Genomic DNA, 54473 nt, shown 5'->3' with positions numbered 1-54473 from the left:
TGGACCTCGCATGGCAGGTGCCGTGGCGAGCGCTCGCGGGCTAGGTTCTACGAACCATCACCGCCGGTGGGGAATTTCGCCCCGCCCTGAGAACGTTGCGGCCATGTGAAATGACCGCGTGGCGTTTTATCACATTTATCGCCGCGACGCATGGCCCGTGCGCTATCTGGCCTTGGGTACCGCGGTGATCTGCCAGTCGTCGCCGACGGCGCGAATATCGAGAATCTGCAACTCCGGCGCTTCGGCCATGCGGTTGAGCGGCAATTCGAACAGCGGCCGCGCACTGGAGCCGAGCAGCTTGGGCGCGACGAAGATGCGGTACTCATCCACCAAGCCGGAACGGGCGAAGGCGCCGGCCAGACGCGGCCCGGCTTCCACCAGCACTTCGTTGACGCCACGGCCGGCCAGCTCCAGCAGCAACTTGCGCAAGTCGACGTGACCATTGCTGCCCGGTACGGCGAGCAGTTCGTGACCATCGGCCAGATAGCGATCACGGGCGGCGGCAGCCGCACAGGTGGCCACCAGCGCCGGACCAGCCTGGAAGAAGGCTTTGCTCAGCGGCACGCGTAGACGACCATCGACCAACACCCGCAGCGGTGGTCGCGAGGCGGCCATGAAGGTGGCTTCGACCCCCAATCCCAGCTCGTCGGGACGCACCGTCAGCCGGGCATCGTCTGCCAGCACGGTGTCGGCGCCACTGAGCACCACGCTGGACTGCGCGCGTAAACGCTGCACCTCCGCGCGCGCCGCCGGGCCAGTGATCCACTGACTCTCGCCGCTGGCCATGGCAGTGCGGCCATCCAGGCTCATCGCCGACTTGACCCGCACGAACGGCAACCCGCTCTCCATGCGCTTGATGAAACCGGCATTGAGCGCTCGCGCCTCGCTTTCCAGTACGCCACTGGCGACCTCGATACCGGCTTGGGCCAGGCGTAGCAGGCCACTGCCGGCCACCTGCGGGTTGGGGTCCTGCATCGCCGCGACGACCCGGCTGACACCGGCGGCGACTAGCGCATCGGCGCAGGGCGGCGTGCGCCCATGATGGCTGCAGGGCTCCAGTGTCACGTACGCCGTTGCGCCACGCGCCTTGTCGCCGGCCTGGCGCAGTGCGTGCACCTCGGCGTGCGGCTCACCGGCACGGGCATGCCAGCCTTCGCCGACGATCTCGCCATCACGCACGATGACGCAGCCGACTCGTGGATTGGGATGGGTGGAGTACAGGCCTTTGCGCGCCAGCCGCAGGGCGCGCGCCATGAAGAATTGGTCGCGTTCGCTCATCGGCTTTTCGACGGCTCGCGGGCCAGGCGTTCGATTTCCTCGCGGAATTCGTTGAGGTCCTGAAAACGGCGGTAGACCGAGGCGAAGCGGATATAGGCCACCTCGTCGAGCTTGCTCAGTTCGGTCATCACCAACTCACCCAGCACCAGTGACTTCACCTCGCGCTCGCCAGTGGCGCGCAGTTGCTGCTTGATACGGGCGATGGCCTCTTCCAGGCGCTCGACGCTCACCGGGCGTTTTTCCAGCGCGCGCTGCATGCCGGCGCGCAGCTTTTCTTCGTCGAAAGGCTGGCGGCTGCCGTCCTGCTTGATCAGGCGCGGCATCACCAGCTCGGCAGTTTCGAAGGTGGTGAAGCGCTCACCGCAGGCCACGCATTCGCGGCGGCGGCGGACCTGATCGCCTTCGGCGACCAGACGGGAATCGATGACCTTGGTGTCGTTGGCAGCGCAGAACGGACAATGCATGGTGAGGGCTGACGAATGGCGGCAAAGTCGCCATGGTAGCGCATAGCACGTCATTGAAAAATGTAAGGAGCCTTGAGATCACCTGCTTACGGCGGCAAGACAAATTAAGCTATGCCCATGCCCCGTCAAAAGCAGAACCTGCCATGAATCGATATCTGCCCCTCCTACCCATTGCCCTGAGCGGCCTGCTTGCTGCCTGCGCCGGCGAGCCCACGAGCACTGCGCCGCCACCCACCCCAGCACCTGTACAGGCAGAACCCATCGCTGCACCGATCCAGGGCCCAGGCCTGCGCGGCGAATTGCTTGGCGTCGCCGTAGGCGCCGATGTCGACCTCGCATTATTGGGCGTAGACATGCGCGGTCGCCCGCGTGCCTTGCTTGGCCAGGTTCATCTGCGTGGCGACGGCGAAGCGCTGCCGTTCCATCTGCCCCTGAACACGCAGCAGGCGCCTCAGGACCTGCGCCTGGAACTGCGCGGCCGCGTCAGTCAATCCGGACGCCTGGTACAGCGCTTGCCGGCACGCACCATCGCTGAACTGAACGACCAGGACCTTGGCCCGCTGCATCTGGTGCCGGCGCCATGAAACCACCCGCACCGCTGCAGCATGCGCTCAGCGAATTACTCGGCGATGCCCGCCTGGTGGCCGAAACACTGCCCGGTACAGATATCGCCCTGTGGCTGATCGATGCCAGCAACATGGAGCGCGCCTTCAACCCTGAGGAAACCAGGCGCATCCTCGAAGAGCCGCCCTACTGGTGCTTCTGCTGGGCCAGCGGCCTGGTGCTGGCACGCTGGCTCGCCGAGCGCCCCGAATGGGTACGCGGCAAGCGCGTGCTGGATTTCGGCGCGGGCTCCGGCGTAGCGGCCATCGCCGCGGCCAAGGCCGGTGCGGCAGAAGTGGTGGCCTGCGACCTCGACCCACTGGCGCTGGCCGCCAGCCGCGCCAACGCCGCACTCAACGGCGTGACGCTGAACTACTCGGACGATTTCTTCGCCGAAGCGGATCGCTACGACCTGATCCTGGTCGCCGACGTGCTCTACGATCGCGCCAACCTGCCGCTGCTCGACCACTTTCTCATCCGCGGGCGTCAGGCCCTGGTGGCCGATTCGCGGGTCAAGGATTTCCAGCATCCGCTGTACCAGCGCCTGGCACTGCTGGACGGCTGCACCTGGCCAGACCTGGCCGAGCCCGCCGAATTCCGCGAAGTCAGCCTGTATCACGCCGTGCGCCCCTTGTAACCGCGCGGCAGTGCCCGCATTAATAGACCATTGCCCTGTTTTTCGAGACCGACCATGAGCGACTCCCCCTACATCTTCGACATCTCCGGCGCCGCCAACTTCGAGCAACTGGTGATCGAGAACTCCTTCCACAAACCTGTGCTGGTGGACTTCTGGGCCGAGTGGTGCGCACCGTGCAAGGCGCTGATGCCAATGCTGGCGAAGATCACCGAGGAATATGCCGGTGAGCTGCTGCTGGCCAAGGTCAACTGCGATATCGAGCAGGACATCGTCATGCGTTTCGGCATTCGCAGCCTGCCCACCGTGGTGTTGTTCAAGGACGGTCAGCCTGTGGATGGCTTCGCCGGCGCCCAGCCGGAAGCGGCGATCCGCGAGATGCTCAAGCCTCATGTCGCAGAACCGGCTCCTACCGCCGCCGACCCGATGGAGGCCGCTCAGGCGCTGTTCGCCGAAGGCCGTTTTGCCGAGACCGAAACACTGCTCAAGCAGGTGCTGACCGAAGACAACGAAAATGCTGCAGCGCTGATCCTCTACGCGCGCTGCCTGGCCGAGCGCGGCGAGCTGGGCGAGGCGGAAACTGTGCTCAACGCCGTCAAGGGTGACGAGCACAAGCAGGCACTGGCCGGTGCCAAGGCGCAATTGACCTTCCTGCGTCAGGCCGCTGACCTGCCAGACGCCGCCACGCTGAAAAGCCGCCTGGCGCAGAACGCAGAGGACGACGAGGCGCTGTATCAGCTGGCCGTGCAACAACTGGCGCGCCAGCAGTACGACGCGGCGCTGGACGGCCTGCTCAAGCTGTTCGTGCGTAACCGCAGCTACAGCGAAGGCCTGCCGCACAAGACCCTGCTGCAAGTGTTCGACCTGCTCGGCGGCGATCACCCGCTGGTCACCACTTACCGCCGCAAGCTGTATCAGGCGATCTACTGATCCAGCGTGGGATCTCGCTCGCCGGAGGGCGCGCCTTACGCATCGGTTACTCGCCAGATCAAGCAGGTGATGTTCGGTGCGCGCGGCGCACCCTACGGCGACACAGATAAGGCTCCGGCCTGACACGGATGGCCTTTGTAGGGTGTCGCGGGGCCGCCTAGGCCGTGCGCACCTCCGATGAAACCGCTCATGTTTCGCTGCTCACAGCAGGGCGCCCTACGACACCCTGGCAGCCTGAACAATTACTCCTGCCAGTGATAGATCGGCGCATCCGCGCCGGTTTCCATGCGGATCTGCTCGCAATGACGCAGACGCACCAGCAAGCGCTTGCCAGCGGCCTCGCCACCTGCCAGCGCGGCCAGCTGCGCCATCAGCTTCGGCCCTTCCACCTGCCCTGCATCGCGCACCAGCTGCAGTGCTGCCTGCCACAGCGCATCACCCGCGTCAGTTGCGGCAGTCGCTGCCGCTACGCTGGGTGTCGGCGTAACAGCCACATGCTGCGCCAGTTGCACCCAGTCCTCGTTATCCAGCTCCAGCGTCAGGTCCACCGGCCAGTCGCCAATGCGCCCACGTATTCGCATCATGTTCAGCCTCCAGTCAGGAAGCTGCATGCTCCCACGCCCCCTACGCGCTGGCCAGCCCGCCACAAAAGTTGTTATAACGTAACAATTAAATCTAACCTACGCTGGAGACACCCATGCGCCACCTGCTGCTCGCCCTGCCCTTCGCCCTGCTGCCACTGGTCGCCGCCCAGGCCCATGAACACGGCCATGATCACGACCACGAACATTCCCACGACAGCCTGGGTGCCCACGAACACGGCGTCGCCAGCCTCAACGCAGCACTGGACGGCAACCTGCTGGAGCTGCAGCTCGAAAGCCCGGCAATGAACCTGGTGGGCTTCGAACATGCCGCCAAGAGCGATGCCGACAAGGCCAAGGTCGCCGCCGCCAAGCGTGAACTGGAGCAGCCCATCAGCCTGTTCGCCCTGAACAGCGGCGATTGCAAGGCCACCCAGGTCGAACTGGAAAGCCCACTGTTCGGCGACGCTGACCACGATCACGATCACGATCACGATCACGATCATGAAGGCGAGCACAGCGACATCCATGCGCACTATCGCTTCGAATGCGCCAAGGCCAACGAATTGAAACAGTTGGATCTCGCCGAACTGTTCAAACGCTTCCCCGCCACCGAGAAGATTCAGGTACAACTGATAGGCCCAAATGGTCAGCAGGGCGTGGAACTGACGCCGTCCCAGCCACGCTTGAGCTTCTGACCTGCCACGTCTCATTGCCGGAGTGAGCGCCCCTCGCTCCGGCAATAAACGCCTTCTCCCGACACGCAGCAGACAATGACCGAACCTCTGATCGAACTCGCCAATCTCGGCTTCGCCTGGCCCGGCCAGTCGCAGCTGCTGGATATCCCCGTCTTCACCCTGGCACGCGGTGAGACCCTGTTTCTCAAAGGCCCCAGTGGCAGCGGCAAAACCACCCTGCTCGGCCTGCTCGGCGGCGTACAACGTGCGCAAAGCGGCCATATCCGCCTGCTCGGCCAGGACCTCGGCCAACTCTCCGCCGGTGCCCGCGACCGTTTTCGCGTCGACCACACTGGCTACATCTTCCAGCAGTTCAACCTGCTGCCATTTCTTTCCGTGCGCGAGAACGTCGAGCTGCCCTGCCGCTTCTCGGGCCTGCGTGCCGAACGCGCACGCCAGCGCCACGGCAGCATCGATGCCGCCGCAGCAGCGCTGCTCGACCATCTCGGCCTGCGCGCCGACCTGCTCGGCCGCCGCGCCGACGAACTGTCCATCGGCCAGCAACAGCGGGTCGCCGCCGCTCGCGCACTGATCGGCCAGCCGGAACTGGTGATCGCCGACGAACCGACCTCGGCACTGGACTTCGACGCCCGCGAGGCCTTCCTGCAATTGCTCTTCGCCGAATGCCGCGCTGCCGGCGCCAGCCTTCTATTCGTCAGCCACGACCAGAGCCTGGCTTCGCTGTTCGACCGCAACCTGTCGCTGGCCGAACTCAACCGCGCCACACGCCCACAGGAGGCCTGAGATGCACCTGATCCGCATCGCCCTGGCCAGCCTGGGCAACCGCCGTTTCACCGCCTTGCTCACGGTATTCGCCATCGCCCTTTCGGTGTGCCTGCTGCTGGCCGTGGAGCGTGTACGTACTGAAGCCCGCGCCAGCTTCGCCAACACCATCAGTGGCACCGACCTGATCGTCGGCGCCCGCTCCGGCAGCGTGAACCTGCTGCTCTACTCGGTGTTCCGCATCGGCAACGCCACCAACAACATCCGCTGGGACAGTTTCGAGCACTTCGCCAACCACCGTCAGGTGAAGTGGGCCATCCCCATTTCCCTCGGTGACTCGCACCGCGGCTATCGAGTCATGGGCACCAGCACCGCCTATTTCGAGCACTACCGCTACGCCCGCAGCCAGGCGCTGAAGTTGGCCCAGGGCCGCGAGTTTGCCGACGATCCGTTCGAGGTAGTGCTCGGCGCGGAAGTGGCCCAAGCGCTGGGCTACGGCCTGGGCGAGAAGATCGTCCTAGCACACGGCGTCGCCACCATCAGCCTGGTCAAGCATGATGACAAGCCGTTCACCGTGGTCGGCATCCTCGAACGCACCGGCACACCGGTCGATCGCACGTTGCACATTTCCCTGGCAGGAATGGAGGCGCTGCACATCGACTGGCAGAACGGCATGCCAGCACGCGGCGCGGCGCAGATCAGCGCCGACCAGGCACGCGCCATGGACCTGCAGCCGAAGCAAATCACCGCGTTCATGTTGGGTCTCAATAGCAAGATCGCGACCTTCAGCCTGCAGCGCGAGATCAATGAATTCCGCGGTGAGCCGCTGCTGGCGATCTTGCCGGGTGTCGCCCTGCAGGAGCTGTGGAGCCTGATGGGTACGGCCGAAAAAGCACTGTTCGTGGTCTCGCTGTTCGTCGTGCTGACCGGCCTGATCGGCATGCTCACGGCGATCCTCACCAGTCTCAACGAGCGCCGCCGGGAGATGGCCATTCTGCGCTCGGTAGGCGCCCGCCCCTGGCATATCGCCAGTCTACTGGTGCTGGAGGCCTTCGCCCTGGCATTGGCCGGCGTGGCCTTCGGTGTCGCGCTGCTCTATCTGGGCATCGCCGGTAGCCAGGGCTTCGTCCAGGCCAATTACGGCCTGTATCTGGCACTCAATGCTCCGTCGAGTTACGAATTGAAACTACTTGGTGGCATTCTCGCCGCAGCCGTGGCGATGGGCAGCGTGCCGGCCTGGCGGGCCTATCGGCAGTCGTTGGCCGATGGGCTGTCGATCAGGCTCTGAGGGAAAGTTGAGAGCGCCTGTCGTACACTGCGCAGGCGTTCTTACTATGAGGTTCCTCATGTCCCGTCCCCTGCTCGCCACCCTGCTGCTGAGCCTGGCACTGCCGCTGGCCGCCGCTGATGTGCGCGAACTCACCTGGTCCGAGCTGATTCCACCGGATGCTCCGCCGCAGGTCATCAACCCCGCGCCGATCCACGATCTTTCGCAGTTGGCCGACGCGCTGGCCGAATCCGGCCCGGCCGCCATGCAGCAATCGCCGGCCGCACCAGTGGTCAAGGAGCTCAATGGTCAGCAGGTGAAGCTGCCCGGTTATATCGTGCCGCTGGATGTGACTGACGAAGGCCGGGTGGTGGAGTTTTTGCTGGTGCCCTACTTCGGCGCCTGCATTCACGTACCACCACCGCCCTCGAACCAGATCGTCCACGTCACCAGCGAGCTCGGCGTATTGCTCGACGCGTTGTACCAACCGTTCTGGGTGGAAGGCCCGCTGAAAACCGAACATGTCAGCAGCGAGCTGGCCGAAGTTGGTTATCAGATGGAAGCGGACAAGATCTACGCCTACGAATTGCCGGATAGCTGACCCTGCCGGGCATTCATAGGTGTGACTGTAGGAGCGGCTTCAGCCGCGAAAAGATTCGCGGATAAATCGGAACACCGCCCGCCGCGCCTACAACAAAAAAGCCAGACCCTGGAGTCTGGCTTTTTACTTGGTGCGCGCGGCGCACCCTACAGGCGGCGGTCACCCACGTAGGGTGCGCCGTGCGCACCGAGAACGACTCAACTGCGACTGGCGACCCGGTTCTCCCGCTCGAAGCGCAGCTCGCTTTCCGCCCATTGCCGCCAGGAGCGCACCTTGGCTCGCTCGGCACCACCACGCTCGGCACGCGCCAGCGCATCCAGCCCGGCCTGCCAGCGCGACTGCTCAAGCTCCAGCTGAGCGACGTACAGCCAGTGCTTACCGTTGCCACTGCGCTCGGCCAGCGGGCGCAGCACGCGCACCGCGGCAGAACGATCACGCGCCTGCCACCAGAACAGCCCCAGGCGCTCCTGGCGCGCGGCGGTGTTGGCCAGCAGACCACTGTCGAGCATACCGGCCAGCAGCTTGGCGCCCTGCCAGGGCTGATCCGCAGCGCCGGCGAGCAGCACCAGGTTGTCCAGCTCGGATTCACTGAAGCGCAGGCCCTTGCTGTGCGCCGCACGCAGGGTCGCCAGCGCCTTGTCATTACTGCCGGCCATCTGCTGCAGGCCAGCCAGCTGACGCCAGCCCTTGGCATCGTTCGGCTGGCGCGACAGCAACTGACGCTGCCAGCGCTCGGCCTGGGCATAACGTTTCAGGTCGGCATTGGCACCCACCAGAAACTGCAGCCAGATATCGGCGGCGTTGGGATTGGCCTGCACGTATCGCTCGGCCAGCGGCAACGCCTTGGCCGGCTGGTTCATGCCCTGATAGGCCTGCACCAGCATCTGCAGCACCTCCTCGGAGGCATTGCCTTGATTCGGCGCCAGCAACTCGACGACCTTGGCGTAGCGGCGCTCGCCCAGGTTGAGTTTGGCCAGATTGAGGCGCTCGCCAGCAAGCATCTCCGCGTCCAGTTTGCCGCTGCGCACGGCCTTGTCCAGCCAGTCGATGGCCTGGCCGTTGTTACCGGCAGACCAGGCCACGTAGGCCTTGCTACGCCAGACCAGTGCCTCCTCAAGGCTGCCGCTCTTGACCTTGGCCTCATCAAGCGCGCGTCGGGCGGCGGCGTAGTCACCTTTCTGCTGCGCCGCCTGCGCCGCATTCAGGGCCTTGAACACGACCGGGTCGACGGTCTGCTGGGCCATGCCAGGCATGGCCGCAGCACTGAGCATCACGAGCAACAACCAACGGTACATGGTCAGCTCCTTTCCAGACGGAAGTAGAGGGTCTTCACCGCTTCGCGGTCCACTGCCAGGCCACCCTCGGTGCGTGGCGCAAAGCGCCAGCGAGAGGCGGCACGGCGCGCTTCGCGCTCGAACACGTTACGTGGATTGGCTTCCAGCACGCGGATGTTCTCCACGTTGCCGGAGCGATTGATGGTGAAAGCCAGTTTGACGAAACCTTCGATACCACGCTGCAACGCATAACGCGGGTATTCCGGACGCACGTCGTTGAGCGGCATGACTTCGCTCTCCATGCCGCCCATCTGCCCACCGGACTCGGCGGCCTCGCTCGGTGGCGTCGGCGCTGGAGCACCCGGCGCAAGGCCGGACAGACTCGGTGCCGGCGCGCTGTTGACGGCAATACCGCTGGCCAGGCTGGGCAGCTGGATATCCAGCGCCGGCAGGTTGGCATTTGGCGTCGCCGTTTGCGGCGTCGGCGGCGTGGGTGGCTGCGGCGTCTGCGGTTGCGGCGGCTGCGGTGCCTGCTGACGGGTGCGGCTGGCGGTCTCGCTGGCGTTACCATCCATGCGCACGAAGTTGGCCACGCTAACCGGGTCCTGGTTCACCTTGGCGCTCGGTGGCGCGACCATGTACAGCATCAGGGCGAACAGCCCCAAGGCCATCAGGCAGGCGCCGAGAAAAGACAGCGGCAGGCGCATCAGTTGACTCCGCTACCGGCAGCCAGGGCGACATCCTGCACGCCGGCCAGACGCGCCTGATCCATCACCTGGACGACCAGGCCGGTACGCGCATCCTGATCGGCCTGCACCACCACGGCGCCTTCCGGCTGGTCGACGCGCATGCGCTCGACATGGGCGCGCACGCTACGAATGTCCACCGGCTGCTTGTCCATCCAGATCTGCCCGTCGGCAGTCACGGCGATAAGGATATTGCCCTTGTCCTGCGGGCTGGCGGTTTCCGCCTGCGGGCGCTGCACCTCGACGCCAGACTCGCGGATAAAGGAGCTGGTAACGATGAAGAAGATCAGCATGATGAAGACCACGTCGAGCATCGGCGTGAGGTCGATACCGGTGTCTTCGTCCTGCTGGTGGTGACGACGCATTCTCATGTTGGGCGATCTCAGTCGTGACGCAGCTGGTCGGCCAGCCGCTCGATGGCCTGGCTGGCTTCGCGTTCGAGGCGCGCCAGGCTGAACAATCCAGGAATAGCCAGAACCATGCCGGCCATGGTCGGCAGGGTCGCCTGCCACACGCCTGCGGCCATGCCGCGTGGGTTACCGGTGCCGTTGAGGGCGAGCACATCGAACACGGCGATCATGCCGAGCACGGTGCCAAGCAGGCCCAGTAGCGGATACAGCGCCACGAGGGTCTTGCCCAGGCGCAGCGGCGCTGCCAGTTGCTGGCGCGCCTGCGCCAGCCAGGCCAGGCGCACGGCGCGCTGCCAGTTGCCGTTGTCATCGGCGAGCACCTGTTGCCAGGCCTCGCGGCGCTCCTGCACCCAGCGCGGGAAAATCCTGCGCATGTACCAGAAGCGCTCGAACACCAGGGTCCAGAACACCACGCAGAGCACTGCCAGCGCCCACATCACCACGCCGCCAGCGCTCATGAAGTCGAGCAGTGCATGGGCACTGTCGACTGCACGCAGCCAGAAGGCGAACAGGTCAGTCACGGCGCGGCGCTCCCGACAGGTGCAGGGCAATGAGGCCGGCGCTCTGCTGCTCCAGAATCTGGATCAGGCCCTTGCTACGGCTGGCCAGCAGGCTGTGCAGGAACAGCAGCGGAATGGCCACCACCAGACCGAGCACGGTGGTTACCAGCGCCTGGGAGATACCGTCGGCCATCAGGCGCGAGTCACCGCCACCGCTCTGGGTGATGGCCTGGAAGGTGACGATCATGCCGGTCACGGTGCCCAGCAGGCCGAGCAGCGGTGCCACGGCGGCGAGCAGCTTGAGCAGGCCCTGGCCTTTCTCCAGCGGCGGTGTCTCCTGCAGGATCGCTTCGTCGAGCTTCAGCTCCAGGGTTTCCAGATCCGCCAGTTGCGGCTTGGCACCCAGCACGCCGATCACGCGGCCCAGCGGGTTGTCATTGCGCGGCGCGCTGAGGTCGTGCATCTGCGCCTTGACGCCACTGCCGACGCGGCCCAGGTAGACCATGCGCCACACGGCGAGAAGCAGGCCGAAAGCACCCAGCACGACGATCACCCAGCCGACCAGACCGCCCTGCTGCAGACGATCCCACAGGGTCGGCTGCTGCTGCAGCTGCGCCAGCAGGCTGCCACGGCTAGGGTCGATGGGCAGCGTGGCGAGCGCATCGGTGCTGCTCAGGTAGTCCTTGACCTGGCCCAGGCCGGACGGCTGACGCGGCGGCGCCACCAGTTGCCCGGCATCGGCGTCGTAACGCAGGAACGCATCCTCACCATAGACAGCAAAGGTGCCAACACGCAGCACCTGCTGCTCCTGACGCGAACCGTCGGCATTCACCACCGGCAGTTGCAGGCGCTCGATACGACCGCTGGCGGCCAGGTCTTCGAGCAACAGCATCCAGTAGCCGTCGAGGTCTTCGGCAGACGGCAGTGAACGGCTCTCAGCCAGTGCCTTGAGGCGCTTCAGGCGCTCCGGATACTGGGCGTTGAGCAGGCTGTCCTGCCATTGTCCGGCGACATCACCGGCGCTCTGGCGTACCACACCGAACAGTTCACCGAGGTGGCCGACACGCTGCGCCAGCAGTTTTTCCTGCTCGGCCAGTTCGGCCTCCTGACGGTCGAATTCGGCCTTCAGACGCTCGCTTTCGGCTTTCTGGGTATTCAGCGCGGAACGCGCGGCAGCCAGCAACTGCGCCTGCTCGCTACGCTTGGCGAGAAACGCCTGTTCGCGCTCCTGCATGGCACTGACTTCGGCAGCACGCTCGCTGCGGATACGCTGCAGCAGTTGATCGGGATTGAGGGTTTCGGCCACGGCAGCCAGTGCCGGCAACAGGCTGAGCGCCAATACGGCTACAACACGACGACTCATTGTGCGGCCTCCTCGGCCAGGGTCTTGATCGGCAGGGACAGCACGGCGGGCGCCTGTTGCTGACGGGCAATGGCGATGGCCTGGGTCAGCGGACGACGCGCGCTGCCGTCGAGCACTTCCCAGGCCTTGGACTGCGGGTTCCACCAGCCGCTCTCGTGGGCATCAAGGGTCTGGTAATAGAGCATGCTGCGGCCCAGGCGCAGGAACTCGACGCTACGCGAGCCACCATCGGCCTGGTTCAGCTCGCCACGCCAGGCTTCCAGGGTGCGACCGTAGTCGCTCTCGATCTGGTAGGCCTCGAGGATGCGGCGGTATTTGTCGGCCAGGCTGACGTCGGCGCGCGGCAACAGATCCTGCAACTGAGCCAGACGGTCTTCACGTTCTTCGGGCAGGAACGGCAGATCGGCGGCGATGAACTGGCCGAGCACCTCGACCATCTTGACCATCTGCGGGCTCACCGCTTCCTGGGTACGTTCGATGCCATCGAGCTGCTTCTGATAACTGGCCAGTTCCTGACGCTGGGCTTCGACTAGGTCACGAAGTTGACTGTTATAACCTTTCAAAGCCTCAGCCTGCTGCAGGGCATTTCGGTACTCATTGAGCATCTCACGGCTGGCGTCATCCAGCTGTTCGACACGGCCCTGGGAGGCTTTCGCCTCAGCGGCCAGGCGCTGGCTTTCGTCGAGCGCAGCATCCAGCGGCGCGGCAAGCAGCGGGCCGCTGCTCAGCATCAGTGCCACGGCCAGGGAACGGAGGGGGAAGCGATTCATGCGCAGAGGGTCCTCGACAGACGGGCTTGCTTCAAAAAGAGAAACATTATCATCTACAGACGCATTCGAAGCAATGGACAAAACACCGCAACAGAGCTCGCCGATCTATTGAGCCAGGTCAAAAAGTGGATTGTTGCTTGGCTTAGCATTGATTCCAGCCAAAGACACAACCGACTCGAACTGGAGCTCGCCATGTACAAATCACTGTTCACTGCCTCGCTGCTGGCCCTCGCCATCGCTGCCCCTGTTGCCCAGGCCCACCAGGCCGGCGACATCCTCATCCGCGCCGGCGCCATCACCGTCAACCCGGAGGCCGATTCCTCCAGCGTCAAGGTTGATCGCGGCGGCCTCGCCGGCACCGACCTGGGCGGCAAAGCGACCATGAGCAGTGACACCCAGCTGGGCCTGAACTTCGCCTACATGCTCACCGACAATCTGGGCATCGAATTGCTGGCGGCAACGCCGTTCGAGCACGACGTGAAGATCAAGGGCACCGTCCTCGATGCAGCCAATGGCAAGCTGGGCAGCCTCAAGCACCTGCCGCCGACCCTGAGCCTGGTGTATTACCCGCTGGACGCCAAGTCAGCCTTCCAGCCCTATGTCGGCGCCGGCATCAACTACACCTGGATTTTCGACGAGCACGTCGGTAGCGCCGCCAGCGCCAACGGCTTCGACAATTTCCGTGCGAAGAACTCCTGGGGCCTGGCCTGGCAGGTGGGCGCCGACTACATGCTGACCGATAGCCTGATGCTCAACGCCCAGGTGCGCTACATCGACATCGACACCACCGCCTATGTCGACAACACCGCCCTCGGTGTGCGGGCCAAGGTTGACGTGGACGTAGACCCCTTCATCTACATGGTCGGCCTGGGTTACAAGTTCTGATAACCCTCGCAGAAACGAAAAAGCCGGCGTATGCCGGCTTTTTCATGAGCTCGATTCACACACCGAGCAGCTGGCGCAAGCCTTCACGCAGCGGCGTCTGCTCTGGCATGTGGTAATGAGCCTGCAAGCGCGCATTGTCAGCACGCGAATGGCGAATATCGCCAGCACGGGCCGGCAAGTGCGTCACCGGCGGCAGGCCGCCGCACAGCACGCCGATCTCAGCCAGCAATTGGTTGAGACTTACCGCCTGGCTCCAACCCACATTGAGCGGATCACTCACCACCTGCTCGCTGAGCAAGCCCTGCATCAACAGCGCGACCAGATCACCGACATAGAAGAAATCACGGGTCTGCTCACCATCACCGAAGACGCTGATCGGCAGCCCCTGCTGCGCACGTTGGGTGAAGATACTGATCACCCCGGAGTACGGCGAGGATGGATCCTGGCGCGGCCCGAAGATATTGAAGAAACGAAACACCGCCGGTTCCAGGCCATGCTGACGGCGGTAGAAATCCAGGTAGTGTTCGCCGGCCAGCTTGTCGGACGCGTAAGGCGTCAGCGGCGCCTTGGCGGTGGCTTCATTGATTGCCACGCCCTCGCCGTTATTGCCATAGATGGCCGCACTGGAGGCATAGACCACGCGTCGCACGCCATGCTGACGCATAGCCTCGCAGACATTCAGGGTACCGATGAAATTGCTCTGGTGCGTGGACACCGGATCATCCACCGAGGCCTGCACCGACGCCACCGCAGCCAGATGCGCTACCCCTGCACAACCTGCCACCGCCTGCGCGACCACCTCGGCATCGGCGACATCGCCCTCGATGAAGCGCAAACGCGGGTTGTCCAGCGGCAGATTGCTGCGCTTGCCCATGGACAGATTGTCCAGCACGCGCACCCCGTGACCAGCGGCCAGCAAGGCGTCAACCAGGTTTGAACCGATAAAGCCTGCACCACCCGTAACGAGAAACTCAGCCATGGCGATAGTAACGATCCAGTAAGCTCGGCAGGCCGGAGCGCCAGGCGCGCGGCTTGATGCCGAAGGTGTGAAGAATCTTCTTGCAGGCCAGCACGGCATGCTGCGGCTCATCGGCTGCATCCGGACGGGCGGCGTGCGCCTGCGGCGCAACATCCTCGACCAGATTGCTGCGATAGTGACGCGCCTCGCTCAGCACTGCCTGGCCCAGGCTCAGCGACGTACTCGCTTCATGGCCGCCGTAATGATAGGTGCCCCACAAGGGCGACTCGCAATCGAGCTGCTTGAGCACAGCCAGAATCACCCGCGCAGCATCGTCCACCGGCGTCGGGTTGCCGCGCCGGTCATCGGCGAGATAAAGGGCATCGTCGCGCTCGGCACGTACTAGAAAGCGCCCCAGCAGCCCTTCACGACTGTCATCGAGCAGCCAGCCAAAGCGCAGCAGCACATGACGCGGACAGATCGCCCGCACGCTCTGCTCCAGACGCCACAGCGCCTGGCCGCGCAGCCCGAGCGGGATCGGCTCTTCCTTCTCGCTATAAGCCGTGATTCGCGAACCATCGAAAACCCGATAGCTGGACGGCTGCAGCAAGACGATGGAGTGGTGCTGGCACAGCTCGGCCAGACGCTCCACGGCGCGCTCCTGCGTCTGCAGGCGCGACTCGGCCACCGACTCGGCCTGAAACCAGTCGAAGTAGTAAGCCAGGTTGATCAGTGCATCCGGGCGGGTATCGTCGAGCAGCTCCGTCAGGCTGGCGGCGTCCCAGCCGTCTTCCGGCGGGCGAGGCGCGAGGAAGCCGATGTCTTCCTCGGCGCCAAGACGGATCAGCGCTTGCCCCAGGGCACTACCGCCGCCCAGCAGCATCAGGCGCATTCGCATAGGCTAGAGCCCGCTCAGATCAGAACGGGATATCGTCATCGAAGCTGTCGTAGTCAGGCGCTGGCTGGGCCTGCTGTGGAGCAGGACGCTCCTGACGCGGAGCCTGTTGCGGCTCACGCTGCGGGGCCGGACGCGATTGACGCGGAGCGCCACCTTCATCACCGCTCGGACGACCGCCCAGCAGCTGCATGGTGCCCTGCATGTCGACGATGATCTCGGTGGTGTAACGCTTGATGCCGTCCTTTTCCCACTCGCGGGTCTGCAGCTTGCCTTCGATGTACACTTGCGAACCCTTGCGCAGGTACTCGCCGGCGATCTCGGCGACCTTGCCGAACAGGGCGACGCGGTGCCACTCGGTTTTCTCGACCTTCTGCCCGGTCTGCTTGTCGGTCCACTGCTCGCTGGTTGCCAGGCTCAGGTTGGTGACCGCGTTGCCGCTGGGCAGGTAGCGTGTTTCCGGGTCCTGGCCGCAGGTACCGACCAGAATGACTTTGTTAACCCCACGGGCCATAACGTTCTCCTAGACTCGGCACGCCGCTGGCGCCGATGTGATCAGGCTTTCCAGCGTCGTGCGATCCACTTGTTGGGTATCGACTTTGATATAGATGGCCGCTTCGTCGACCACCACCACGGCGTCCGCCACTCCCGGCGTCGCCTTGAGGCGTTCGACCAGTCCGACATCGGCCAGTGCCGCGGCATCGAGCGGCAGGCGCAAACTGGTCACGTACGGCGGTTCGCGCATAGTAACAGCAATAGCCAGCCAAATTGCACAGAGCGCTGCGCAGCCGATGAAGACACCGCCCAGGCCAACGTGCTGATACAGCCAGCCGCCAAGAATGCCGCCCAATGCCGCGCCGAGGAACTGACTGGTGGAATACACCCCCATCGCCGTGCCCTTGCCGCCAGCTGGCGCCACCTTGCTGACCAGCGACGGCAGCGAGGCTTCGAGCAAGTTAAAGGCGGTGAAGAACACCACGATACCCAGTACCAGCGCACGCAAACTGCTGCCGAAGAAGGCAAAGTAAAGTTCGCAGACCAGCAATACGCTGACGGCCCCCAGCAGCACGCGCTTCATCTGGCGTTTTTTCTCGCCGTAAATGATGAACGGCACCATGCCGAAGAAACCGATCAACAGCGCGGTGAGATACACCCACCAATGTTCCTCCTTGACCAGTCCACCCTGCTCCACCAGCGCCAGCGGCAGGGCGACGAAACTGGCCATGAGCACTGCATGCAAGGCCAGGATGGCGAAGTCCAGGCGCAGCAGATCGGCGTGCTTGAGCGTCGGCCACAGTGCCTGTGCCGCCACGCCGGACTCGCGATGTTGTAGCGGGCCGGCGTCTTTCGGCACGATGCCAGCGACGATAAGAATGCCGAGCAACGCCATCGCCCCGGTGGCCCAGAACAGCCCGGACAGGCCGAAGGCGCGAGTCAGCAGCGGGCCAATGACCATGGCCACGGCGAACGACAGGCCAATGCTCATACCGATCATGGCCATGGCCTTGGTGCGATGTTGCTCGCGAGTCAGGTCCGACAACAGTGCCATCACCGCCGCGGAAATCGCGCCAGCACCCTGCAGCACGCGTCCGGCGATAACGCCCCAGATCGAATCGGCATTGGCCGCCAGCACGCTGCCAGCGGCGAAGATCAGCAACCCGACGTAGATCACCGGGCGTCGGCCAATACGATCACTGAGCATGCCGAAGGGAATTTGCAGCACAGCCTGGGTCAAACCATAGGCACCGATGGCCAGGCCGATCAGCGCGGGCGTACTGCCCGCCAGATCCATGCCGTAGGTGGCCAGCACCGGCAGCACCATGAACATGCCCAGCATACGAAACGCGAACACCATAGCCAGGCCGCCGGCCGCGCGGGTCTCGCTACTACTCATGCGCTCGCTGTGCGAATCGTGCATCGAATAAACCCTGAGGAAATCAGCCGGCGATTCTAGCAGCCGCCATCGTTTCGGCACAGGCGCACACTTTGCCGCAGGGCAGCAGCAAGCCCTATACTCGACCGTTTTCCGCCCGCCCAGCGAGGCCCGTTGTAAGTGGACAAGATTCTGATTCGTGGGGCCCGTACCCACAACCTGAAGAACATCGACCTGACCCTGCCACGCGACAAGCTGATCGTGATCACCGGCCTGTCCGGTTCCGGCAAGTCTTCCCTGGCCTTCGACACGCTGTACGCCGAAGGCCAGCGCCGTTATGTCGAATCGCTGTCGGCTTACGCCCGGCAGTTCCTGTCGATGATGGAAAAGCCCGATGTCGACACCATCGAAGGCCTGTCGCCGGCGATTTCCATCGAACAGAAGTCCACCTCGCACAACCCGCGCTCGACCGTCGGCACCATCACCGAAATCTACGATTACCTGCGCCTGCTCTATGCCCGCGCCGGTATTCCGCGCTGCCCGGATCACGACGTGCCGCTCGAAGCACAAACCGTCAGCCAGATGGTCGACCAGGTGCTGGCCCTGCCGGAAGGCCGCAAGCTGATGCTGCTGGCACCGGTGATCCGCGAGCGCAAGGGCGAGCATCTGTCGGTATTCGAGGAGCTGCGCGCGCAGGGCTTCGTCCGTGCCCGCGTCAACGGCAAGCTGTTCGAACTGGACGAGCTGCCCAAGCTGGACAAGCAGAAGAAGCACTCCATCGACGTGGTGGTGGATCGCTTCAAGGTCCGTGAAGACCTGCAGCAGCGGCTGGCCGAGTCTTTCGAGACAGCGCTTGGCCTGGCGGACGGCATCGCCCTGATCGCCCCCATGGATGATGAGCCAGGCGAAGAAATCATCTTCTCCGCGCGCTTCGCCTGCCCGCACTGCGGCCACTCGATCAGCGAGCTGGAACCCAAGCTATTCTCCTTCAACAACCCGGCCGGTGCCTGCCCGACCTGCGACGGCCTGGGCGTGAAGCAGTTCTTCGACGTCAAGCGCCTGGTCAATGGCGAACTGACCCTGGCCGAAGGCGCCATACGCGGCTGGGACCGGCGCAACGTCTACTACTTCCAGATGCTCGGTTCGCTGGCCGCACACTATGGCTTCAGCCTCGAAGAGCCCTTCGACGAGTTGGCCGCCGAACACCAGAAGGTCATTCTGTTCGGCAGCGGCACGCAGAACGTCGACTTCAAGTACCTCAACGACCGCGGCGACATCGTCAAACGCTCGCACCCTTTCGAGGGCATCATCCCCAACCTCGAACGCCGCTACCGCGAGACCGAGTCGGCCAGCGTGCGCGAGGAGCTGGCCAAGTTCCTCAGCACCCAGCCCTGCCCCGACTGCCGCGGCACGCGCCTGCGCCGCGAAGCGCGGCATGTCTGGGTCGGCGAGAAGACTCTGCCGGCAGTGACCGGCCTGCCGGTTGGCGATGCCTGCGATTACGTCGCCAATCTGCGTCTGACCGGACGACGCGGCGAGATCGCCGAAAAGATCCTCAAGGAAATCCGCGAGCGCCTGCAGTTCCTGGTCAACGTCGGCCTCGATTATCTGACTCTGGATCGCAGCGCCGACACCCTTTCAGGCGGCGAAGCGCAGCGCATCCGCCTGGCCAGCCAGATCGGCGCTGGCCTGGTGGGCGTGATGTACATCCTCGATGAACCGTCCATCGGCCTGCACCAACGCGACAACGAGCGTCTGCTGGGCACCCTCAACCACCTGCGCAGCCTGGGCAATACGGTGATCGTGGTCGAACACGACGAAGACGCCATTCGCATGGCCGATTACGTGGTCGATATCGGCCCGGGCGCCGGCGTGCACGGCGGACGCATCGTCGCCGAAGGCACGCCCGACGAGGTGATGAATCACCCCGACTCGTTGACCGGCAAATACCTGTCCGGCCGCGAGAAGATCCGTTATCCAGCGCAGCGCACGCCGCGTGATAAGAAGAAACTGCTCAAGCTCAAGGGCGCACGGGGCAACAACCTGCGTAATGTCGATCTGGAAATTCCGGTGGGCCTGCTTACCTGCGTCACCGGCGTATCCGGCTCGGGCAAGTCGACGCTGATCAACAACACCCTGTTCCCGCTGACCGCTACGGCTTTGAACGGTGCAACCACTCTGGAAGCGGCGGCGCACGACTCCTTCGACGGCCTGCAACACCTGGACAAGGTGGTCGACATCGACCAGAGCCCGATCGGCCGTACGCCACGCTCCAACCCGGCCACCTACACCGGCCTGTTCACACCGATTCGCGAGCTGTTCGCCGGGGTGCCGGAATCACGCTCGCGCGGTTATGGCCCAGGCCGCTTCAGTTTCAACGTCAAGGGCGGGCGCTGCGAGGCGTGCCAGGGCGACGGCGTGATCAAGGTGGAGATGCACTTTCTGCCGGACATCTACGTGCCGTGCGACGTGTGCAAGGGTAAGCGCTACAACCGCGAAACCCTGGAAGTGAAGTACAAGGGCAAGAGCATCACCGAAGTGCTGGACATGACCATCGAGGAGGCCCGCACCTTCTTCGACGCCGTGCCGGCCATCGCCCGCAAGCTGCAGACGTTGATGGACGTCGGGCTGTCCTATATCAAGCTGGGCCAGAGCGCGACCACCCTGTCCGGCGGCGAGGCGCAGCGGGTCAAGCTGAGTCGCGAGCTGAGCAAGCGCGATACCGGCAAGACCCTGTACATCCTCGACGAGCCGACCACCGGCCTGCACTTCGCCGATATCCAGCAACTGCTGGACGTGCTGCACCGCCTGCGCGACCACGGCAATACCGTGGTGGTGATCGAGCACAACCTGGACGTGATCAAGACTGCCGACTGGCTGGTGGATCTCGGCCCGGAAGGCGGCTCCAAGGGCGGCATGATCATCGCCACCGGTACACCAGAGGATGTTGCAGCCAACCCGGCCTCGCATACCGGGCACTTCCTCAAACCCCTGCTGGAACGCGACCGCGCCTGAAACGAAAGAGCCCCGCACATGCGGGGCTCTTTTTGGGCAAGTCAGCTTACATCTGGCTTTGCAGGTACTTCTCCAGACCCAGCTTGTCGATCAGCTGCAGCTGGATCTCCAGCCAGTAGGCGTGGTCTTCCTCGGTGTCCTTGAGCTGCAGCAAGAGGATGTCGCGGCTCTGATAATCCTGATGTTTCTCGCAGAGTTCGATGCCTTTGCTCAGGGCGGCTCGCACTTCGTACTCCAGATCAAGATCGAGCTTCAGTGCTTCTGGGACGGTCTGGCCGAACTTGAAGGCATTGGGCGCCATGTCCGGTACACCCTCGAGGAAGATGATGCGCTTGAGCAGGGCATCAGCGTGCTGGGTTTCCTCTTCCATCTCGTGGTTGATGCGCTCGTAGAGCTTGCTGAACCCCCAGTCCTCATACAGCCGAGAATGGATGAAATACTGGTCGCGCGCAGCCAGTTCGCCCTTGAGCAGATGCTTGAGATAGTCGATGACTTCGGTATGGCCTTTCATGCCGGCAATCCTTGTTGCATTCGTGAGCAGTTGGTAATGCTCCGCCTGACGCCCGGCTCGGTCAAGCAAAAGCACAACGCCTCCACGAGGGAGGCGTTGCGGTTTACTGACGCACCGCTGGTGCGCCACTCAGGCTCAGGCCAGATCGAAACGATCCAGGTTCATCACCTTGGTCCAGGCGGCGACGAAGTCCTTGACCAGCTTCTCCTTGCCGTCAGCACTGGCATACACCTCGGCATAGGCGCGCAGCACCGAGTTGGAGCCGAACACCAGATCGTTACGGGTGGCCGTGTATTTCACCTGGCCATCCTTACGTGTACGCCCCTCGAAGACTTCGTTGCTGTCATCGGCGGCCTTCCATACGGTGCCCATATCCAGCAGGTTGACGAAGAAATCGTTGGACAGCACACCGACCTTGTCGGTGAACACGCCATGCTGACTGCCGTCGTGGTTGGCGCCCAGTACACGCAGGCCGCCGACCAATGCAGTAAGCTCCGGTGCGGTCAGTGTCAGCATCTGCGCCTTGTCGATCAACATTGCCTCGGTGGGCACGCCCAGATTGCCTTTGCTGAAGTTACGGAAACCATCGGCAGCAGACTCCAGCACATCGAAGGACTCGACATCGGTCTGATCCTGACGCGCATCGACACGGCCAGCCGCGAACGGCACGTCCACCGCCACACCAGCCGCCTTGGCTGCCAGCTCGACACCGACATTACCGGCCAGCACGATCACGTCAGCCAGAGAGGCCTTGCCGGATGCCTGCTGGATTGCTAACAGCTTCGGCAGCACCTGAATCGCCCGCTGGTTGGCGGCCCAATCCTTCTGCGGCGCCAGAGCCAGGCGAGCACCGTTGGCACCACCACGCTTGTCGCCACCGCGGAAGGTCGAGGCCGAAGCCCAGGCCACGGACACCAGATCACCGATCGAAATCCCCGAAGCAGCGATCTTCGCTTTCAGATCGGCGATATCGGCAGCGCTTGGGTTATGGGTGGCAGCCGGTAGCGGGTCTTGCCAGATCAAGTCCTCTTTCGGCACTTCCGGGCCGAGGTAGCGGGCTTTCGGCCCCATGTCACGGTGAGTCAGCTTGTACCAGGCACGCGCGAAGGCATCGGCGAAGGACTGCGGATCTTCATAGAAGCGCTTGGAAATCTTGCCGAACTCTGGATCGAAGCGCAGGGTGAGGTCGGTAGTGAGCATGGTCGGTTTGTGGAATTTTCCCGGCACATGCGCGTCTGGAATGATCTCCGGCGCATCCTTGGCCACCCACTGCTTGGCGCCAGCTGGCGATTTGGTCAGTTCCCATTCGAACTTGAACAGGTTCTCGAAGAAGTTGTTACTCCACAGCGCCGGTGTCTTCGTCCAGGTCACTTCCAGGCCACTGGACACCGTGTCCTTGCCCGAGCCGCTGCCGAAGTTACTGGTCCAGCCCAGGCCCTGTGCTTCGATGGGCCCGCCTTCCGGCTCCGGTCCCTTGTGCGACTCAGGGGCTGCGCCGTGGCATTTGCCGAAGGTGTGACCGCCGGCGATCAACGCGACGATCTCTTCGTCGTCCATTGCCATGCGATAGAACGTGGCACGAATATCCTTGGCTGCAGCCATATAGTCGCCGCTAGCGTTGGGACCTTCCGGGTTCACGTAGATCAGGCCCATGTGAGTAGCGCCGAAAGGCGCAGCCAGCTCGCGATCGTCATTGACGCGCTTAGGGTCGACCCCCAGCCAGGCGACTTCGGCGCCCCAGTTCACGTCCTGATCCGGCTCCCACACATCTTCACGGCCCCCGGCGAAGCCGAAGGTGCGGAAGCCCATGGATTCCAGCGCAACGTTACCGGCAAGGATGTACAGGTCAGCCCAGGAAATCGACTGGCCATACTTCTGCTTGATCGGCCACAGCAGGCGACGCGACTTGTCGATGTTGACGTTATCCGGCCAAGAGTTCAGCGGCGCAAAACGTTGCTGGCCACGACCGCCACCGCCACGGCCGTCGGTAGTGCGATAGGTACCGGCAGAGTGCCAGGCCATACGGATGAACTGCGGGCCGTAGTGCCCGAAGTCGGCAGGCCACCAATCCTGGCTGTCGGTCATGAGCTTGACCAGATCGGCCTTGAGGGCCTTGTAGTCGAGTTTCTTGAAAGCTTCGGCGTAGTTGAATTTCTCGCCCAGCGGATTGGATCGGTCCGAATGCTGATTCAGCAAGTCCACACGCAGCTGATTCGGCCACCAATCTTTGTTGGCTGTGCCGCCACCGGCCACATGGTTGAACGGACACTTACCTTGGTTCGACATGGTTCTCTCCTTCTCCTCATCGGGTCGGTCCCAACGAGTGCGACCAACGATGGAACAAGCCTAGACCGGCTTTACCAGGCAAACCAATTCATGAAGCGTAACGGCGCGATAGTTATTTTCTTTTGCGAAACGCAGCGCTTCGGCAACACCCCTGTTTGCGCAGCAGGCGCTCAAGAACGGGCTCGAAGCGCGATATTTCAGGCAACAAAAAACCGGGCACTAGGCCCGGTTTTTTGTACAACCAGCAACTTACTCGGCAGCTTCTACCGAACCGCCGACCGGACGGTCGACCAGTTCAACGTAAGCCATCGGAGCATTGTCACCAGCGCGGAAACCGCACTTGAGGATGCGCAGGTAGCCGCCGTTACGGGTGGCGTAGCGCTTGCCCAGATCGTTGAACAGTTTGCCAACGATAGCTTTCGAACGAGTACGGTCGAAAGCCAGACGACGATTGGCAACGCTGTCTTCCTTGGCCAGGGTGATCAGCGGCTCGGCAACGCGACGCAGTTCCTTGGCTTTCGGCAGGGTAGTTTTGATCAGCTCGTGCTCGAACAGCGAGACCGCCATGTTCTGGAACATGGCCTTGCGGTGAGCGCTGGTGCGGCTGAGGTGACGGCCACTTTTACGATGACGCATGGTTCAATTCCTTACCAAACTTGTTCGTTCGGTGATGATGACGATCAGGCAGTGGCCTTATCGTCTTTCTTCAGACTTGCCGGCGGCCAGTTGTCGAGGCGCATACCGAGGGACAGACCGCGAGAAGCCAGAACATCCTTGATTTCGGTCAGGGATTTCTTGCCCAGGTTCGGGGTTTTGAGCAGCTCTACTTCAGTGCGCTGAATCAGGTCACCGATGTAGTAGATGTTCTCTGCCTTGAGGCAGTTTGCCGAACGTACGGTCAGCTCCAGGTCATCGACGGGGCGCAGCAGGATCGGATCAATCTCGTCTTCCTGCTCGACCACCACAGGCTCACTGTCACCTTTGAGGTCGACGAACGCGGCCAACTGCTGCTGCAGAATGGTCGCGGCACGGCGGATAGCCTCTTCAGGGTCCAGAGTACCGTTGGTTTCCAGATCGATAACCAGCTTGTCCAGGTTGGTGCGCTGCTCGACACGGGCGTTTTCCACCACGTAAGCAACCCGACGCACAGGGCTGAACGAAGCATCCAGCTGCAAGCGACCAATGCTGCGGCTTTCATCTTCGTCGCTCTGACGTGCGTCAGCCGGCTCATAGCCGCGACCACGAGCTACGGTGAGCTTCATGTTCAGCGCGCCATTGGAGGCCAGGTTGGCGATTACGTGGTCGCCATTGACGATTTCGACATCGTGATCCAGCTGAATATCGGCAGCGGTAACTACGCCCGGGCCCTTTTTAGCCAGAGTCAGGGTCACTTCGTCACGGCCGTGCAGCTTGATAGCCAGACCTTTCAGGTTGAGCAGGATCTCGATGACATCTTCCTGCACACCTTCGATCGCGGAGTACTCATGGAGTACGCCATCGATCTCGGCCTCGACTACTGCACAGCCAGGCATGGAGGACAACAGGATGCGACGCAGCGCGTTGCCCAGGGTATGGCCAAAGCCACGCTCGAGAGGCTCGAGGGTGATCTTGGCGCGGGTCGAACTGACCTCCTGCACATCAATGTGACGGGGGGTCAGGAACTCATTTACCGAAATCTGCATGGATGCACCTATTTTCTAGCCCTTACTTGGAGTAGAGCTCGACAATCAGGCTCTCGTTGATGTCAGCGGACAGATCGCCACGAGCCGGTACGTTCTTGAACACACCAGACTTCTTCTCGGCGTCTACTTCTACCCACTCAACACGGCCACGTTGGGCGCAGAGCTCGAGAGCCTGAACGATGCGCAGCTGATTGCGCGATTTCTCGCGAACAGCAACGACGTCGCCAGCCTTAACTTGGTAGGACGGTACGTTTACGGTCTGACCGTTGACGCTGATCGCTTTGTGCGAAACCAGCTGACGGGACTCGGCACGAGTAGCGCCAAAACCCATACGGTAAACCACGTTGTCCAGACGGCACTCCAGCAGTTGCAGCAGATTCTCGCCGGTGGCGCCTTTCTGGCTGGCAGCTTGCTTGTAGTAACCGCTGAATTGACGCTCCAGTACGCCGTAGATACGACGAACTTTTTGCTTCTCACGCAGCTGGGTGCCGTAGTCGGACTGACGGCCACGGCGCTGGCCGTGGATACCCGGAGCTGCTTCGATGTTGCACTTAGATTCAAGCGCGCGAACACCACTCTTCAGGAAGAGATCGGTGCCTTCACGACGAGACAGTTTGCATTTGGGACCAATGTAACGAGCCATTTCTCACTGTCTCCTGATTACACGCGACGCTTCTTCGGCGGACGGCACCCGTTGTGCGGGATTGGCGTCACGTCGGTGATGCTGGCGATTTTGTAGCCGCAGGCGTTCAGAGCACGCACGGCGGATTCGCGACCCGGACCTGGACCTTTGACGTTGACGTCGAGGTTCTTCAGACCGTATTCCAGTGCAGCCTGACCAGCACGTTCAGCGGCGATCTGGGCAGCGAATGGAGTGGACTTACGCGAGCCGCGGAAACCCGAACCACCGGAGGTAGCCCAGGACAGGGCGTTACCCTGACGGTCGGTAATGGTCACGATAGTGTTGTTGAAAGACGCATGGATGTGGGCGATGCCATCAACCACTGTCTTTTTGACTTTTTTACGAGTACGAGCAGCAGGTTTTGCCATGACTAAATTCCTGTCGATTCGCGAATGCGATTACTTGCGGATCGGCTTACGCGGGCCCTTACGGGTGCGAGCGTTGGTCTTGGTACGCTGACCGCGAACCGGCAGACCTTTACGATGACGCAGGCCGCGGTAGCAACCTAGATCCATCAAGCGCTTGATCTTCATATTCACTTCACGACGCAGGTCGCCTTCGGTATTCACCTTGGCTACTTCGCCACGCAGCTGTTCGATCTGCTCGTCAGTCAGATCCTTGATTTTCGCAGCCGGATTTACACCGGTAGCGGCACAGATTTTCTGTGCAGTGGTGCGACCAACACCAAAGATGTAGGTCAGCGAGATAACAGTGTGCTTGTTATCCGGAATGTTAACGCCTGCAATACGGGCCATTCAGTGGAACTCCAATTGACAGCTACCTACGCCCCGGAAGCCAAGAAATAGGGCGCGAGATATTAACGCTGTAATAACAAATAATCAACCCGGCAGCACACTAGCTGCCGGGCTTATCACGCGTGGTTCACACTCAGCCTTGGCGCTGCTTGTGACGCGGCTCTGCGCTGCAGATCACCCGCACGACACCTTCGCGACGGATAATTTTGCAGTTACGGCACAGCTTTTTCACCGATGCACGAACTTTCATTACCAACTCCTCGAACCTTACGGGTGGATCAGCGGAGCATGCCGCTGCCATAGCCCTTCAGGTTGGCTTTCTTCATCAGGGAATCGTACTGGTGAGACACGAGGTGCGATTGCACTTGGGACATGAAGTCCATCACAACCACGACCACGATCAGCAACGAGGTCCCGCCAAGGTAGAACGGAACGTTGGCTGCAACCACCAGGAACTGGGGCAGCAGGCACACGGCCGTCATGTACAGAGCACCGAACATGGTCAAGCGAGTCAGAACGCCATCGATATAGCGCGCAGACTGCTCGCCCGGACGGATGCCCGGAATAAAGGCACCGGACTTCTTCAGGTTTTCCGCTACGTCTTTCGGGTTGAACATCAGCGCTGTGTAGAAGAAGCAGAAGAAAATGATCCCTGCACTAAACAGCAAAATGTTCAACGGCTGACCAGGAGCGATAGCCTGCGAAATGTCCTGCAGCCAGCCCAAACCCTCGGACTGGCCAAACCAGGCACCCAGCGAGGCCGGGAACAGCAGAAGGCTGCTAGCGAAGATGGCCGGGATTACGCCCGCCATGTTCACCTTCAACGGCAAGTGGCTGGTCTGCGCAGCAAAGACCTTGCGGCCCTGCTGACGCTTGGCGTAGTGCACCGCAATGCGACGCTGACCACGCTCAATGAACACCACAAAACCGATGATCGCTACTGCCAACAGGCCGATGGCGATCAGAGCGAAGATGTTGATATCGCCCTGGCGAGCAGACTCGAAAGACTGCCCGATTGCCGACGGCAGACCGGCTACGATGCCCGCAAAAATCAGCATCGAGATACCGTTACCGACACCGCGCTCAGTGATCTGCTCGCCCAGCCACATCATGAACATCGCGCCCGCCACGAAAGTGGTGACCGCCACGAAGTGGAAGCCGAAATCGCCCGAGAACGCAACGCCCTGGCTAGCCAGACCAGCGGACATACCGATGGCCTGAACGAACGCCAGGACGAGTGTGCCGTAGCGGGTGTACTGGCTGATCTTGCGACGGCCAGCTTCACCTTCCTTCTTCAACTGCTCCAGCTGCGGGCTGACGGCGGTCATCAGCTGCATGATGATCGATGCCGAGATGTACGGCATGATCCCCAGTGCAAAGATGCTCATCCGCTCCAGCGCGCCGCCGGAAAACATGTTGAACAAGCTAAGAATGGTCCCCTCATTCTGTCGAAACAGATCGGCCAGACGGTCAGGGTTTATACCGGGAACTGGGATATGCGCGCCGATTCGATAGACGATGATCGCCATGAACAGAAAACGCAGACGAGCCCAGAGTTCGGACAACCCGCCACCAGCCAGAGCAGAGAGAGCACCTTGCTTAGCCATTTATTCCTCGAACTTACCGCCAGCTGCTTCGATAGCCGCACGCGCACCTTTGGTGGCAGCGATACCTTTCAGGGTGACCGCACGGGTAACCTCACCGGACAGCATGACTTTCACACGCCGTACGTGTTGGCCAACCAGATTGGCATCCTTCAGAGCCTGCAGAGTCACAACACCCTCTACCTTGTTCAGCTCGGAGGTACGCACTTCGGCGCGATCCATAGCCTTCAGGGAGACGAAGCCGAACTTCGGCAGACGGCGGTGCAGCGGCTGCTGACCACCCTCGAAGCCCGGAGCGATGGAGCCACCGGAGCGAGAGGTCTGACCTTTGTGGCCACGGCCACCAGTCTTACCCAGACCGCTACCGATGCCACGGCCCGGACGGTGCTTCTCGCGACGGGCACCCGGCGCGGAACGCAGATCGTTCAGTTGCATGATTAACCCTCCACCTTCAGCAGGTAGTAAGCCTTGTTGATCATGCCGCGGTTTTCCGGAGTATCCAGAACCTCTACGGTGTGACCGATGCGACGCAGGCCCAGGCCCTTGACGCAAGCTTTGTGATTGGCCAGACGGCCATTGGTGCTCTTGATCAGAGTCACTTTGACGGTATTAGCCATGGTTAGAGAATCTCCTCGACGCTCTTGCCACGCTTGGCTGCAACGGATGCTGGAGACTGCATGGTCTTCAGACCCTTGAAGGTGGCATGAACCACGTTCACCGGATTGGTCGAGCCGTAGCACTTGGCCAGAACGTTCTGCACACCAGCCACTTCCAGCACGGCACGCATGGCGCCGCCGGCGATGATACCGGTACCTTCGGACGCCGGCTGCATGTACACCTTGGAGGCGCCATGAGCGGACTTGACCGGGTACTGCAGAGTGGTGCCGTTCAGATCAACTTGGATCATGTTACGACGAGCAGCTTCCATCGCTTTCTGGATAGCAGCTGGAACTTCGCGGGATTTGCCACGGCCGAAACCGACGCGACCCTTACCATCACCTACCACGGTCAGCGCGGTGAAAGTGAAGATACGGCCACCCTTTACGGTCTTGGCAACGCGGTTAACCTGAACCAGCTTCTCGATGTAGCCTTCGTCGCGCTTTTGGTCGTTATTTGCCATAACTTAGAACTCCAGCCCGCCTTCACGAGCAGCATCAGCCAGCGCCTTGACGCGGCCGTGGTACTTGAAGCCAGAACGGTCGAATGCCACCTGGGTCACACCAGCGGCTTTCGCACGCTCAGCAACCAGCGCACCAACTTTCTTGGCTGCGTCGACGTTGCCGGTGGCGCCATCACGCAGTGCTTTGTCCAAGGTAGAGGCGCTGGCCAGAACCTTGCTGCCGTCGGCCGAGATGACCTGGGCGTAGATGTGCTGCGAAGAGCGGTACACGCACAGACGCACGGCTTCGAGCTCGTGCATTTTCAGGCGTGCTTTGCGAGCGCGACGCAGACGAGTAACTTTTTTGTCGGTCATTTTTCAGCCCCTTACTTCTTCTTGGCTTCTTTACGACGGACAACTTCATCCGCGTAACGAACGCCTTTGCCCTTGTAGGGCTCAGGACGACGGAAGTCACGGATTTCCGCAGCCACCTGACCCACCAGTTGCTTGTCGATACCCTTGATCAGGATTTCGGTCTGGTTCGGGGTTTCAGCCACGACGCCTTCCGGCAGTTCGTAGTCGATCGGGTGGGAGAAGCCCAGTGCGAGGTTCAGCACCTGGCCTTTGGCTTGAGCTTTGTAGCCCACGCCGACCAGCTGCAGCTTACGCTCGAAGCCTTGGCTGACACCGATGACCATGTTGTTCACCAGGGCGCGAGTAGTACCGGCCATAGCGCGGTTCTGCTGGTCGCCATTACGAGCGGCGAAACGCAGTTCGCTACCTTCCTGGATCACTTCAACGGACGAGTGAACATTCAGTTTCAGAGCGCCCTTGGCACCCTTGACCGAGAGCTGCTGACCGGCGAGTTTGATCTCGACACCAGCTGGCAGCACTACGGGGTTCTTAGCAACGCGAGACATGCTTATCCCCCCTTAGAACACGGTGCAGAGCACTTCGCCGCCGACACCGGCAGCGCGCGCAGCGCGATCCGTCATCACACCTTTGTTGGTGGAGACGATGGAAACACCGAGACCGCCGCGAACCTTCGGCAGGTCATCGACGGATTTGTACTGACGAAGGCCAGGACGGCTCACGCGCTTGACTTCCTCGATGACCGGACGGCCTTCGAAGTACTTCAGCTCGATGGACAGTTGTGGCTTGGCTTCACCATTGACTTCATAACCCGCAATGTAACCTTCGTCTTTGAGAACTTTGGCTACGGCTACCTTCAGAGTGGAAGAAGGCATGCTTACGACGGACTTTTCAGCCATCTGGGCATTACGGATACGAGTTAGCATGTCCGCTAACGGGTCCTGCATACTCATGGGCTAGACGCTCCTGATACAAAAAGAACAGCCCGAGGGCTGTGGGATCATCCAAAAGCTCGGCATGGAAATGCCAGGCTCAGGAGAGCCGGACATTCTAGAGACCGATCAAAAATGAAGCAAGCCCCAAAAGGGGCTTGATTCATTATTCTGCTGGTAGTCTTGCGAGCTAGAGCCAGGCAAGGCGCAAGGAGGTGAGGATGCGGAGTTTACTGTAGTAAATGAGCAATCCGAACCTACTTGCAACGCGGCATGGCCGACGCGCAGCAGACCGCCATAAAGACAAAGCCGGCACTAGGCCGGCTTCGCTTTTTTACTACGCCTTACCAGCTGGCTTTCACCAGGCCTGGTACGTCACCGCGCATGGCGGCTTCGCGCAGCTTGTTACGCGACAGACCGAACTTGCGATAAACGCCGTGCGGACGGCCGGTGATGCGGCAACGGTTACGCAGGCGCGAGGCGCTGGCGTCACGTGGCTGCTTCTGCAGAGCGACCTGGGCTTCCCAACGCGCTTCCGGACTGGTGTTCGGATTAGCGATGGTAGCTTTCAGCTCGGCACGCTTCTTGGCGTACTTGGCAACCGTTTGCTGACGCTTCAGCTCGCGGTTCTTCATGCTTGTCTTGGCCATTGTCCAGGACTCCGATCAGTTGCGGAACGGGAAGTTGAAAGCACGCAGCAGAGCGCGGCCTTCATCATCGTTACGGGCAGTGGTAGTCAGGGTGATGTCCAGACCACGCAGCGCATCGATTTTGTCGTAATCGATTTCCGGGAAGATGATCTGCTCTTTCACGCCCATGCTGTAGTTGCCACGGCCATCGAAGGACTTGGCATTCAGGCCGCGGAAGTCACGCACGCGCGGCAGGGAGATGGACAGCAGACGATCCAGGAACTCGTACATACGCTCGCGACGCAGAGTGACCTTGACGCCAATCGGCCAACCTTCACGAACCTTGAAACCTGCGATCGACTTACGGGCATGAGTCACAACGACTTTCTGACCGGTGATCTTCTCGAGGTCGGCTACAGCGTTTTCGATGATCTTCTTGTCACCGATCGCTTCGCCCAGGCCCATGTTCAGGGTGATCTTGGTGATGCGCGGAACTTCCATCACGTTCGCCAGCTTCAGTTCTTCCTTCAGCTTGGGCGCGATTTCCTTCCGGTAAATCTCTTTCAGTCGTGCCATGGTATTTACCTACGGATTCTCAAGCGCCAACCGGCTTCTGGGTGGACTTGAAGACACGAATTTTCTTGCCGTCTTCGGTCTTGAAGCCAACGCGGTCAGCCTTGTTGGTTTCAGAGTTGAAGATGGCAACGTTGGAAGCGTGCAGAGGCGCTTCTTTCTCGACGATACCGCCTTGAACGCCCGACATCGGGTTCGGCTTGGTATGACGCTTCACCAGGTTGATGCCACCGACGACCAGACGGTCGTCAGCGAGAACCTTGAGCACCTTACCGCGCTTACCTTTGTCTTTACCGGCGATCACGATGATCTCGTCGTCACGACGAATCTTTTGCATGTCGGATCTCCTTAAAGCACTTCAGGGGCGAGCGAGACGATCTTCATGAACTTCTCGGAACGCAGTTCACGGGTCACTGGCCCGAAGATACGGGTACCAATCGGCTCTTGCTTGTTGTTCAGCAGAACAGCAGCGTTGCCGTCGAAGCGGATGATCGAACCGTCGGCACGACGAACGCCGTGACGGGTACGAACAACCACTGCGGTCATGACCTGACCTTTCTTCACTTTGCCGCGCGGAATTGCTTCCTTGACGGTGACCTTGATGATGTCGCCGATGCCGGCGTAGCGACGATGAGAGCCGCCCAGCACCTTGATGCACATAACGCGACGTGCACCGCTGTTGTCAGCAACATCGAGCATGGATTGAGTCTGAATCATAAAATTTCTCCGACCCCTAGCCCTTAGACGTCAACTGCGCGTTCGACGACTTCAACCAGAGCCCAGGACTTGGTCTTGGACTGCGGACGGGTTTCGCGAATGGAAACCTTGTCGCCGATCTTGCACTGGTTGGTTTCGTCGTGAGCGTGCAGTTTGGTCGAACGCTTGACGTATTTACCGTAGATCGGGTGCTTAACGCGGCGCTCGATCAGAACGGTGATGGTCTTGTCCATCTTGTCGCTGACAACACGGCCGGTCAGCGTACGGACTGTTTTTTCGGCTTCAGCCATGATCACTTACCTGCCTGCTGGTTGAGCACAGTTTTCACACGAGCGATGTCGCGCTTAACTTGCGAGAGCAGGTGAGACTGCCCCAACTGGCCAGTTGCTTTCTGCATACGCAGATTGAACTGGTCGCGCAGCAGACCGAGCAGTTGCTCGTTCAGTTGCTGTGCGGTTTTTTCACGAAGTTCGGTCGCTTTCATCACATCACCGTCCGCTTAACAAAGGTGGTGGCGAGCGGCAGCTTTGCAGCAGCCAGGGCGAAAGCCTCACGCGCCAGCTCTTCGGAAACGCCTTCGATCTCGTACAGGACTTTGCCTGGCTGGATCTGGGCTACCCAATATTCGACGCCACCCTTACCTTTACCCATCCGCACTTCGAGAGGCTTCTTGGTAACCGGCTTGTCCGGGAATACGCGAATCCAGATCTTGCCGCCACGTTTTACGTGACGAGTCAGAGCACGACGAGCGGACTCGATCTGACGGGCGGTGAGACGACCGCGGGCTACAGACTTCAGCGCGAACTCGCCGAAGCTGACCTTGCTACCGCGCTGAGCCAGACCACGGTTGTGGCCGGTCATCTGCTTGCGGAACTTCGTACGCTTTGGTTGCAACATGATGCGTACTCCTTATTTCTTAGCAGCTTTACGAGGAGCGGGCGCTTGCGGCTTCAGCTCTTCAGTGCGGCCACCAATGACCTCACCCTTGAAGATCCAAACCTTGACGCCGATCACACCGTAAGTGGTGTGCGCTTCGTAGGTGGCGTAATCGATATCTGCACGCAGGGTGTGCAGGGGCACACGACCTTCGCGATACCACTCGGTACGGGCGATTTCAGCGCCACCAAGACGACCACTCACCTGGATCTTGATGCCCTTGGCACCAATACGCATGGCGTTCTGTACGGCGCGCTTCATGGCGCGACGGAACATTACGCGGCGCTCCAGCTGCTGAGCTACGCTCTGTGCAACCAGCATACCGTCGAGCTCCGGCTTGCGGATCTCTTCGATGTTGATGTGCACCGGCACACCCATTTGCTTGGTCAGGTCCTGACGCAGCTTCTCAACATCTTCACCTTTCTTGCCGATCACGATGCCGGGACGAGCGGTGTGGATGGTGATGCGTGCGGTTTGAGCCGGGCGAGCGATGTCGATACGGCTAACGGACGCGCTTTTTAGTTTGTCTTGCAGGTATGCACGAACCTTCAGGTCGGCATTCAGGTAGTCGGCGTAAGTGCGACCATCTGCATACCAAACCGAAGTGTGATCCTTGACGATTCCCAGGCGGATGCCAACGGGATGTACTTTCTGACCCATCTGATCGACTCCGTTACTTGTCCGCAACCTTGACAGTGATATGGCAAGACCGCTTGACGATGCGATCAGCACGGCCTTTGGCACGCGGCATGATGCGCTTAAGCGAACGCCCTTCGTTGACGAAAACGGTGCTGACCTTCAGGTCATCAACGTCTGCGCCTTCGTTGTGCTCGGCGTTGGCAACGGCCGACTCCAGCACTTTCTTCATGATCTCGGCGGCTTTCTTGCTGCTGAAAGCCAGCAGGTTGAGCGCTTCGCCCACCTTCTTCCCGCGGATCTGGTCGGCGACCAGGCGAGCTTTCTGGGCGGAGATGCGAGCGCCCGACAACTTAGCGGCTACTTCCATTTCCAAACCCCTTAACGCTTGCCTTTCTTGTCGGCAACGTGACCACGATAGGTACGCGTGCCGGCAAATTCGCCCAGTTTGTGGCCGACCATGTCTTCGTTCACGAGGACCGGGACATGTTGACGACCGTTATGCACAGCGATGGTCAGACCGACCATCTGCGGCAGGATCATGGAGCGACGCGACCAGGTTTTGACTGGTTTACGCTCGCCCTTTTCCACCGCCGCTTCGACCTTCTTCAGTAGGTGAAGATCGATAAAAGGACCTTTTTTCAGAGAACGTGGCACTGTCGTATCCCTCTATTTACTTGCGACGACGGACGATCATGTTGTCGGTGCGCTTGTTAGCACGGGTTTTCGCGCCCTTGGTCGGGAAGCCCCATGGCGACACCGGATGACGACCACCGGAGGTACGACCCTCACCACCACCGTGCGGGTGATCAACCGGGTTCATGGCAACACCACGAACGGTCGGACGAACACCGCGCCAGCGCTTGGCACCGGCCTTACCCAGCGAACGCAGGCTGTGCTCGGAGTTCGAGACTTCGCCCAGGGTCGCACGGCACTCGGACAGGACTTTGCGCATTTCGCCGGAGCGCAGACGCAGAGTCACATAGGCACCTTCACGAGCGATCAGCTGAGCGGAAGCGCCAGCGGAACGAGCGATCTGAGCACCTTTACCCGGCTTCAGCTCGATACCGTGAACGGTCGAACCTACCGGAATGTTGCGCAGCTGCAGACTGTTGCCCGGCTTGATCGGAGCCATGATGCCCGCAATCAGCTGGTCGCCAGCAGAAACGCCCTTCGGAGCGATGATGTAGCGACGTTCGCCGTCAGCGTATTTCAGCAGAGCGATGTGAGCAGTACGGTTCGGATCGTATTCCACGCGCTCGACAGTGGCAGGGATGCCATCCTTGTCGTTGCGACGGAAGTCGACCAGACGGTAATGCTGCTTATGACCACCACCGATATGACGGGTGGTAATACGGCCATTGTTGTTACGACCACCGGACTTCGACTTTTTCTCGAGCAGCGGAGCGTACGGAGCGCCTTTGTGCAGCTCCTGATTGACCACCTTGACCACAAAACGGCGGCCAGCGGAAGTCGGTTTGCATTTAACGATTGCCATGATGCACCCCTTCCTTACTCAGCACTGCTGGTGAAATCGAGTTCTTGGCCCGGCTGAAGGGAGATAACTGCCTTCTTCCAGTCGTTACGCTTGCCCAGACCGCGAGCGGTGCGCTTGCTCTTACCCAGAACGTTCTGAGTAGTAACGCGCTCAACCTTCACGCCGAACAGGCCTTCGACAGCCTTCTTGATTTCCAGCTTGGTCGCATCGGTAGCGACTTTGAAAACGAACTGACCTTGTTTGTCAGCCAGAACCGTGGCCTTCTCGGAGATGTGCGGGCCAAGCAGCACTTTGAATACGCGTTCCTGGTTCATCCCAGCAGCTCCTCGAATTTCTTCACGGCCGAAACGGTGACCAGCACCTTCTCGTACGCGATCAGGCTGACCGGATCGGAACCCTGAACGTCACGTACATCAACGTGCGGCAGGTTGCGGGCAGCCAGGTACAGGTTCTCATCGACAGCGTCGGATACGATCAGCACGTCGGTCAGGCCCAGGCCATTGAGTTTGGCCAGCAGAGTCTTGGTCTTCGGCGCATCAACGGCGAAGTCTTCGACTACGACCAGACGGTCGGTACGAACCAGCTCAGCAAGGATGGAGCGCAGAGCTGCGCGGTACATCTTCTTGTTCAGCTTTTGATCATGGTTACGGGTGGACGCTGCGAAGGTCACACCACCGCCACGCCAGATCGGACCACGAGTGGTACCAGCACGAGCACGACCAGTGCCCTTCTGACGCCATGGGCGCTTACCGCCACCGGAAACGTCGGAACGGGACTTCTGACCTTTGGTGCCCTGACGGCCGCCTGCCATGTAGGCGACGACAGCTTGGTGAACCAGAGTCTCGTTGAACTCGCCACCGAAGGTCGCTTCGGACACTTCGATCGCCTGAGCGCCATTTACATTCAATTGCATCTCAGATTCTCCCCTTACGCCTTGGCAGCCGGACGAACGATAACGTCGCCGCCAGTAGCGCCAGGAACGGCACCCTTGACCAGCAACAGATTACGCTCGGCGTCTACGCGCACGACTTCCAGGGACTGCACGGTAACGCGCTCAGCACCCATGTGGCCGGACATCTTCTTGCCCTTGAATACGCGACCCGGGGTCTGGCACTGGCCAATGGAACCCGGAACACGGTGGGACACGGAGTTGCCGTGAGTGTTGTCCTGGCCGCGGAAGTTCCAACGCTTGATGGTACCGGCGAAGCCTTTACCTTTGGACTGACCGGTCACATCGACCAGTTGACCAGCTTGGAAAATTTCAGCGTTGATCAGATCGCCGGCCTGGTAGTCGCCTTCTTCAAGACGGAACTCCAGAACGGTACGACCTGCCGCGACGTTCGCCTTGGCGAAGTGGCCAGCTTGAGCTGCTGTGACACGCGAAGCACGACGCTCGCCAACAGTGACTTGCACTGCGCGATAGCCATCGGATTCTTCGGTTTTAAACTGGGTGACGCGATTCGGCTCGATCTCAATGACCGTAACCGGAATGGAGACACCTTCTTCGGTGAAAATACGGGTCATACCCGCTTTACGACCGACTACACCAATAGTCATGTTGTAAACCTCATGAGTGTACGGGGCTTTCACCCGCTATGGCCGCCCATTTCAGAGCGTTACACGACTAAAACCGCCAGGTTTTAGCCGAGGCTGATCTGCACTTCCACGCCTGCCGCAAGGTCGAGCTTCATCAGCGCATCAACGGTTTTATCCGTCGGCTGGACGATGTCCAGAACACGCTTATGAGTGCGGATTTCGTACTGATCGCGCGCGTCTTTGTTGACGTGCGGGGAGACCAGAACGGTATACCGCTCCTTACGAGTAGGCAGAGGAATCGGACCACGCACCTGAGCACCAGTACGTTTCGCGGTTTCCACGATTTCCTGGGTAGATTGATCGATCAGGCGATGGTCAAAAGCCTTCAACCGAATACGGATTTGTTGGTTTTGCATTTTGACCTCAGATTCCAAGCTGCTAATCCCCACAGACGGACTACGCCCGTTCAAGGGAGGCGCAATTGTACGGATGCCCCCTGGGGGTGTCAACTTTTAACCAATCCAAAAGAAAAGGGCCCCGAAGGGCCCTTTTCTATACCGCGGATCGTTGATTACTCGACGATCTTGGCAACCACGCCAGCACCAACGGTACGACCACCTTCGCGAATTGCGAAGCGCAGGCCGTCTTCCATGGCGATCGGCTTGATCAGGGTGACAACCATTTTGATGTTGTCGCCCGGCATTACCATCTCAACGGTAGAACTGAGGACGGTAGCCTTTGAAGAACGGGGTGTGACGACCACCTTCTTCTTTGGACAGAACGTACACTTCAGCTTCGAACTTGGTGTGCGGCTTGATGGTGCCCGGCTTGGCCAGWACCTGACCACGCTCGACTTCATCACGCTTGGTGCCGCGCAGCAGCACGCCGCAGTTCTCACCAGCACGACCTTCGTCCAGCAGCTTGCGGAACATCTCAACGCCGGTGCAGGTGGTTTTAGTGGTCGGACGCAGACCAACGATTTCGATTTCTTCCTGGATCTTGACGATACCGCGCTCTACACGACCGGTCACTACAGTACCGCGGCCGGAGATCGAGAATACGTCTTCGATCGGCATCAGGAACGGACGGTCGATGGCACGAACCGGCTCAGGAATGTAGCTGTCCAGAGTCTCAACCAGCTTCTTGACGGCAGTGGTGCCCATCTCGTTGGCGTCTTCGCCGTTCAGCGCCATCAGCGCGGAACCGATGATGATCGGAGTGTCGTCGCCCGGGAAATCGTAGGTGCTCAGCAGGTCGCGAACTTCCATCTCGACCAGCTCCAGCAGCTCAGCGTCGTCAACCATGTCAGCCTTGTTCAGGAAGACAACGATGTACGGTACGCCAACCTGACGGGACAGCAGGATGTGCTCACGAGTTTGCGGCATCGGACCATCGGCAGCCGAGCAGACCAGGATCGCGCCGTCCATCTGGGCAGCACCGGTGATCATGTTCTTCACGTAGTCGGCGTGACCCGGGCAGTCAACGTGCGCGTAGTGACGAATGTTGGAGTCGTACTCTACGTGCGCAGTGTTGATGGTGATACCACGAGCCTTCTCTTCCGGCGCGCTATCGATCTTGTCGAAGTCAACCTTGGCCGAACCGAATACCTCGGAGCAGACACGGGTCAGAGCAGCGGTCAGAGTGGTTTTACCGTGGTCAACGTGACCGATGGTGCCAACGTTGACGTGCGGTTTGTTACGTTCGAATTTTTCCTTAGCCACGACAGTAAACCTCTTACTTAAAGGGCGGGATTAGCCTTGTTTTTTAACCAGTGCTTCGACGATGTTCGCCGGAGCCTCTGCGTACTTGGAGAATTCCATGGAGTAGCTGGCGCGACCCTGGGACATGGAACGGACGTCGGTAGCGTAACCAAACATCTCGCCCAGCGGAACTTCGGCACGGATAACCTTACCGGACACCGAATCTTCCATACCCTGGATCAGACCGCGACGACGGTTCAGGTCACCCATCACGTCACCCATGTAGTCCTCAGGAGTTACCACTTCCACCTTCATGATCGGCTCAAGCACCTTACCGCCACCCTTCTGGGCCAGTTGCTTGGTCGCCATGGAGGCAGCGATCTTGAACGCCATCTCGTTGGAGTCGACGTCGTGGTAGGAACCATCGAACACGGTAGCCTTCAGGCCGATCAGCGGATAACCGGCAACAACGCCGTTCTTCATCTGCTCTTCGATACCCTTCTGGATCGCCGGGATGTATTCCTTCGGAACCACACCACCCACGACTTCGTTGGTGAACACCAGACCTTCGGTGATGTTGCCCTTGTCGTCCACGTCCGGAGTCGAGAAACGAATCCAGCAGTGACCGAACTGACCGCGACCACCGGACTGACGAACGAACTTACCTTCGATCTCGACAGCGTCCTTGGTGATGGTTTCACGGTAGGAAACCTGCGGCTTACCGATGTTGGCCTCGACGTTGAACTCGCGCTTCATGCGGTCAACGAGGATGTCCAGGTGCAGTTCACCCATACCGGAGATGATGGTCTGACCGGTTTCTTCGTCAGTCTTGACGCGGAACGACGGGTCTTCCTGAGCCAGCTTGCCCAGAGCGATACCCATCTTCTCCTGGTCAGCCTTGGTTTTCGGCTCTACAGCTACCGAAATGACCGGCTCCGGGAAGTCCATACGCTCGAGGATGATCTGCTTGTCCGGATCGCACAGGGTTTCGCCAGTGGTGACGTCCTTCATGCCGATCAGAGCAGCGATGTCACCAGCGCGTACTTCTTTGATCTCTTCACGCTGGTTGGCGTGCATCTGCACCATACGACCAACGCGCTCTTTCTTGCCTTTCACGGAGTTGATGACCGATTGGCCAGACTCCAGAACGCCCGAGTAGACACGAACGAAGGTCAGCGTACCGACGAACGGGTCGGTAGCGATCTTGAACGCCAGAGCCGAGAACGGCTCGTTGTCGTCGGCATGACGCTCGTCGTAATCGGCTTCGGCAATCTCTTCTTTCGGCTTGTCAGCCAGATCCGGGTGAATACCCTTGATCGCCGGGATCTCGGTCGGAGCAGGCAGGAAGTCGATAACGGCGTCGAGAACCAGGGGAACACCCTTGTTCTTGAACGAGGAGCCGCAGACAGCCGGGACGATCTCGCTAGCCAGAGTACGGGCGCGCAGACCAGCCTTGATCTCCTCGACGGACAGGTCACCTTCTTCAAGGTACTTGTTCATCAGCTCTTCGTTGGCTTCGGCAGCAGCCTCAACCATGTTCGAGCGCCACTCGTTTGCCAGGTCTACCAGCTCAGCAGGAATCTCTTCCTCGCGATAGGTAGTGCCCTTGTCGTCTTCGTTCCAGTAGATAGCCTTCATCTTGATCAGGTCGACCTGACCTTCGAAGTTATCTTCGGCGCCGATGGCGATCTGAATCGGTACCGGGGTGTGACCCAGACGGTTCTTGATCTGACCGACGACACGCAGGAAGTTAGCACCAGCACGGTCCATCTTGTTCACGTAGACAACACGCGGAACACCGTACTTGTTGGCCTGACGCCATACGGTTTCGGACTGCGGCTCAACGCCCGAAGTACCACAGAACACAACGACCGCACCGTCGAGTACGCGCAGCGAGCGCTCTACTTCAATGGTGAAGTCAACGTGACCGGGGGTATCGATGACGTTTACGCGGTAGTTGTCGTACTGACCAACCGAACCTTTCCAGAAGGTGGTGATGGCAGCAGAAGTAATGGTAATACCACGCTCCTGCTCCTGAACCATCCAGTCGGTGGTCGCGGCGCCATCATGCACCTCGCCCATCTTGTGGCTCAGGCCTGTGTAGAACAGGATCCGCTCGGTAGTGGTGGTCTTGCCCGCGTCAACGTGGGCACAGATACCAATATTACGGTAGCGGTTAATTGCTGTATTACGAGCCATAAAGCCCTCGCAAGGTTAGTGGAGCCGGGATTAGAAGCGGTAGTGCGAGAAAGCCTTGTTGGCTTCAGCCATGCGGTGCACGTCTTCACGCTTCTTGACAGCAGCGCCTTTGCCTTCAGCAGCATCCAGCAGCTCACCAGCCAGCCGCAGAGCCATGGACTTCTCGCCGCGCTTGCGGGCGTAGTCTACGAGCCAGCGCATTGCCAGAGCGTTACGACGCGACGGACGAACTTCGACCGGAACCTGGTAGGTAGCACCGCCTACACGGCGGGACTTGACTTCGACCAGCGGAGCGATGGCGTCGAGAGCTTTCTCGAAGATCTCCAGGGGATCGCTGTTCTTGCGTGCTTTGACTGTGTCCAGAGCACCGTAAACGATGCGCTCGGCCACGGCCTTCTTGCCGCTTTCCATCACGTGGTTCATGAACTTGGCGAGGATCTGCGACCCGTACTTCGGATCGTCGAGAATCTCACGTTTTGCTGCTACACGACGTCTTGGCATGATAAGCCCTCAAACGGTCTTCAGGTTAGCCCGGGACTTTCGGCAAAAGCCGCGCCCGACCTTACTCTTATCGACTCAACTAAATATAAAGATTCAAGCGACCTTATTTCGGACGCTTGGTACCGTACTTGGAACGACCCTGCTTACGGTCTTTGACGCCGGAGGTATCCAGCGAACCACGCACGGTGTGGTAGCGCACACCCGGAAGGTCTTTTACACGACCGCCACGGATCAGCACGACGCTGTGCTCTTGCAGGTTGTGGCCTTCACCACCGATGTACGAGGAAACCTCGAAACCGTTGGTCAGACGCACGCGGCATACTTTACGCAGTGCCGAGTTAGGTTTTTTCGGCGTAGTGGTGTACACGCGAGTGCACACGCCACGACGTTGCGGGCAGTTCTGCAGCGCAGGTACGTCGGATTTCTCGACGATACGCTTACGCGGCTGACGTACCAGCTGGTTGATAGTTGCCATCTACTAGCTCCACTGTTGTCTTTCGACGCTCACAAATAAAGATGGCAGAGCACAGCGCCCTGCCAAATTTAGGGGTGCATGAGTCTAAAGAGACTCACGCCCCCAGTCAAGGCAAAGCCCCGCTAGCGAACTAGCGAGGCTTCGACTCAATTTCCGCTGGAGTTCAGCGCTTCGGTCAGTGCGGCTTCCACCTCACTGGCGCTGACGCGCACCGGCTTGTCGGCATCACGCTTGCGCTTGCGCTCGCTGTGATAGGCCAGACCGGTACCAGCCGGGATCAGGCGACCCACGACCACGTTCTCTTTCAGACCACGCAGGTAGTCGCGCTTGCCAGTAACCGCTGCCTCGGTGAGGACGCGGGTGGTTTCCTGGAAGGACGCAGCCGAGATGAACGACTCGGTGGACAGCGACGCCTTGGTGATACCCAGCAGTACGCGGGTGTACTTGGCGACAAACTTGTCCTCTTCAGTCAGACGCTCGTTCTCGCCCAGAACCTGGGTGAGCTCCATTTGATCGCCCTTGATGAAGGACGAATCGCCGGACTCGCTGACTTCAACCTTACGCAGCATCTGACGCAGGATGGTCTCGATGTGCTTGTCGTTGATCTTCACGCCCTGCAGACGGTAAACGTCCTGGATCTCGTTGACGATGTACTTGGCCAGCGCGCTCACACCCAGCAGACGCAGGATGTCGTGCGGATCGCTCGGGCCGTCGGAGATAACTTCGCCGCGGTTCACTTGTTCGCCTTCGAAGACGTTCAGGTGACGCCACTTCGGAATCAGCTCCTCGTACGGATCGCTACCATCGGTCGGGGTGATGACCAGGCGGCGCTTGCCCTTGGTCTCTTTACCGAACGAAATGGTGCCGCTGATTTCGGCCAGGATCGAAGCTTCCTTCGGACGACGGGCTTCGAACAGGTCGGCAACGCGCGGCAGACCACCGGTGATGTCGCGAGTTTTCGAGGTCTCTTGCGGGATACGGGCGATAACGTCACCGACCGCGATCTGCGCACCGTCAGCCACGCCGACCAGGGCGTTGGCTGGCAGGAAGTACTGAGCGGGAACGTCGGTACCCGGCAGCAGCAGTTCCTTGCCGTTGGCGTCGACCATCTTGATGGCCGGACGAATGTCCTTGCCAGCAGCCGGACGATCCTTCGGATCGAGAACCTCGATGTTGGTCAGACCGGTCAGTTCGTCGGTCTGACGCTTGATGGTGATGCCCTCCTCCATGCCGACGAAGGTCACGGTACCCTTCATTTCGGTCACGATCGGGTGGGTGTGCGGGTCCCACTTGGCGACGATGGCGCCAGCGTCGACCTTGTCGCCTTCCTTCACGGAAATCACGGCACCGTACGGCAGCTTGTAGCGCTCACGCTCACGACCGAACTCGTCAGCCACAGCCAGCTCGCCGGAGCGGGAAACCGCTACCAGATTGCCGTCCACGCGCTCGACGTGCTTGAGGTTGTGCAGACGGATCGCACCACCGTTCTTCACCTGGACGCTGTCGGCAGCCGAAGTACGGCTTGCAGCACCACCGATGTGGAAGGTACGCATGGTCAGCTGGGTACCCGGCTCACCGATGGACTGGGCGGCGATAACGCCGACAGCTTCACCGATGTTGACCTGGTGACCACGAGCCAGATCGCGGCCGTAGCACTTGGCGCAGATGCCGAAGCGGGTTTCGCAGGTGATCGGCGAACGCACGACCACTTCGTCGACGCTGTTCAGCTCGATGAACTCGACCCACTGCTCGTCGATCAGGGTGCCGGCCGGAACGATGACATCCTCGGTGCCTGGCTTGAACACGTCCTTGGCGATCACTCGACCCAGTACGCGCTCACCCAGCGGCTCGACCACGTCGCCGCCTTCGATGTGCGGCGTCATCAGCAGACCGTGCTCGGTGCCGCAATCGATCTCGGTCACCACCAGGTCCTGGGCCACGTCGACCAGACGACGAGTCAGGTAACCGGAGTTCGCGGTCTTCAGTGCGGTATCCGCCAGACCTTTACGAGCACCGTGGGTGGAGATGAAGTACTGCAGAACCGACAGACCTTCGCGGAAGTTCGCGGTGATCGGCGTTTCGATGATGGAGCCGTCCGGCTTGGCCATCAGACCACGCATACCGGCCAGCTGACGGATCTGGGCGGCGCTACCACGAGCACCGGAATCCGCCATCATGTACATGGAGTTGAAGGACTCCTGCTCGACGGTCTTGCCTTCGCGATCGACAACCGGCTCTTTCGAGAGGTTGGCCATCATCGCCTTGGAGACTTCATCGTTGGCCTTCGACCAGAGGTCGATCACCTTGTTGTACTTCTCGCCCTGGGTAACCAGGCCGGAGGCGTACTGCGACTCGATTTCCTTCACTTCCTCGGTGGCAGCGTCGATGATGCGCGCCTTCTCGTCCGGGATGACGAAGTCGTTCACGCCGATCGACACACCGGAGATGGTCGAGTAAGCGAAACCGGTGTACATCAGCTGGTCAGCGAAGATGACGGTGTCCTTCAGACCAACGGTGCGGTAGCACTGGTTGATCAGCTTGGAGATCGCCTTCTTCTTCATCGACTGGTTGACCACGTCGTAGGACAGGCCGGCCGGTACGATCTGGAACAGCAGCGCACGGCCGACGGTGGTGTCGACGATACGGGTGTTCTTGGTGATGCTGCCGTCGCGGTCTTTGATGACCTCGTTGATACGCACTTTCACACGGGCGTGCAGGGACGCTTCGCCCGCGCGGAACACGCGGTCGACTTCCTGCAGGTCGGCGAATACGCGACCTTCGCCCTTGGCGTTAACGGCTTCGCGGGTCATGTAGTACAGACCCAGTACAACGTCCTGCGACGGCACGATGATCGGCTCACCGTTGGCGGGCGACAGGATGTTGTTGGTCGACATCATCAGCGCACGCGCTTCGAGCTGGGCTTCCAGCGTCAGCGGCACGTGAACGGCCATCTGGTCACCGTCGAAGTCGGCGTTGTACGCGGCGCAGACCAGCGGGTGCAGCTGGATCGCTTTACCTTCGATCAGTACCGGTTCGAACGCCTGGATGCCCAGACGGTGCAGGGTCGGTGCACGGTTGAGCAGTACGGGGTGTTCGCGAATCACTTCAGCGAGAACGTCCCACACTTCCGGCAGCTCACGCTCGACCATCTTCTTGGCAGCCTTGATGGTGGTCGCCAGACCACGCATTTCCAGCTTGCCGAAAATGAACGGCTTGAACAGCTCGAGGGCCATCTTCTTCGGCAGACCGCACTGGTGCAGACGCAGGGTCGGGCCTACGGTAATAACGGAACGACCGGAGTAGTCCACGCGCTTACCGAGCAGGTTCTGACGGAAGCGACCTTGCTTACCTTTGATCATGTCAGCCAGTGACTTCAGCGGACGCTTGTTCGAGCCAGTGATGGCGCGACCGCGACGGCCGTTGTCGAGCAGTGCGTCGACCGCTTCCTGCAGCATGCGCTTTTCGTTGCGCACGATGATGTCCGGCGCGGACAGATCGAGCAGGCGCTTCAGACGGTTGTTACGGTTGATCACGCGGCGGTACAGGTCGTTCAGGTCGGACGTGGCGAAACGGCCACCATCGAGCGGAACGAGCGGGCGCAGATCCGGCGGCAGAACCGGCAGAACAGTCAGCACCATCCACTCCGGCAGGTTGCCGGAGTCCTTGAACGCTTCCATCAGCTTCAGGCGCTTGGACAGCTTCTTGATCTTGGTCTCGGAGTTGGTCTGCGGAATCTCTTCACGCAGGCGGCCGATCTCGTGATCCAGGTCGATGGCGTGCAGCAGCTCGCGAACGGCCTCGGCGCCCATGCGCGCGTCGAAGTCGTCACCGAACTCTTCGAGGGCTTCGAAGTACTGCTCGTCGTTCAGCAGCTGACCCTTCTCGAGGGTGGTCATGCCCGGGTCGATCACGACGTAGCTCTCGAAATAGAGCACGCGCTCGATGTCACGCAGGGTCATGTCCATCAGCAGGCCGATACGGGACGGCAGCGACTTCAGGAACCAGATGTGGGCAACCGGCGAGGCCAGCTCGATGTGCGCCATGCGCTCACGACGAACCTTGGCCAGGGCGACTTCAACGCCGCACTTCTCGCAGATCACACCGCGGTGCTTGAGGCGCTTGTACTTACCGCACAGGCACTCGTAGTCCTTTACCGGGCCAAAGATCTTGGCGCAGAACAGGCCATCGCGCTCTGGCTTGAAGGTACGGTAGTTGATGGTTTCCGGCTTTTTAACTTCACCGAACGACCACGAACGGATCATCTCAGGCGAGGCCAATCCGATACGGATGGCGTCGAACTCTTCGATCTGACCCTGGTTTTTCAGCAAATTCAGTAGGTCTTTCAAGGCCTTTCCTCCTGGCGGAGCGGGCAGCGGGCTGGACTAGCCCCGCTGCCGATTCACGTCGTGTTATTCGGTTTCCAGATCGATATCGATGCCGAGCGAACGGATCTCTTTGATCAGTACGTTGAAGGACTCGGGCATGCCCGGCTCCATACGGTGATCGCCATCCACGATGTTCTTGTACATCTTGGTACGGCCGTTCACGTCGTCCGACTTCACGGTCAGCATTTCCTGCAGGGTGTAGGCGGCGCCATAGGCTTCCAGTGCCCAGACCTCCATCTCCCCGAAACGCTGACCACCGAACTGCGCCTTACCACCCAGCGGCTGCTGGGTAACCAGGCTGTAGGAACCAGTGGAACGGGCGTGCATCTTGTCGTCCACCAGGTGGTTCAGTTTGAGCATGTACATGTAGCCGACGGTGGTCGGACGCTCGAACTGGTTACCGGTACGACCGTCGAACAGGCGCATCTGGCCGCTCTCCGGCAGATCAGCCAGCTTCAGCATGGCCTTGATCTCGGTTTCCTTGGCGCCGTCGAACACGGCAGTCGCCATCGGTACACCGCCCTTGAGGTTCTTCGCCAGCTCGAGGATCTCGGTATCGGAGAACTCGTCGAGGTTTTCCTGACGACCACCGATCTCGTTGTAGATCTCAGCGAGGAACTTGCGCAGTTCGGCGATCTTGCGCTGCTCTTCGAGCATGCGGTTGATCTTCTCGCCCAGGCCCTTGGCCGCGAGGCCCAGGTGGGTTTCGAGAATCTGACCGACGTTCATACGCGACGGTACACCCAGCGGGTTCAGTACGATGTCGACCGGAGTACCGTTGGCGTCGTGCGGCATGTCTTCGACCGGCATGATCACCGAGACGACACCCTTGTTACCGTGACGACCGGCCATCTTGTCACCCGGCTGGATGCGACGACGGATGGCCAGGTAGACCTTGACGATCTTCAGTACGCCCGGAGCCAGGTCATCGCCCTGCTGCAGCTTGCGCTTCTTGTCTTCGAACTTGTCGTCGAGCATCTGACGGCGGTCGGAGATGTAGGCCTGAGCCTTCTCCAGCTGCTCGTTCAGAGCGTCTTCGGCCATGCGCAGTTTGAACCACTGGCCACGCTCAAGACCGTCGAGGAACTCGTCGGTGATCGCAGTGCCTTTCTTCAGACCAGCGCCGCCTTCGGCAGTCGCGCCAACCAGAGCGGAACGCAGACGCTCGAAGGTTGCGCCTTCGACGATACGGAACTCTTCGTTGAGGTCTTTGCGGATCTCGTCCAGCTGCATCTTCTCGATGGACAGGGCACGCGAGTCGCGCTCCACGCCGTCACGGGTGAAGACCTGCACGTCGATGACGGTGCCTTTGGTGCCAGTCGGCACACGCAGGGAGGTGTCCTTAACGTCGGACGCCTTCTCACCGAAGATCGCACGCAGCAGTTTCTCTTCCGGAGTCAGCTGGGTCTCACCTTTCGGGGTGACCTTACCAACCAGGATGTCGCCCGGGCCAACTTCGGCACCGACGTAGACGATACCGGCTTCGTCCAGCTTGTTCAGCGCCGCTTCGCCAACGTTCGGGATGTCAGAGGAGATTTCCTCTGGGCCGAGCTTGGTGTCACGCGCCACGCAGGTCAGTTCCTGGATGTGGATCGTGGTGAAGCGATCTTCCTGAACCACACGCTCGGACAGGCAGATGGAGTCTTCGAAGTTGAAGCCGTTCCACGGCATGAACGCAACGCGCATGTTCTGACCCAGCGCCAGTTCACCCATGTCGGTGGACGGACCGTCAGCCATGATGTCGCTACGCGCAACCTTGTCACCTTTGCTCACCAGCGGACGCTGGTTGATGCAGGTGTTCTGGTTGGAGCGGGTGTATTTGGTCAGGTTGTAGATGTCGACACCGGCTTCGCCAGTTTCGACTTCGTCATCGTTGACACGAACCACGATACGGCTGGCGTCGACCGAGTCGATCACACCGCCGCGACGGGCCACGACGCAGACGCCGGAGTCACGGGCGACGTTGCGCTCCATGCCGGTACCTACCAGCGGCTTGTCGGCGCGCAGAGTCGGTACAGCCTGACGCTGCATGTTCGAACCCATGAGTGCACGGTTGGCGTCGTCGTGCTCGAGGAACGGAATCAGCGAGGCAGCAACGGAAACAACCTGCTTCGGCGAAACGTCCATCAGGGTGACGTCTTCCGGCGCCTTGACAGTGAACTCGTTCAGGTGACGAACAGCTACCAGCTCGTCGATCAGCTGACCCTTGTCGTTCAGGGTCGCGGATGCCTGAGCGATCACATGATCGGCCTCTTCGATGGCGGACAGGAACACGATCTCGTCGGTGACCTGACCTTCCTTGACCACGCGGTACGGGCTTTCCAGGAAGCCGTACTGGTTGGTGCGAGCGTAGGCAGCCAGCGAGTTGATCAGACCGATGTTCGGACCTTCAGGGGTTTCGATCGGACATACGCGACCATAGTGGGTCGGGTGTACGTCGCGGACTTCGAAGCCAGCGCGCTCACGAGTCAGACCACCTGGGCCGAGTGCAGAAACACGGCGCTTGTGGGTGATCTCGGAGAGCGGGTTGTTCTGGTCCATGAACTGCGAGAGCTGGCTGGAACCGAAGAACTCTTTCACCGCCGCCGCAACCGGCTTGGCGTTGATCAGGTCTTGCGGCATCAGGCCTTCGCTTTCAGCCATCGACAGACGCTCTTTGACCGCACGCTCGACGCGCACAAGGCCAACGCGGAACTGGTTCTCGGCCATCTCGCCGACGCAACGTACGCGGCGGTTACCCAGGTGGTCGATGTCGTCGACGATGCCCTTGCCGTTACGGATATCGACCAGGGTCTTCAGTACGGCAACGATGTCTTCCTTGCTCAGCACGCCCGAACCTTCGATCTCGGTGCGACCGATACGACGGTTGAACTTCATGCGGCCCACGGCGGACAGGTCGTAACGCTCGGCGCTGAAGAACAGGTTGTTGAACAGGGTCTCGGCAGCATCCTTGGTTGGCGGCTCGCCAGGACGCATCATGCGGTAGATCTCGACCAGCGCTTCCAACTGATTGGTGGTGCTGTCGATCTTCAGCGTGTCGCTGATGAACGGGCCACAATCGATGTCGTTGGTGTACAGGGTCTCGAAGCGAACCACCTGTGCCTTGGCCATCTTGACCAGCAGGTCGGCGGTCAGCTCGGTGTTGCACTCGGCGATGATTTCGCCGGTAGCTGGGTGCACGATCGCCTTGGCAGTGGTACGGCCAATCACGTAGTCGAGCGGAACTTCCAGCTCTTTGATGCCAGCCTTGTCCAGCTGGTTGATGTGGCGAGCCGTGATACGACGCCCCTGCTCCACGATCACCTTGCCGCTGCCGTCCTTGATGTCGAGAACGGCGACTTCGCCGCGCAGACGCTGCGGAACCAGCTCCAGGTTCAGGCTCTCGCCCTTCACGTGGTAGACGTTGGTGTCATAGAAGGCATCCAGCACTTCTTCAGTGCTGTAGCCCAGTGCACGCAGCAGGACGGAAGCCGGCAGTTTGCGGCGACGGTCGATACGTACGAATACCGCGTCCTTCGGGTCGAACTCGAAGTCCAACCACGAACCGCGGTAAGGAATGATGCGAGCGGAGTACAGCAGCTTGCCCGAGCTGTGGGTCTTGCCACGGTCGTGGTCGAAGAACACGCCCGGCGAACGGTGCAGCTGGGACACGATGACGCGCTCGGTACCGTTGATGACGAAGGTACCGTTTTCGGTCATGAGCGGAATCTCGCCCATGTACACTTCTTGCTCTTTGATGTCCTTGATCGCTTTGTTCGACGATTCTTTGTCGAAAATGATCAAGCGCACTTTCACGCGCAGCGGCACGGCGAAGGTCACGCCACGCAGCACGCACTCCTTGACGTCGAACGCCGGCTCGCCCAGGCGATAGCCGACGTACTCCAGGGCGGCGTTGCCGGAGTAGCTGATGATCGGGAATACCGATTTGAAGGCCGCATGCAGGCCGATGTCGCGGAACTGTTCCTTGCTCACCCCTTGCTGCAGGAATTCGCGGTACGAATCCAGCTGGATGGCCAGGAGGTAAGGCACATCCATGACATCCGGCAACTTGCTAAAGTCCTTGCGGATACGTTTTTTCTCAGTGTATGAGTAAGCCATCAGCGTTCCCCAGCTTGGTCACCTGCTTGTTTGGCCAGCGCCGGCGGCGATGACCAGAAAATCGTGCAAACCCTCGGTTTGCAACCGCCTCTCGGGCGGGATCTTTTCGGCTCCAGGCAGGCTGCTGAACAGCCAACCTAGAACGGAAAAAGGCCGGTGGCAAAAGCCACCAGCCATCAGCCTTGTGCGAATCGCTCGGGCTGTAGACGCAAGGTACGAACTTACTTGAGCTCGACCTTGGCGCCAGCTTCTTCCAGCTTCTTCTTGGCGTCTTCAGCAGCTTCTTTGGTCAGACCTTCAGCGACGACCTGAGGAGCGGTGTCAACCTTCTCCTTGGCTTCTTTCAGGCCCAGACCGGTCAGCTCGCGAACTGCCTTGATCACGTTGACTTTCTTCTCGCCAGCTTCAGTCAGAACAACGTTGAACTCGGTTTGCTCTTCAACAGCGGCAGCGGCAGCAGCCGGGCCAGCGGCAACAGCAGCAGCAGCGGTAACGCCGAAGGTTTCTTCCATCGCTTTGATCAGCTCAACGATTTCCATAACGGATTTCTGGCCGATAGCTTCGATGATTTGCTCGTTAGTCAGAGACATGACTATCAATTCCTGTATTGGGGTGACGGCCTACGCGACCATCAAATTAAACGTTTGATTTCGAAAGAGCTCACGCAGCCTTAGGCAGCGGCAGCTTCTTTCTGGTCGCGAATGGCTGCCAGAGTGCGAGCGAGTTTGCTGGTGGCGCCTTGAATAACGCTCATCAGCTGGGCGATGCCCTCGTCGCGGGTCGGCAGACTTGCCAGTACGTCGATCTGGTTTGCTGCGAGGTACTTGCCCTCGAACGCAGCTGCCTTGATCTCGAACTTGTCCTGACCCTTGGCAAAATCCTTGAACAGACGAGCAGCAGCGCCCGGGTGTTCGTTGGAGAATGCGATCAGGGTCGGGCCTTTGAACACGTCGTTGAGCACGTCGAACTGAGTGCCTTCAACGGCGCGCTTGAGCAGGGTGTTACGCACGACTTTCACGTACACACCAGCTTCGCGGGCCTCTTTACGGAGTCCGGTCATTGCGCCGACGGTCACGCCACGGGCATCAGCCACGACAGCGGACAGACCGGCTTTGGCAGCCTCGTTGACTTCAGCGACGATGGCCTTCTTGTCTTCGAGTTTAATTGCCACGGGTTTACTCCTGGTTTTTACCGTATCGCCAAACCAAAGTTCGGCGGCGTTTTGGTGTCTGATTCGGTAACGAATCGGGAGCACCATCTGCGTAGGCCATCAGGCAAACCTGACGTTTAAAACATGTGTCACCTACGGTCTTGGATAGCCCCCGCCAGGCAGGGACCCCAATCTTTCAAAGCCGGCAGCGCGCACGCTACCGGCCCAATCACTTACGCGTCGAGCGAAGCCTGATCGATGATCAGACCCGGACCCATGGTGGTGCTCAGGGTCACACGCTTGACGTAGATGCCTTTCGAGGTCGACGGCTTCAGACGCTTCAGGTCGGACAGCAGGGCTTCCACGTTCTGCTTCAGCGCAGCGGCTTCGAAGCCGATCTTGCCAACGGAGGTGTGGATGATGCCGTTCTTGTCGGTACGGAAACGCACCTGACCAGCCTTGGCGTTCTTGACAGCGGTAGCGACGTCCGGGGTAACGGTGCCGACTTTCGGGTTCGGCATCAGGCCGCGCGGGCCCAGTACCTGGCCCAGCTGGCCAACAACACGCATGGCGTCCGGAGAAGCAATGACCACGTCATAGTTCAGGTCGCCGGCTTTCATTTCGGCAGCCAGATCGTCCATACCGACTTTGTCAGCACCGGCAGCCAGGGCAGCTTCAGCGCCCGGACCCTGGGTGAACACGGCAACGCGTACAGTCTTGCCAGTGCCGTTCGGCAGAACGGTGGCGCCACGTACAACCTGGTCGGATTTACGCGGATCAACGCCCAGATTCACAGCGACGTCGAAAGATTCGACGAACTTGGCAGCAGGCAGCGAAGCCAGCAGAGTTGCCGCTTCTTCGAAGCTGTAGGCTTTGCCTGCTTCGACTTTCTCGGCGATGGCCTTTTGGCGCTTGGTCAACTTAGCCATTACACACCCTCCACGTTCAGGCCCATGCTACGAGCGGAGCCGGCGATGGTGCGCACGGCCGCATCCAGGTCAGCGGCAGTCAGATCAGCCTGTTTGGTCTTGGCGATCTCTTCCAGCTGAGCACGGGTAACGGTGCCTACTTTAACGGTGTTCGGGCGAGCGGAGCCGCTGGTCAGGCCTGCAGCCTTCTTCAGCAGTACCGATGCCGGGGTGCTCTTGGTTTCAAAGGTGAAGCTGCGGTCGCTGTAAACAGTGATGATCACAGGAGTCGGCAGACCAGGCTCCATGCCCTGAGTCTTGGCGTTGAACGCCTTGCAGAATTCCATGATGTTTACGCCGTGCTGACCCAGAGCGGGGCCGACGGGTGGCGACGGGTTTGCCTGACCGGCTTTAACCTGCAGCTTGATATAAGCCTGAATCTTCTTAGCCATTAGCTACTCCAATTTCGGGTTCGAACGCCTGACGGCTCCCCGAGGTTACTTACGCATTTATCCCAGTGACGACAAAACCCCGCAGCCTAAGGCTGCGGGGTGAGGGATGCCTATGTCAGTTATGCCTTCTCGACCTGACTGAACTCCAGCTCGACCGGGGTGGAGCGACCGAAGATGGTCACAGCAACCTGGATGCGGCTCTTTTCGTAATTCACTTCTTCGACCACGCCACCGAAGTCGGCAAACGGGCCATCGACAACTCGTACCATTTCGCCCGGCTCGAACAGAGTCTTGGGCTTGGGCTTGTCACCGCTATCGGCAACACGACGCAGAATGGCTTCAGCTTCTTTCTCGGTGATCGGCGCCGGCTTGTCGGCAGTACCACCAATGAAGCCCATGACGCGCGGCGTATCCTTGATCAAGTGCCAAGTCGCCTCGTTCATTTCCATCTGCACCAGAACATAGCCAGGGAAGAACTTGCGCTCACTCTTACGCTTCTGACCGTTGCGCATCTCGACCACTTCTTCAGTGGGCACGAGAATCTCGCCGAAGTCATCTTCCATACCAGCCAGTTTCACGCGCTCGATGAGCGAGCGCATGACATGCTTCTCGTAACCCGAGTAAGCATGCACGACGTACCAACGCTTAGCCACGAGACACCCTTAACCAACAATCAGGGAAACAAGCCAACCGAGCAGGGAATCGAGCCCCCACAACAGCAGCGCCATTACCAGAACCACCGCAACCACAATCAGAGTGGTCTGCATGGTTTCCTGGCGGGTCGGCCAAACAACTTTACGAATCTCGACGCGCGCTTCTTTCAGCAGCACCGCGAACGCTTGACCACGAGCAGTCTGAAACGCCACAAAAGCAGCAACAGCAGCCAACGCAACCAAGCCCAGAACGCGATACAGAACCGGCTCAGCAGAGAAGTACTGATTACCGACGACACCCACAGCAACCAGGGCAGCGACAACCAGCCACTTGACCAGATCAAAGCGAGAGTCTTTGGCTTCAGCCTTAACATTCATTCGAGAGGATCCTGTGAAAGACACGCCAGATTCGTTAGAAAATGGCAGGTCAGGAGGGAATCGAACCCCCAACCTGCGGTTTTGGAGACCGCCGCTCTGCCAATTGAGCTACTGACCTAAAGCAAAATCAGGCCGACCATTATGCCGGCCTGAGAGGAACAGATCAACCGATTACTCGACGATCTTGGCAACCACGCCAGCACCAACGGTACGGCCACCTTCGCGAATTGCGAAGCGCAGGCCGTCTTCCATGGCGATCGGCTTGATCAGGGTGACAACCATTTTGATGTTGTCGCCCGGCATTACCATCTCAACGCCTTCCGGCAGTTCGCACGAACCGGTCACGTCAGTGGTACGGAAGTAGAACTGAGGACGGTAGCCTTTGAAGAACGGGGTGTGACGACCACCTTCTTCTTTGGACAGAACGTACACTTCAGCTTCGAACTTGGTGTGCGGCTTGATGGTGCCCGGCTTGGCCAGTACCTGACCACGCTCGACTTCATCACGCTTGGTGCCGCGCAGCAGCACGCCGCAGTTCTCACCAGCACGACCTTCGTCCAGCAGCTTGCGGAACATCTCAACGCCGGTGCAGGTGGTTTTGGTGGTCGGACGCAGACCA

At 60.5% G+C, this 54473-nt stretch carries 64 protein-coding genes, 1 tRNA gene, 1 pseudogene and 1 riboswitch (1 of these 67 running past the window's edge); of the genes and pseudogenes, 9 read left to right on the top strand and 57 right to left on the bottom strand.

The window, feature by feature from the left end:
* A riboswitch (FMN riboswitch) is annotated at positions 1–98 on the bottom strand (it extends 57 nt beyond the left edge of the window).
* Positions 99–162: 64 nt separating this feature from the next.
* Positions 163–1278 (bottom strand): bifunctional diaminohydroxyphosphoribosylaminopyrimidine deaminase/5-amino-6-(5-phosphoribosylamino)uracil reductase RibD, encoded by a 1116-nt coding sequence (ribD, locus tag RTH74_RS16630; protein WP_099526291.1) that lies wholly within the window; start codon positions 1276–1278, stop codon positions 163–165.
* Positions 1275–1742: a transcriptional regulator NrdR gene (gene nrdR / locus RTH74_RS16625; RefSeq protein ID WP_003243991.1), complete on the bottom strand. Its 468-nt coding sequence runs from the start codon at positions 1740–1742 to the stop codon at positions 1275–1277. Before nrdR ends, ribD begins: the two co-directional genes overlap by 4 nt.
* 143 nt (positions 1743–1885) lie before the next feature.
* Between nrdR and RTH74_RS16620 the strand changes: the two genes are divergently transcribed.
* From RTH74_RS16620 to trxA, 3 genes are read left to right on the top strand one after another with little or no spacing between them, the layout of a single operon-like run.
* On the top strand, positions 1886–2326 hold the full coding sequence (locus tag RTH74_RS16620) for a hypothetical protein (protein WP_316915377.1): 441 nt from the start codon (positions 1886–1888) through the stop codon (positions 2324–2326).
* Positions 2323–2982 (top strand): 50S ribosomal protein L11 methyltransferase, encoded by a 660-nt coding sequence (locus RTH74_RS16615; protein WP_316915376.1) that lies wholly within the window; start codon positions 2323–2325, stop codon positions 2980–2982. The genes RTH74_RS16620 and RTH74_RS16615 overlap by 4 nt, the downstream gene beginning before the upstream one ends.
* A gap of 54 nt (positions 2983–3036) precedes the next feature.
* Positions 3037–3909, top strand: a complete 873-nt coding sequence (gene trxA, locus RTH74_RS16610; RefSeq protein WP_064495014.1) for a thioredoxin — start codon at positions 3037–3039, stop codon at positions 3907–3909.
* Positions 3910–4151: 242 nt separating this feature from the next.
* Here trxA and RTH74_RS16605 read toward each other — a convergent pair whose 3' ends face one another.
* Positions 4152–4493, bottom strand: a complete 342-nt coding sequence (locus tag RTH74_RS16605) for a hypothetical protein (protein ID WP_316915375.1) — start codon at positions 4491–4493, stop codon at positions 4152–4154.
* A gap of 113 nt (positions 4494–4606) precedes the next feature.
* On the opposite strand from RTH74_RS16605, the gene RTH74_RS16600 reads away from it, so the two are divergent.
* From RTH74_RS16600 to RTH74_RS16585, 4 genes are all read left to right on the top strand, one after another.
* Positions 4607–5188, top strand: coding sequence for a DUF2796 domain-containing protein (locus RTH74_RS16600; protein ID WP_316915374.1), 582 nt, complete (start codon positions 4607–4609; stop codon positions 5186–5188).
* Positions 5189–5263: 75 nt separating this feature from the next.
* Positions 5264–5971 (top strand): ABC transporter ATP-binding protein, encoded by a 708-nt coding sequence (locus RTH74_RS16595; protein WP_316915373.1) that lies wholly within the window; start codon positions 5264–5266, stop codon positions 5969–5971.
* A 1-nt stretch (position 5972) separates the two neighbouring features.
* Positions 5973–7238, top strand: coding sequence for an ABC transporter permease (locus RTH74_RS16590; RefSeq protein ID WP_316915372.1), 1266 nt, complete (start codon positions 5973–5975; stop codon positions 7236–7238).
* A 58-nt stretch (positions 7239–7296) separates the two neighbouring features.
* Positions 7297–7818 (top strand): DUF3299 domain-containing protein, encoded by a 522-nt coding sequence (locus RTH74_RS16585; protein WP_125881388.1) that lies wholly within the window; start codon positions 7297–7299, stop codon positions 7816–7818.
* 197 nt (positions 7819–8015) lie between these two features.
* Here the strand turns inward: RTH74_RS16585 and RTH74_RS16580 are convergent, their stop codons facing one another.
* From RTH74_RS16580 to RTH74_RS16555, 6 genes are read right to left on the bottom strand one after another with little or no spacing between them, the layout of a single operon-like run.
* Positions 8016–9113: a tetratricopeptide repeat protein gene (locus RTH74_RS16580; protein WP_316915371.1), complete on the bottom strand. Its 1098-nt coding sequence runs from the start codon at positions 9111–9113 to the stop codon at positions 8016–8018.
* Between the two features lie 2 nt (positions 9114–9115).
* Positions 9116–9799, bottom strand: a complete 684-nt coding sequence (locus RTH74_RS16575) for an energy transducer TonB (RefSeq protein WP_017675596.1) — start codon at positions 9797–9799, stop codon at positions 9116–9118.
* The gene (locus RTH74_RS16570) at positions 9799–10209 is read right to left on the bottom strand and encodes an ExbD/TolR family protein (RefSeq protein WP_021489595.1); all 411 of its coding nucleotides are present in this window, start codon (positions 10207–10209) and stop codon (positions 9799–9801) included. The genes RTH74_RS16575 and RTH74_RS16570 overlap by 1 nt, the downstream gene beginning before the upstream one ends.
* Before the next feature lie 11 nt (positions 10210–10220).
* The gene (locus RTH74_RS16565) at positions 10221–10769 is read right to left on the bottom strand and encodes a MotA/TolQ/ExbB proton channel family protein (protein WP_003463249.1); all 549 of its coding nucleotides are present in this window, start codon (positions 10767–10769) and stop codon (positions 10221–10223) included.
* Positions 10762–12111 carry a MotA/TolQ/ExbB proton channel family protein gene (locus tag RTH74_RS16560; RefSeq protein ID WP_316915370.1) on the bottom strand — a complete coding sequence of 450 codons (1350 nt, stop codon included), beginning with the start codon at positions 12109–12111 and terminating at the stop codon, positions 10762–10764. Before RTH74_RS16560 ends, RTH74_RS16565 begins: the two co-directional genes overlap by 8 nt.
* Entirely contained in the window at positions 12108–12881 is a 774-nt protein-coding gene (locus RTH74_RS16555) for a DUF3450 domain-containing protein (RefSeq protein WP_045736143.1), read from the bottom strand. The genes RTH74_RS16560 and RTH74_RS16555 overlap by 4 nt, the downstream gene beginning before the upstream one ends.
* Positions 12882–13073: 192 nt before the next feature.
* Here RTH74_RS16555 and RTH74_RS16550 point away from each other — a divergent pair, with 192 nt between their 5' ends.
* Positions 13074–13766 (top strand): OmpW/AlkL family protein, encoded by a 693-nt coding sequence (locus tag RTH74_RS16550; protein ID WP_017675601.1) that lies wholly within the window; start codon positions 13074–13076, stop codon positions 13764–13766.
* A gap of 55 nt (positions 13767–13821) precedes the next feature.
* Here the strand turns inward: RTH74_RS16550 and RTH74_RS16545 are convergent, their stop codons facing one another.
* From RTH74_RS16545 to RTH74_RS16530, 4 genes are read right to left on the bottom strand one after another with little or no spacing between them, the layout of a single operon-like run.
* A complete protein-coding gene (locus tag RTH74_RS16545) occupies positions 13822–14745 on the bottom strand; it encodes an NAD-dependent epimerase/dehydratase family protein (protein WP_288257521.1) in 924 nt (307 codons plus the stop codon).
* A complete protein-coding gene (locus tag RTH74_RS16540) occupies positions 14738–15622 on the bottom strand; it encodes a sugar nucleotide-binding protein (RefSeq protein WP_316915369.1) in 885 nt (294 codons plus the stop codon). Before RTH74_RS16540 ends, RTH74_RS16545 begins: the two co-directional genes overlap by 8 nt.
* 19 nt (positions 15623–15641) lie before the next feature.
* Positions 15642–16133 carry a single-stranded DNA-binding protein gene (locus RTH74_RS16535; RefSeq protein WP_003463262.1) on the bottom strand — a complete coding sequence of 164 codons (492 nt, stop codon included), beginning with the start codon at positions 16131–16133 and terminating at the stop codon, positions 15642–15644.
* Between the two features lie 9 nt (positions 16134–16142).
* A complete protein-coding gene (locus tag RTH74_RS16530) occupies positions 16143–17537 on the bottom strand; it encodes an MFS transporter (protein WP_316915368.1) in 1395 nt (464 codons plus the stop codon).
* 135 nt (positions 17538–17672) lie between these two features.
* On the opposite strand from RTH74_RS16530, the gene uvrA reads away from it, so the two are divergent.
* On the top strand, positions 17673–20507 hold the full coding sequence (gene uvrA / locus RTH74_RS16525; RefSeq protein WP_099526274.1) for an excinuclease ABC subunit UvrA: 2835 nt from the start codon (positions 17673–17675) through the stop codon (positions 20505–20507).
* A 46-nt stretch (positions 20508–20553) separates the two neighbouring features.
* On the opposite strand, the gene bfr is transcribed toward uvrA, so the two are convergent.
* The 44 genes and pseudogenes from bfr to RTH74_RS16305 form a co-directional block, all read right to left on the bottom strand.
* Positions 20554–21018: a bacterioferritin gene (gene bfr, locus RTH74_RS16520; protein WP_106733406.1), complete on the bottom strand. Its 465-nt coding sequence runs from the start codon at positions 21016–21018 to the stop codon at positions 20554–20556.
* Positions 21019–21153: 135 nt separating this feature from the next.
* Positions 21154–23304, bottom strand: a complete 2151-nt coding sequence (katG, locus tag RTH74_RS16515; RefSeq protein ID WP_316915367.1) for a catalase/peroxidase HPI — start codon at positions 23302–23304, stop codon at positions 21154–21156.
* Between the two features lie 249 nt (positions 23305–23553).
* Positions 23554–23940 (bottom strand): 50S ribosomal protein L17, encoded by a 387-nt coding sequence (rplQ, locus tag RTH74_RS16510; protein ID WP_003243945.1) that lies wholly within the window; start codon positions 23938–23940, stop codon positions 23554–23556.
* 44 nt (positions 23941–23984) lie between these two features.
* Positions 23985–24986 carry a DNA-directed RNA polymerase subunit alpha gene (locus RTH74_RS16505; protein ID WP_099526271.1) on the bottom strand — a complete coding sequence of 334 codons (1002 nt, stop codon included), beginning with the start codon at positions 24984–24986 and terminating at the stop codon, positions 23985–23987.
* A gap of 22 nt (positions 24987–25008) precedes the next feature.
* The gene (rpsD, locus tag RTH74_RS16500; RefSeq protein ID WP_099526270.1) at positions 25009–25629 is read right to left on the bottom strand and encodes a 30S ribosomal protein S4; all 621 of its coding nucleotides are present in this window, start codon (positions 25627–25629) and stop codon (positions 25009–25011) included.
* Between the two features lie 17 nt (positions 25630–25646).
* Positions 25647–26036, bottom strand: a complete 390-nt coding sequence (rpsK, locus tag RTH74_RS16495; protein WP_003243933.1) for a 30S ribosomal protein S11 — start codon at positions 26034–26036, stop codon at positions 25647–25649.
* A gap of 30 nt (positions 26037–26066) precedes the next feature.
* Entirely contained in the window at positions 26067–26423 is a 357-nt protein-coding gene (gene rpsM, locus RTH74_RS16490) for a 30S ribosomal protein S13 (protein ID WP_003463275.1), read from the bottom strand.
* A 133-nt stretch (positions 26424–26556) separates the two neighbouring features.
* Positions 26557–26673, bottom strand: coding sequence for a 50S ribosomal protein L36 (rpmJ, locus tag RTH74_RS16485; protein ID WP_002555468.1), 117 nt, complete (start codon positions 26671–26673; stop codon positions 26557–26559).
* A 28-nt stretch (positions 26674–26701) separates the two neighbouring features.
* The gene (gene secY / locus RTH74_RS16480) at positions 26702–28030 is read right to left on the bottom strand and encodes a preprotein translocase subunit SecY (RefSeq protein ID WP_099526269.1); all 1329 of its coding nucleotides are present in this window, start codon (positions 28028–28030) and stop codon (positions 26702–26704) included.
* Positions 28031–28462, bottom strand: a complete 432-nt coding sequence (gene rplO / locus RTH74_RS16475; protein ID WP_099526268.1) for a 50S ribosomal protein L15 — start codon at positions 28460–28462, stop codon at positions 28031–28033.
* Between the two features lie 2 nt (positions 28463–28464).
* Positions 28465–28644 (bottom strand): 50S ribosomal protein L30, encoded by a 180-nt coding sequence (rpmD, locus tag RTH74_RS16470; protein ID WP_003243922.1) that lies wholly within the window; start codon positions 28642–28644, stop codon positions 28465–28467.
* Between the two features lie 2 nt (positions 28645–28646).
* Positions 28647–29147: a 30S ribosomal protein S5 gene (rpsE, locus tag RTH74_RS16465; protein ID WP_099526267.1), complete on the bottom strand. Its 501-nt coding sequence runs from the start codon at positions 29145–29147 to the stop codon at positions 28647–28649.
* Positions 29148–29150: 3 nt separating this feature from the next.
* Positions 29151–29501 (bottom strand): 50S ribosomal protein L18, encoded by a 351-nt coding sequence (rplR, locus tag RTH74_RS16460; protein WP_017675612.1) that lies wholly within the window; start codon positions 29499–29501, stop codon positions 29151–29153.
* 11 nt (positions 29502–29512) lie between these two features.
* Complete coding sequence (rplF, locus tag RTH74_RS16455) at positions 29513–30046, bottom strand: 50S ribosomal protein L6 (protein ID WP_316915366.1); 534 nt, start codon at positions 30044–30046, stop codon at positions 29513–29515.
* A gap of 12 nt (positions 30047–30058) precedes the next feature.
* Complete coding sequence (rpsH, locus tag RTH74_RS16450; protein WP_003243915.1) at positions 30059–30451, bottom strand: 30S ribosomal protein S8; 393 nt, start codon at positions 30449–30451, stop codon at positions 30059–30061.
* Between the two features lie 323 nt (positions 30452–30774).
* Positions 30775–31080: a 30S ribosomal protein S14 gene (rpsN, locus tag RTH74_RS16445; protein WP_003463288.1), complete on the bottom strand. Its 306-nt coding sequence runs from the start codon at positions 31078–31080 to the stop codon at positions 30775–30777.
* 15 nt (positions 31081–31095) lie between these two features.
* Positions 31096–31635 (bottom strand): 50S ribosomal protein L5, encoded by a 540-nt coding sequence (rplE, locus tag RTH74_RS16440; RefSeq protein WP_017675614.1) that lies wholly within the window; start codon positions 31633–31635, stop codon positions 31096–31098.
* Between the two features lie 19 nt (positions 31636–31654).
* Positions 31655–31969 carry a 50S ribosomal protein L24 gene (rplX, locus tag RTH74_RS16435; protein ID WP_017675615.1) on the bottom strand — a complete coding sequence of 105 codons (315 nt, stop codon included), beginning with the start codon at positions 31967–31969 and terminating at the stop codon, positions 31655–31657.
* Between the two features lie 11 nt (positions 31970–31980).
* Positions 31981–32349, bottom strand: coding sequence for a 50S ribosomal protein L14 (gene rplN / locus RTH74_RS16430; protein ID WP_003243907.1), 369 nt, complete (start codon positions 32347–32349; stop codon positions 31981–31983).
* A 23-nt stretch (positions 32350–32372) separates the two neighbouring features.
* Positions 32373–32639 carry a 30S ribosomal protein S17 gene (gene rpsQ, locus RTH74_RS16425; RefSeq protein ID WP_026088453.1) on the bottom strand — a complete coding sequence of 89 codons (267 nt, stop codon included), beginning with the start codon at positions 32637–32639 and terminating at the stop codon, positions 32373–32375.
* A 2-nt stretch (positions 32640–32641) separates the two neighbouring features.
* Positions 32642–32833 carry a 50S ribosomal protein L29 gene (rpmC, locus tag RTH74_RS16420; RefSeq protein ID WP_003463299.1) on the bottom strand — a complete coding sequence of 64 codons (192 nt, stop codon included), beginning with the start codon at positions 32831–32833 and terminating at the stop codon, positions 32642–32644.
* Positions 32833–33246 (bottom strand): 50S ribosomal protein L16, encoded by a 414-nt coding sequence (rplP, locus tag RTH74_RS16415; RefSeq protein ID WP_003243901.1) that lies wholly within the window; start codon positions 33244–33246, stop codon positions 32833–32835. Before rplP ends, rpmC begins: the two co-directional genes overlap by 1 nt.
* 12 nt (positions 33247–33258) lie before the next feature.
* Positions 33259–33945: a 30S ribosomal protein S3 gene (gene rpsC, locus RTH74_RS16410; RefSeq protein ID WP_017675617.1), complete on the bottom strand. Its 687-nt coding sequence runs from the start codon at positions 33943–33945 to the stop codon at positions 33259–33261.
* A 13-nt stretch (positions 33946–33958) separates the two neighbouring features.
* The gene (gene rplV, locus RTH74_RS16405; protein WP_003103908.1) at positions 33959–34291 is read right to left on the bottom strand and encodes a 50S ribosomal protein L22; all 333 of its coding nucleotides are present in this window, start codon (positions 34289–34291) and stop codon (positions 33959–33961) included.
* Between the two features lie 11 nt (positions 34292–34302).
* Complete coding sequence (gene rpsS, locus RTH74_RS16400) at positions 34303–34578, bottom strand: 30S ribosomal protein S19 (protein ID WP_003463302.1); 276 nt, start codon at positions 34576–34578, stop codon at positions 34303–34305.
* 16 nt (positions 34579–34594) lie between these two features.
* The gene (gene rplB, locus RTH74_RS16395; RefSeq protein WP_017675619.1) at positions 34595–35419 is read right to left on the bottom strand and encodes a 50S ribosomal protein L2; all 825 of its coding nucleotides are present in this window, start codon (positions 35417–35419) and stop codon (positions 34595–34597) included.
* A 14-nt stretch (positions 35420–35433) separates the two neighbouring features.
* A complete protein-coding gene (gene rplW, locus RTH74_RS16390) occupies positions 35434–35733 on the bottom strand; it encodes a 50S ribosomal protein L23 (protein WP_003463306.1) in 300 nt (99 codons plus the stop codon).
* Positions 35730–36332 carry a 50S ribosomal protein L4 gene (gene rplD, locus RTH74_RS16385; RefSeq protein WP_036999711.1) on the bottom strand — a complete coding sequence of 201 codons (603 nt, stop codon included), beginning with the start codon at positions 36330–36332 and terminating at the stop codon, positions 35730–35732. Before rplD ends, rplW begins: the two co-directional genes overlap by 4 nt.
* 14 nt (positions 36333–36346) lie before the next feature.
* Positions 36347–36976 carry a 50S ribosomal protein L3 gene (gene rplC / locus RTH74_RS16380; protein WP_017675621.1) on the bottom strand — a complete coding sequence of 210 codons (630 nt, stop codon included), beginning with the start codon at positions 36974–36976 and terminating at the stop codon, positions 36347–36349.
* Positions 36977–37059: 83 nt separating this feature from the next.
* Positions 37060–37371, bottom strand: a complete 312-nt coding sequence (gene rpsJ / locus RTH74_RS16375; RefSeq protein WP_003463313.1) for a 30S ribosomal protein S10 — start codon at positions 37369–37371, stop codon at positions 37060–37062.
* Positions 37372–37526: 155 nt separating this feature from the next.
* Positions 37527–38676: pseudogene (tuf, locus tag RTH74_RS16370) on the bottom strand (elongation factor Tu).
* A gap of 30 nt (positions 38677–38706) precedes the next feature.
* Complete coding sequence (gene fusA / locus RTH74_RS16365; protein WP_099526263.1) at positions 38707–40854, bottom strand: elongation factor G; 2148 nt, start codon at positions 40852–40854, stop codon at positions 38707–38709.
* Positions 40855–40884: 30 nt separating this feature from the next.
* Positions 40885–41355, bottom strand: coding sequence for a 30S ribosomal protein S7 (rpsG, locus tag RTH74_RS16360; RefSeq protein ID WP_003246741.1), 471 nt, complete (start codon positions 41353–41355; stop codon positions 40885–40887).
* A gap of 103 nt (positions 41356–41458) precedes the next feature.
* A complete protein-coding gene (gene rpsL / locus RTH74_RS16355; RefSeq protein ID WP_003463319.1) occupies positions 41459–41830 on the bottom strand; it encodes a 30S ribosomal protein S12 in 372 nt (123 codons plus the stop codon).
* A 146-nt stretch (positions 41831–41976) separates the two neighbouring features.
* Entirely contained in the window at positions 41977–46176 is a 4200-nt protein-coding gene (rpoC, locus tag RTH74_RS16350) for a DNA-directed RNA polymerase subunit beta' (protein ID WP_316915365.1), read from the bottom strand.
* Positions 46177–46239: 63 nt separating this feature from the next.
* Positions 46240–50313, bottom strand: a complete 4074-nt coding sequence (gene rpoB / locus RTH74_RS16345; RefSeq protein ID WP_106735660.1) for a DNA-directed RNA polymerase subunit beta — start codon at positions 50311–50313, stop codon at positions 46240–46242.
* 221 nt (positions 50314–50534) lie between these two features.
* Complete coding sequence (rplL, locus tag RTH74_RS16340) at positions 50535–50903, bottom strand: 50S ribosomal protein L7/L12 (protein WP_106735659.1); 369 nt, start codon at positions 50901–50903, stop codon at positions 50535–50537.
* Between the two features lie 80 nt (positions 50904–50983).
* Positions 50984–51484, bottom strand: coding sequence for a 50S ribosomal protein L10 (rplJ, locus tag RTH74_RS16335; RefSeq protein WP_037001815.1), 501 nt, complete (start codon positions 51482–51484; stop codon positions 50984–50986).
* A gap of 212 nt (positions 51485–51696) precedes the next feature.
* Positions 51697–52392, bottom strand: coding sequence for a 50S ribosomal protein L1 (gene rplA / locus RTH74_RS16330; protein ID WP_099526260.1), 696 nt, complete (start codon positions 52390–52392; stop codon positions 51697–51699).
* On the bottom strand, positions 52392–52823 hold the full coding sequence (gene rplK / locus RTH74_RS16325) for a 50S ribosomal protein L11 (RefSeq protein WP_004373444.1): 432 nt from the start codon (positions 52821–52823) through the stop codon (positions 52392–52394). The genes rplA and rplK overlap by 1 nt, the downstream gene beginning before the upstream one ends.
* 119 nt (positions 52824–52942) lie before the next feature.
* Positions 52943–53476 carry a transcription termination/antitermination protein NusG gene (nusG, locus tag RTH74_RS16320; protein WP_004373446.1) on the bottom strand — a complete coding sequence of 178 codons (534 nt, stop codon included), beginning with the start codon at positions 53474–53476 and terminating at the stop codon, positions 52943–52945.
* Between the two features lie 9 nt (positions 53477–53485).
* On the bottom strand, positions 53486–53854 hold the full coding sequence (gene secE, locus RTH74_RS16315) for a preprotein translocase subunit SecE (protein WP_004373448.1): 369 nt from the start codon (positions 53852–53854) through the stop codon (positions 53486–53488).
* A gap of 42 nt (positions 53855–53896) precedes the next feature.
* Positions 53897–53972, bottom strand: a tRNA-Trp gene (locus RTH74_RS16310).
* Between the two features lie 53 nt (positions 53973–54025).
* Positions 54026–54473 (bottom strand): EF-Tu/IF-2/RF-3 family GTPase (locus RTH74_RS16305; protein WP_316915364.1); only part of this gene is annotated, 448 nt, incomplete at its 5' end.

This window comes from Pseudomonas sp. zfem001 (assembly GCF_032621725.1).
Classification (GTDB): Bacteria; Pseudomonadota; Gammaproteobacteria; order Pseudomonadales; family Pseudomonadaceae; genus Aquipseudomonas; species Aquipseudomonas sediminis.
The sequence above is the reverse complement of the archived record's forward strand: the minus strand, read 5'-3'. Positions and strand labels throughout refer to the sequence as shown.

Excerpts from the sequence above, each read along its gene's own strand:
- rpsN (WP_003463288.1), bottom strand. The coding sequence starts at position 31,080 with ATGGCCAAGACAAGCATGAAGAACCGCGAGCTGAAGCGTCAGCAAACG.
- rpsH (WP_003243915.1), bottom strand. The coding sequence starts at position 30,451 with ATGAGTATGCAGGACCCGTTAGCGGACATGCTAACTCGTATCCGTAAT.
- RTH74_RS16560 (WP_316915370.1), bottom strand. The coding sequence starts at position 12,111 with ATGAGTCGTCGTGTTGTAGCCGTATTGGCGCTCAGCCTGTTGCCGGCA.
- ribD (WP_099526291.1), bottom strand. The coding sequence starts at position 1,278 with ATGAGCGAACGCGACCAATTCTTCATGGCGCGCGCCCTGCGGCTGGCG.
- RTH74_RS16590 (WP_316915372.1), top strand. The coding sequence starts at position 5,973 with ATGCACCTGATCCGCATCGCCCTGGCCAGCCTGGGCAACCGCCGTTTC.
- rplV (WP_003103908.1), bottom strand. The coding sequence starts at position 34,291 with ATGGAAGTAGCCGCTAAGTTGTCGGGCGCTCGCATCTCCGCCCAGAAA.
- rplF (WP_316915366.1), bottom strand. The coding sequence starts at position 30,046 with ATGTCTCGCGTTGCTAAGAACCCCGTAGTGCTGCCAGCTGGTGTCGAG.
- rplE (WP_017675614.1), bottom strand. The coding sequence starts at position 31,635 with ATGGCACGACTGAAAGAGATTTACCGGAAGGAAATCGCGCCCAAGCTG.
- rpmJ (WP_002555468.1), bottom strand. The coding sequence starts at position 26,673 with ATGAAAGTTCGTGCATCGGTGAAAAAGCTGTGCCGTAACTGCAAAATT.
- RTH74_RS16540 (WP_316915369.1), bottom strand. The coding sequence starts at position 15,622 with ATGCGAATGCGCCTGATGCTGCTGGGCGGCGGTAGTGCCCTGGGGCAA.
- nrdR (WP_003243991.1), bottom strand. The coding sequence starts at position 1,742 with ATGCATTGTCCGTTCTGCGCTGCCAACGACACCAAGGTCATCGATTCC.
- rplA (WP_099526260.1), bottom strand. The coding sequence starts at position 52,392 with ATGGCTAAGTTGACCAAGCGCCAAAAGGCCATCGCCGAGAAAGTCGAA.
- rplW (WP_003463306.1), bottom strand. The coding sequence starts at position 35,733 with ATGAACCAGGAACGCGTATTCAAAGTGCTGCTTGGCCCGCACATCTCC.
- rpsJ (WP_003463313.1), bottom strand. The coding sequence starts at position 37,371 with ATGCAAAACCAACAAATCCGTATTCGGTTGAAGGCTTTTGACCATCGC.
- RTH74_RS16580 (WP_316915371.1), bottom strand. The coding sequence starts at position 9,113 with ATGTACCGTTGGTTGTTGCTCGTGATGCTCAGTGCTGCGGCCATGCCT.
- secE (WP_004373448.1), bottom strand. The coding sequence starts at position 53,854 with ATGAATGTTAAGGCTGAAGCCAAAGACTCTCGCTTTGATCTGGTCAAG.
- rpsD (WP_099526270.1), bottom strand. The coding sequence starts at position 25,629 with ATGGCTCGTTACATTGGTCCCAAATGCAAACTGTCTCGTCGTGAAGGC.
- RTH74_RS16575 (WP_017675596.1), bottom strand. The coding sequence starts at position 9,799 with ATGCGCCTGCCGCTGTCTTTTCTCGGCGCCTGCCTGATGGCCTTGGGG.
- rpsK (WP_003243933.1), bottom strand. The coding sequence starts at position 26,036 with ATGGCAAAACCTGCTGCTCGTACTCGTAAAAAAGTCAAAAAGACAGTG.
- RTH74_RS16550 (WP_017675601.1), top strand. The coding sequence starts at position 13,074 with ATGTACAAATCACTGTTCACTGCCTCGCTGCTGGCCCTCGCCATCGCT.
- secY (WP_099526269.1), bottom strand. The coding sequence starts at position 28,030 with ATGGCTAAGCAAGGTGCTCTCTCTGCTCTGGCTGGTGGCGGGTTGTCC.
- RTH74_RS16620 (WP_316915377.1), top strand. The coding sequence starts at position 1,886 with ATGAATCGATATCTGCCCCTCCTACCCATTGCCCTGAGCGGCCTGCTT.
- rplX (WP_017675615.1), bottom strand. The coding sequence starts at position 31,969 with ATGCAAAAGATTCGTCGTGACGACGAGATCATCGTGATCGCCGGTAAA.
- rpoB (WP_106735660.1), bottom strand. The coding sequence starts at position 50,313 with ATGGCTTACTCATACACTGAGAAAAAACGTATCCGCAAGGACTTTAGC.
- RTH74_RS16595 (WP_316915373.1), top strand. The coding sequence starts at position 5,264 with ATGACCGAACCTCTGATCGAACTCGCCAATCTCGGCTTCGCCTGGCCC.
- RTH74_RS16605 (WP_316915375.1), bottom strand. The coding sequence starts at position 4,493 with ATGATGCGAATACGTGGGCGCATTGGCGACTGGCCGGTGGACCTGACG.
- rplN (WP_003243907.1), bottom strand. The coding sequence starts at position 32,349 with ATGATTCAGACTCAATCCATGCTCGATGTTGCTGACAACAGCGGTGCA.
- RTH74_RS16535 (WP_003463262.1), bottom strand. The coding sequence starts at position 16,133 with ATGGCCCGTGGGGTTAACAAAGTCATTCTGGTCGGTACCTGCGGCCAG.
- rpmC (WP_003463299.1), bottom strand. The coding sequence starts at position 32,833 with ATGAAAGCGACCGAACTTCGTGAAAAAACCGCACAGCAACTGAACGAG.
- rplP (WP_003243901.1), bottom strand. The coding sequence starts at position 33,246 with ATGTTGCAACCAAAGCGTACGAAGTTCCGCAAGCAGATGACCGGCCAC.
- RTH74_RS16585 (WP_125881388.1), top strand. The coding sequence starts at position 7,297 with ATGTCCCGTCCCCTGCTCGCCACCCTGCTGCTGAGCCTGGCACTGCCG.
- rplQ (WP_003243945.1), bottom strand. The coding sequence starts at position 23,940 with ATGCGTCATCGTAAAAGTGGCCGTCACCTCAGCCGCACCAGCGCTCAC.
- rpsL (WP_003463319.1), bottom strand. The coding sequence starts at position 41,830 with ATGGCAACTATCAACCAGCTGGTACGTCAGCCGCGTAAGCGTATCGTC.
- bfr (WP_106733406.1), bottom strand. The coding sequence starts at position 21,018 with ATGAAAGGCCATACCGAAGTCATCGACTATCTCAAGCATCTGCTCAAG.
- rplC (WP_017675621.1), bottom strand. The coding sequence starts at position 36,976 with ATGACTATTGGTGTAGTCGGTCGTAAAGCGGGTATGACCCGTATTTTC.
- RTH74_RS16570 (WP_021489595.1), bottom strand. The coding sequence starts at position 10,209 with ATGAGAATGCGTCGTCACCACCAGCAGGACGAAGACACCGGTATCGAC.
- rplO (WP_099526268.1), bottom strand. The coding sequence starts at position 28,462 with ATGCAACTGAACGATCTGCGTTCCGCGCCGGGTGCCCGTCGCGAGAAG.
- rplD (WP_036999711.1), bottom strand. The coding sequence starts at position 36,332 with ATGCAATTGAATGTAAATGGCGCTCAGGCGATCGAAGTGTCCGAAGCG.
- rplB (WP_017675619.1), bottom strand. The coding sequence starts at position 35,419 with ATGGCAATCGTTAAATGCAAACCGACTTCCGCTGGCCGCCGTTTTGTG.
- rpsE (WP_099526267.1), bottom strand. The coding sequence starts at position 29,147 with ATGGCAAATAACGACCAAAAGCGCGACGAAGGCTACATCGAGAAGCTG.
- rpsM (WP_003463275.1), bottom strand. The coding sequence starts at position 26,423 with ATGGCCCGTATTGCAGGCGTTAACATTCCGGATAACAAGCACACTGTT.
- RTH74_RS16530 (WP_316915368.1), bottom strand. The coding sequence starts at position 17,537 with ATGCACGATTCGCACAGCGAGCGCATGAGTAGTAGCGAGACCCGCGCG.
- RTH74_RS16505 (WP_099526271.1), bottom strand. The coding sequence starts at position 24,986 with ATGCAGATTTCGGTAAATGAGTTCCTGACCCCCCGTCACATTGATGTG.
- rpsG (WP_003246741.1), bottom strand. The coding sequence starts at position 41,355 with ATGCCAAGACGTCGTGTAGCAGCAAAACGTGAGATTCTCGACGATCCG.
- fusA (WP_099526263.1), bottom strand. The coding sequence starts at position 40,854 with ATGGCTCGTAATACAGCAATTAACCGCTACCGTAATATTGGTATCTGT.
- rpsC (WP_017675617.1), bottom strand. The coding sequence starts at position 33,945 with ATGGGTCAGAAAGTACATCCCGTTGGCATCCGCCTGGGAATCGTCAAG.
- katG (WP_316915367.1), bottom strand. The coding sequence starts at position 23,304 with ATGTCGAACCAAGGTAAGTGTCCGTTCAACCATGTGGCCGGTGGCGGC.
- rplR (WP_017675612.1), bottom strand. The coding sequence starts at position 29,501 with ATGACCGACAAAAAAGTTACTCGTCTGCGTCGCGCTCGCAAAGCACGC.
- rpsQ (WP_026088453.1), bottom strand. The coding sequence starts at position 32,639 with ATGGCTGAAGCCGAAAAAACAGTCCGTACGCTGACCGGCCGTGTTGTC.
- rpmD (WP_003243922.1), bottom strand. The coding sequence starts at position 28,644 with ATGGCTAATACCGTCAAAGTGACTCTGATCAAGAGCACCAATGGCCGT.
- RTH74_RS16545 (WP_288257521.1), bottom strand. The coding sequence starts at position 14,745 with ATGGCTGAGTTTCTCGTTACGGGTGGTGCAGGCTTTATCGGTTCAAAC.
- rplL (WP_106735659.1), bottom strand. The coding sequence starts at position 50,903 with ATGTCTCTGACTAACGAGCAAATCATCGAAGCTATCGGCCAGAAATCC.
- RTH74_RS16600 (WP_316915374.1), top strand. The coding sequence starts at position 4,607 with ATGCGCCACCTGCTGCTCGCCCTGCCCTTCGCCCTGCTGCCACTGGTC.
- trxA (WP_064495014.1), top strand. The coding sequence starts at position 3,037 with ATGAGCGACTCCCCCTACATCTTCGACATCTCCGGCGCCGCCAACTTC.
- rplK (WP_004373444.1), bottom strand. The coding sequence starts at position 52,823 with ATGGCTAAGAAGATTCAGGCTTATATCAAGCTGCAGGTTAAAGCCGGT.
- RTH74_RS16555 (WP_045736143.1), bottom strand. The coding sequence starts at position 12,881 with ATGAATCGCTTCCCCCTCCGTTCCCTGGCCGTGGCACTGATGCTGAGC.
- RTH74_RS16615 (WP_316915376.1), top strand. The coding sequence starts at position 2,323 with ATGAAACCACCCGCACCGCTGCAGCATGCGCTCAGCGAATTACTCGGC.